Raw genomic sequence first — 51729 nt, 5'->3', positions numbered from 1 at the left:
GGCCCGCCGACGGCGTGAAGTTGACGTAGGCGCAGCCGGCGCGCAGGGCCGCCGCCGCGTACAGGGAGCTGGGCGGCAGGGCGTCGCCGGTGGGGACGGGTTCGGTGGAGGCGACGTTGATCACGACCGCGCCGGCGAGGTGCTGGTCCCGGACGAAGGCAACGATGTCGGCGGCGAACGCGTCGATCAGTTCGTCCTGCGAGCGGGTGTCGTCGTGGCCGGTCAGCGGTCCGCCGGGCTTGATCTCCCGGTCTGCCGCGGCGAGTTCGGCGTGGACGGCGGCGGGCAGCCCGTGCGGCAGGACGCCGCCTTCGGCGAGGTGCTCGGCGCGTTTGGGAAGGGGGCAGTCGACGGTGTCGTGGCCGCCGAAGACGAGGGAGGACAGCGGCGGCAGGCCGCAGGAGAGGAAGGGGGTGGTCTCGGTGACCATGCCGGTCGGCGGGTGGAGTCCGGCGGCGACGGCGGCGCAGCCCGCGATCGCGGTCGTGGCGACCGACCCGCGTGCTCCGATCAGCCAGACACCGAGGCGGGAGGAGGAGAGGGGCGTGGTGGTGGAAAGGGGGGTGGGGAGCGGGGTGGGGAGGAACGGTTCGGCGGACATGGGCAGCCTCCTTGTCGTATGCGAACCGGGGGTGGCGCGAGAGCCGGGGGTCGTGCACCGGGCGGGGGCCGGCGAAGCCGGAGCGTGCCGGGTCGCGCGCCCGGCGGGAGGCCGGGCGGGGCGGCGGGCGGAGGTCCGGCGTCCTCCGCCCGCCGCCGTTCGGGGTGCCCTAGTCGGGCAGTTCCTTGAGCTGGATGTCGCGGAAGGAGACCTGGTCGTCGGCGCCGTGGTTCTGGATGCCGATGTAGCCGTCGGTCAGGCTCCGCTCGGGGTCCTTGTTGGTGAAGTCGTTGATCTTGACTCCGTTGAGGAACACCTGGAGGCGTTCGCCCCGGACCTTGATCTCGTAGGAGTTCCACTGGCCGGGCGGGCGCAGCACCGCGTCACGGGCCTTGGTGTTCGCGGCCTTGAAGGTGTAGACCGAGCCGGTGGTGCGGTCGGGTGCGTCGGTGGCGTCGATCTGGATCTCGTAGCCCTTGTTCACCGCGGACCAGGGGTCGTCGGAGGCGGGGAAGCCGACGAAGACGCCGGAGTTGTCGTCGCCGCGCATCTTCCAGTCGAGCTTGAGCGAGTACGACGTGAGCTCCTTGGCCTGGTACCAGAGCAGGCCCATGCCGCCCTCGGACTCCAGGGTGCCGTCCTTGACGTCGAACCTGCCGGGGCCGGCCTGCTTCCAGCCGTCCAGGGACTGGCCGTTGAAGAGCGGCCGGTAGTCCTTGTCGGGCTTGCAGTCCGCCTTCGCCTGGCCGGTGGCGTACTTCAGGCCGCCGAGCAGATGGGTGCGGAAGGCGCCGTCGGCGTAGGACTCCTTGGTGTGGCCGAGGCCGGTGTAGAAGGAGCGGCCGCCGCCGTAGCTCTGGCACCAGGCGATCGGGTGGTCGCCCTTCATGGTGCCGCCCGAGTAGGTGGTCTCGTCGAGGGTGGCCAGGACGTGGACCTTGTCGCGCGGGTTGGTGCGGTAGTTGTACAGCTCGTCGGTGCGCTCCCAGGCGCCGTCGAGGTGGGCCGTGGCCGGGTTGGTCCTGTCCTCGACGCGCACGGTGGCCTTCTGGATGGCCGGGTGCGAGTCGAAGTAGGCGCCGACGAGGCCGCCGTAGTAGGACCAGTCGTACTCGGTGTCGGCGGCGGCGTGGACGCCCATGTAGCCGCCGCCCTTGGCGATGTACTCCTCGAAGGCCTTCTGCTGGGCGTCGTCGAGGACGTCACCGGTGGTGGACAGGAAGACGACCGCGTCGTAGCGGGCGAGGTTGTTGGTGGTGAACTGGGCGGCGGACTCGGTGGCGTCGACGGTGATGTCGCTGGTCGCGCCGAGTTCCTTCAGCGCGGTGATGCCCTCGCCGATCGCGTCGTGGCGGAAGCCGGCCGTTTTGGAGAAGACGAGGACCCGCTTGGCTCCCTTGACGGGGGCGTCGGCGGTGATCTCGAAGTCGTCGACGTCGTAGAGCGCGCCGTCGCCGCCCTTGAAGACGAGGTACAGGTCGGTGGTCTTCTTCGGGACGTTCTTCAGCGGGACGTCGACGTTCTGGAAGGTGTCCCAGCTGCCGGTGACGGGGACCGTCGTGGAGCCCAGCAGGGTGCCGGTCGGCGAGCCGGTGCGCACCTCGAGGAAGCCGCCCGAGCCGGCGGAGGAGACCCGCGCGGTGAGCTTCTTGGCCCCGGTGAGGTTGTAGGGGGTGAAGGAGATCCAGTCGCCGTCGTTGATGTCGCCGACCGTCTTGCCGCCGTTGGCGGAGGTCTTGCTCTGCTGTGTGGTGCCCTGCTGCTTGGTGTAGTGCTCGGCCTGGCGGTGGCGCGGCTGGAGCTGGACCTGGTCGTGGCTGGTCAGCGCGGTCTGGCCGCCGCCTCCTCCGTCGGTGTACTCGGCGTCGAGCACGCCGTAGATGTTGGCGTTGGGGTCGTGCTCGGAGTCGGCGGGCACGGAGATGGTGCCCTCGCAGCCCTTGACCGAGGTCAGCTCGTGGGCGTGGTTGTCGTGGCCGAGGAGGTAGCGCACGGTGACCTTGGAGCAGTCGATCGTGCCGTCCTCCGCGTCGCTGACGGCGACCTTGAACGGGATCTTGTCGCCGAACTTGAACAGCGAGCCGTTCGCCGGGGACTGGAACGCGACGGAGGGGGCGGTGTTGCCGACGACCACCCGGACGTTGGCCGAGCCGGTGCGGCCGGTGCCGTCGTCGCCCGTGACCGTCACCGTGTAGGTGCCGTCCTTGCGGTACGTGTGGCTCGGGTTGGCGCCGGTTCCCTTGGTGCCGTCGCCGAAGTCCCAGCTGTAGGTGATGGGGTCGTCGTCGGCGTCGGTGCCGGTCGCGGTGAACGTGGTGCGCAGCGGCGACTGTCCGGACGTCCTGCTGGCCTTGGCCTCGACGATCGGCGAGTGTCCGCCGGTGGCGTTCTCGATGCGGTACAGCGCCGAGTGCTCGTCGCCGCCGAACCAGGAGAGGCCGTAGTCGAGGACGTAGAGCGCGCCGTCGGGGCCGAAGGCGCTGTCCATGACCTGGGTGCCGGTCCACGGGAAGTCGTTGATCTTCGAGACCTTGCCGTCGCCGTCCTGCTCGATCCGCTTGATCCACTGGCGGCCGAACTCGGTGGCGAAGAAGTCCCCGTCGTACTCCTCGGGGAACTTCACCGGGGAGTCCAGGTCCGCGTCGTAGCGGTAGACGGGTCCGGCCATCGGCGACTCGGAGCCGGAGCCGAACTCGGGGACGCTGCCGCCGTCGTACGGGATCCAGGCGGGCTGGGCCGCGGGCAGGTCGGTGATGCCGGTGTTGTTCGGCGAGGTGTTCTTCGGTGCGGCGCAGTCGAAGGCGGCGCCGGAGGCCTTGGTGGCGAAGTCGTAGTCGACGTAGGCGTCGTTGGCGCCGGTGCAGTACGGCCAGCCGAAGTTGCCCGCCTTGGTGACCTTGGCGAACTCGACCTGGCCGGCCGGTCCGCGCTTGGGGTCCGCCGCGCCCGCGTCGGGGCCGTAGTCGCCGACGTAGACGGTGCCGGTGGGCTTGTCGACGCTGATGCGGAACGGGTTGCGGAAGCCCATCGCGTAGATCTCGGGGCGGGTCTTGTCGGTGCCCGGCGCGAAGAGGTTGCCCTCGGGGATGTCGTAGGTGCCGTCCGCCTTCACCTTGATGCGGAGGACCTTGCCGCGCAGGTCGTTGGTGTTGCCGGCGCTGCGCTGCGCGTCGAAGGCGGGGTTGCGGTCGGCGCGCTCGTCGATCGGGGTGTAGCCGTCGGAGGCGAAGGGGTTGGTGTCGTCGCCGGTCGACAGGTACAGGTTGCCGTCGGCGTCGAAGTCGATGTCGCCGCCCACGTGACAGCAGGTGCCGCGCGAGGTCTTGACCTCCAGGATGTTCTTCTCGCTGGCCTGGTCGAGGGTGCCGTCGTCCTTGAGGACGAAGCGGGCCAGCCGGTTGACGCCGTCGAACTTGGCGAAGTCGGCGGCCGTGCCGTTCTCGGGGGCGTCCCCGGTGGGGGTGTCGAGCGGCGGCGCGTAGTAGAGGTAGATGAACCGGTTGTCCTCGAAGCCCGGGTCGACGCCGACGCCCTGAAGGCCCTCCTCGTCGTGGCTGTACACGTCGAGCTTGCCGGCGACGGAGGTGCTGCCGCCCTCGTCGGTCAGGCGCAGGGTGCCGTCGCGGGAGGTGTGCAGGACGCTGCGGTCCGGGAGCACGGCGAGCGACATGGGCTCGCCGGTCTCGTCGGCGCCCTTGGCGAGGGTGACCTGCTGGAAGTCCGAGGCCGCGGCGGGCTCGTCGGGGTGGTCCGGGTGGGCGCTGGCCGTGCCCGGCACGGACAGGGCGAGCGACGAGCCGATCAGTACCGACCCGGTGAGCAGGGCGAGGCTGGTGCGGAGCCTGGAGCGCCGGGTGGGCCCGTTGCGGGTTCTGTTGCGGGTGCGGGTTCTGTTGCTGTGCACGAAGGTCCCTCCGGGAACGGGGTGGGCCGTGTGGGATGGGTGCGTAGACGTGCGGTGCTGGCGCCGGGGTGCGCCGTCACCCCGGAAGGTTCATCTAGGCCATGTACACGGCAGGAAGTTAGCCGCGTTTGTCTTGCGCCGATAGACCTTGCGCGCGAGTTCGTTGAGCTTTCTCCTGCGTCTGGACAAAGCAGGTTTCGGGCAGGGTTCGGCGACTGCGCGCCCCTGGTGGCCGGGCGCGCAGTCCCCCGTGGCCCCGGTGGGCCGCTAGTTGCCGAACGCCGCGTCGAAGGACGCGGTCGGCGGCTCGAAGTCGAGCCGCTTCAGGAAGGCGAGCGCCTCCGGGGCGCCCTGGAGGCGGTCCATGCCCGCGTCCTCCCACTCCACGGAGACCGGGCCCGCGTAGTCGATCGAGCGGAGCATCCGGAAGACGTCCTCCCAGGGCACGTCGCCGTGTCCGGCCGAGACGAAGTCCCAGCCGCGGCGCGGGTCACCCCACGGCAGGTGGGAGCCGAGGCGGCCGTTGCGGCCGTCGAGCCGCCGGCGGGCCTCCTTGCAGTCGACGTGATAGATCCGGTCCCGGAAGTCCCACAGGAAGCCGACCGGGTCGAGGTCCTGCCACACGAAGTGCGACGGGTCGAAGTTGAGGCCGAACGCCGAGCGGTGGTCGACGGCCTCCAGCGCCTTGTGCGTGGTCCAGTAGTCGTAGGCGATCTCGCTGGGGTGGACCTCGTGGGCGAAGCGGACCCCTTCGGTGTCGAAGACGTCCAGGATCGGGTTCCAGCGGGTCGCGAAGTCCTCGTAGCCGCGTTCGATCATCGCCTCGGGCGCGGGCGGGAACATGGCGACCAGGTGCCAGATCGACGAGCCGGTGAAGCCGATGACGGTGTCGACGCCGAAGGCCGCCGCCGCGCGGGCGGTGTCCTGGATCTCGGCGGCGGCGCGCTGCCGGACACCCTCGGCGTCGCCGTCGCCCCAGATGCGGGCGGGCAGGATCGCCTGATGGCGTTCGTCGATGATGGCGTCGCAGACGGCCTGCCCGACGAGGTGGTTGGAGATCGCCCAGCAGCTGAGGCCGTACTTGTCGAGCAGCGCGCGGCGGCTGTCCAGGTATCCGGGGTCCGCGAGCGCCTTGTCGACCTCGAAGTGATCGCCCCAGCAGGCGAGTTCGAGGCCGTCGTAGCCGTAGTCGCGGGCCAGGCGGCAGACCTCCTCCAGGGGCAGGTCCGCCCACTGGCCGGTGAAGAGTGTGAACTGGCGTGGCACGGAGGGGCCTCCTCAGACGGGTACGGGGGTGTAGACCGAGTTCTTCGCCGCGCTCTCCTCGACGGCGGCCAGCACGCGCTGCACCTGCAACCCCTCGGCGAACGACGGGGCGGGCCGGGTCCCGTCGGCGATGGCCCGCACCAGGTCGTGGGCCTGGTGCACGAAGGTGTGTTCGTAGCCGAGGCCGTGGCCCGGCGGCCACCACGCCTCCAGGTAGGGGTGCTCGGGCTCGGTGACGAGGATGCGGCGGAAGCCCGCGCTGACGCCGGGCTCGGTCTGGTCGTGGAAGAAGAGCTCGTTGAGGCGCTCCAGGTCGAAGGCGAGCGAGCCGCGCTCACCGTTGAGTTCGACCGTGAGGGCGTTCTTGCGGCCGGTGGCGAAGCGGGTGGCCTCGAAGGAGGCGAGGGCGCCGGAGGCGAAGCGGCCGGTGAAGAGCGCCGCGTCGTCGACGGTGACCTGGCCGAGGCCCGGCTCCCCGCCCCCGGGGCCGCCGGCCGCCGAGAGGCCGGAGGTGGCCCCCGTCGGCAGGGGGCGTTCGCGGACGAACGTCTCGGTGAGCGCCGACACCCCGGCGACCGGCTCGCCGGCGAGGAACTGGGCGAGGTCGACGGCGTGCGCGCCCAGGTCGCCGAGGGCGCCGGAGCCCGCGTACGGCTTCTGGAGCCGCCACGTCAGCGGGAACGAGGGATCGACGAGCCAGTCCTGGAGATAGCTGACGCGCACGTGCCGCAGGGTGCCGACGCGTCCCTCCGCGACCATGCGGCGGGCCAGGGCGATGGCCGGGACGCGCCGGTAGTTGAACCCGACCATCGCCACCTGCCCGCGGCGGGCCGCCTTCTCGGCGGCCTCCGTCATCGCCTGCGCCTCCTCGACGGAGTTGGCGAGCGGCTTCTCGCACAGCACGTGCTTGCCCGCTTCGAGGGCGGCGATGGCGATCTCGGCATGGCTGTCGCCGGGTGTGCACACGTCGACGAGGTCGACGTCGTCGCGCTCGATCAGCGCCCGCCAGTCCGTCTCCGCCGCGGCCCAGCCGAGCCGGTCGGCCGCGGTGCGCACGGCCTGTCCGTCCCGGCCGCAGACCGCGGCGAGGCGCGGGGTGAGCGGCAGGTCGAAGACGCGGCCCGCGGTCCGCCACCCCTGGGAATGGGCGGCGCCCATGAACGCGTAGCCGACCATGCCGACGCCGAGGACGGGCTTCGGGTCACCGGGCACCGCCCGCTTCACCTCCGCGTCGTTGTCACCGCCCGGCTCACGGGCCGTCGTACCGGTGCTGCTTCCTGCCATGCCGAAGTCCTCCTCGTCCACGCCGGGTTCGCCTGATGCGCCGTGCCCGCGGTCCGCATCACTTGAAGCCGGTGGACATGTACTTGTCGATGTTCGACGCGTCGACGACGGCCGAGAACAGGGTCACGTGGGCCGGGATCTCGAACTCGGCCATGCCGCCGATGCCCTTGCCCTGGCCGAGGGCGCGGGCGAGGTCGATGGCGGACGCGGCCATGGTGGGCGGGTAGAGGACGGTCGCCTTCAGCACGCCGCGGCCGCTCTTGATCGCCTCGAACGCGGAGAGGGCACCGGCGCCGCCGACCATCAGGAAGTCGTCGCGGCCGGCCTGCTCGATGGCGCGCAGCGCGCCGACGCCCTGGTCGTCGTCGTGGTTCCACAGCGCGTCGAAGTTCTTCTGCGCCTGGAGGAGCTGGGACATCTTGGCCTGTCCCGACTCGACGGTGAAGTCGGCGGCCTGGCGGGCCACCTTCTTGATGTTCGGGAAGTTCTTCAGGGCGTCGTCGAAGCCCTGGCTGCGCTGCTTGGTCAGTTCGAGGTTGTCGAGCCCGGCGAGCTCGACGACCTTGGCGTTCTTCTTGTCCTTGAGCTTCTCGCCGATGTAGTTGCCGGCGGACAGGCCCATGCCGTAGTTGTCGCCGCCGATCCAGCAGCGGTACGCCTGCGGGGTGTCGAAGATCCGGTCGAGGTTGACGACCGGGATGCCGGCGCGCATCGCCTTCAGGCCGACCTGGGTCAGCGCCTTGCCGTCGGCGGGCAGGACGACGAGGACGTCGACCTTCTTGTTGATGAGGGTCTCGACCTGGCCGATCTGGGCGGCCGTGTCGTTGGAGCCCTCGGTCGCCTCCAGCGTGACGTCGGAGTACTTCTTCGCCCGCTCCTTGGCGTTGTCGTTGATCGCGTTGAGCCAGCCGTGGTCGGCCTGCGGGCCCGCGAAGCCGATGGTGACCTGCTTGCCCGGCTTGCTGTCCGCGACCGGCTGGTCCGCGGGCCTGCTGTCGCCGTCGCTCTTGTCGCTCGGCTCGTTGCTGGTGCAGGCCGTGAGCAGCCCGCCCGCGGTGACCGCGGCGGCCGCGCCGAACAGGAGGCTTCTGCGGCTCGACACGCTTGTCGGCTCTGGCATGGCGTCGTCCCTTCCCGGACTCATGAAGTGGTGTTGGCCGTACGTCGCTGGAGCAGGACCGCGGCGACGATGATCGCGCCCTTGGCGATCTGCTGCGTGGCCGTCTCCAGGTTGTTCAGCGCGAAGATGTTCTGGATCGTGATGAAGATCAGGACGCCGAGGACGGAGCCGACGATGCTGCCGCGGCCTCCGGTGAGCAGGGTGCCGCCGATGATGGCGGCGGCGATGGCGTCGAGTTCGTACAGGTTTCCGTTGGTGTTCTGGCCCGATCCGGCGAGGACGAGGAGCAGGAACGCGGCGATGCCGCAGCACAGGCCGGACAGCAGGTACAGGTAGAGACGCTGGCGGCGGACGTCGATGCCGGCGAGCCGGGCGGCTTCCGGGTTGCCGCCGACGGCGACGGAGCGGCGGCCGAACGTGGTGCGGTTCAGCACGAGCCAGCCGACGACGGTGACGGCGGCGAAGACGAGGACCAGCGGCGGGATGCCGAGGATGTAGGAGTCGCGCTCGCCGAGTTTCAGCACGCCGTCGACGGTGATCATCTGGGTCTTGCCGTCGGTGATCTGGAGGGCGAGGCCGCGGCCCGACGCCAGCATCGCCAGGGTGGCGATGAAGGGGACGATGTTGCCGTAGGCGATGAGGACGCCGTTCACCAGGCCGCAGCCGACGCCGACGAGGAGCGCCGTGAGGAGGATGCCGACGAAGCCGTACTCCTGGGTGGCGACGGTGGACGCCCACACGCTGGCGAGCGCGACGATCGCGCCGACGGAGAGGTCGATGCCGCCGGAGATGATCACGAAGGTCATGCCGACGGTGACGACGCCGATGACGGAGGCCTGGGTCAGGATCAGCTGGACGTTGTCACCGTCGAGGAAACTGTCGGGCTGGGTGATGCCGCCGATGACGATGAGGGCGACGAGGACGCCGAGCAGGGACAGGGTGCGGACGTCGAGCCGGAGCGCGGCCAGGGGCGTCCGGGGGCGTTCCTTGGGCTTCGCGGCGCGTTCGGGCTCCGCCGGTCGGGTGGGTGAGGCGGGCTGCGTCATGGCGCCGGGTCCCTTCGTGTCGGGTGCGCGTGGTGCCTGTCGGAGTGCGGTCGGTACGGGTACGTGGTCGGTGGCGCGGTCCCCCGCGTCGCCGTCGGGGCGGTCCGCTCGGCGGGTCACGGGGTCGGGGTCCCTTCCATCACCAGGTCCAGGACGCGGTGCTCGGTCAGGTCGCGGGCCGGCGCCTCGTGGACCACCGTGCCTTCGCGCAGCACCAGGACGCGGTCGGCCAGGCCCAGGACCTCGGGGACCTCGCTGGAGACGAGGAGGACGGCGAGGCCCTCGTCGGCGAGACGGCGGATCACGGCGTAGAGCTCGGCGCGGGCGCCGACGTCGACGCCGCGGGTGGGCTCGTCGAGGAGGAGGACCTTGCAGCCGCGCAGCAGCCAGCGGGCGAGGACGGCCTTCTGCTGGTTGCCGCCGGAGAGGGTGCGGACGGGGACCGAGGGGTTGTCCGGGCGCAGGTGGAGCTCCCGGGTGGCCTTCAGGGCGGCCGCCCGCTCGCCGCGCCGGTCGAGCCAGCCGACGCGGGCGAAGCGGGACATGGAGGAGACGGAGACGTTGCGGGTCACCGACTCCAGCATCAGCAGGGCCTGCGCCTTGCGTTCCTCGGGGGCGAGTCCGAGGCCCGCGCGCACCGCCGCACGCACACTGCCGATCCGCAACTCCCGCTTCTCCACGGTGACCTGACCGGTCGTCGGTTTGCGGGCGCCGTAGATGGTCTCCAGGATCTCGGAGCGGCCGGAGCCGACCAGACCGGCCAGGCCGACGATCTCGCCGGGGCGCAGGTCGAGGTCGAGCGGGGCGAACTCGCCGTCGCGGGAGAGGTTCCGGGCGCTCAGCACCGGCTCGGCGGTGGCGGGTGCGGCCGGGCGCTCCGGGAAGACGTACTCCACGGTGCGGCCGGTCATCAGGGCGACCACGTCGCGGGTCGGGGTGTCCTTCGCGGGGAGTCCGTCGGCGACCGCGCGGCCGTCCTTGAGGACGGTGACCCGGTCGCCGATGCGGCGGATCTCCTCCAGGCGGTGCGAGATGTAGACGACGGCGACGCCGTCCGCGGTGAGGTTGGCGACGATGCGGAAGAGGTTGTCGACCTCGTCGGGGTCGAGCGCGGCCGACGGCTCGTCCATGACGATCAGGCGGACGTCGTGGGAGAGCGCGCGGGCCATGGAGACGATCTGCTGCCCGGCGGCCGGCAGGTCACCGACGAGCGTGTTCGGGTCGATCTCGCCGTGCCCGAGCCGCTTCAGCAGCGCGGCGGTCGAGGACGTCGCGTCGCGGCGGCGGACGACGAATCCGGCGGCCGTCGGCTCGTGGCCGAGGTGGACGTTCTCCGCCACCGACAGGTGCTGCACCAGGTCCAGCTCCTGGTAGATGGTGGCGATGCCGAGCCGCATCGCGGCGATCGGGGAGCGCAGCGTGACCGGTTCCCCGCGCCAGGTGATGGCTCCCTCGTCGGGCTGGTGGGCGCCGGCGAGGATCTTGATGAGGGTGGACTTGCCCGCGCCGTTCTGGCCGAGCAGGCAGTGGACCTCGCCCGCCCGGACCTCCAGGTCCACGCCGTCGAGGGCGCGGACTCCGGGGAACGACTTGGTGATGCCGGACATGGTGAGCAGCGGCGGTTCTGATGCCGGTGGTTCCTGTGGTGCCTGAGGTGCCGATGGTGCCGTGGGTGCCATGGCGGTTCCCTTATGAACGGGTGCGGGCCGGGTTCAGGGCAGAGCAGAGCGGAACAGGGTGCGGCGGAGCGGCGTGCGACGAGCGGAGTGCGCGGGCCGGAGTGCGGCGCGCGAGGTGCGGCGAGCGACGTGCGGCGAGCCGAGGAGCTGCGTGCGACGAGCGAGGTGCGGCAGGGCAGGGCGGAGCTGAGCGCTGTACTGGGGTGCCGGTCCCGCGGGGGGTTGCTACGCGGGCGAGAACAGGTGGTCGCTGATCAGACGGGCGCCGCCGATCACTCCGGCGGTGGGGCCCAACTCCCCCAGGACGATGGGGAGGTTGCCGGTGGCCAGCGGGAGTGACTGGCGGTAGACCTGGGTGCGCAGGGCGGCGAGGAGCGTGTGGCCGAGGCCGGTGACACCGCCGCCGATGACGACCAGGCCGGGGTTGAAGAAGCTGACGAGTGAGGCGATGACCTGGCCGGTGCGGTTGCCGCCCTCGCGGATCAGGTCGAGGGAGGTGCCGTCACCGGTGGCCGCCGCCACCGCGACGTCGGCCGCGCTGAGCCGGCCCGACGCGTCGAGCCGGGTGGCCAGTTCGGGCGAGCGGCCGTCCCGGGCGGCCTCCTCGGCGTCGCGGGCGAGTGCCGCGCCGCTGAAGTAGGCCTCCAGGCAGCCCCTGTTGCCGCAGGCGCACTGGCGGCCGTCGGGCTCGACCTGGATGTGCCCGATGTCGCCCGCGGAGCCGGTCGTGCCGCGGTAGACCTCGCCGCCGACGACGATGCCGCAGCCGATACCGGTGCCGATCTTGACGCAGAGGAAGTCGCGGGCGGTGCGGGCGACGCCCGCGTGCTGCTCGCCCATCGCCATCAGGTTCACGTCGTTGTCGACCATCACCGGGCAGCCCAGGTCCTGGCTGAGCGCCTCGCGGACCGGGAAGCCGTCCCAGCCGGGCATGATCGGCGGGGCGACCGGGACGCCCTCGGGGAAGCGGACCGGACCGGGCACGCCGATGCCCGCTCCGTCGAACCCCTCGGCCAGTCCGGAGGCCCGCAACTTGGCTGCCATGGCCAGGACTTGCTCGAAGACCGCGACCGGGCCCTCTCGTACGTCCATGGGCTGGTTGATGTGTCCGAGCACCTCCAGCTCGGCGTTGGTGACCGCGACGTCGACCGAAGTCGCGCCGATGTCGACGCCGAGGAAGCGGAGTTCGGGGGCGAGCCGGATGTTGTGGGAGCGGCGGCCGCCGCGGGACGCGGCCAGTCCGTCGGCGACCACGAGTCCGGTCTCCAGGAGCCGGTCCACCTCGACGGCCAGCTTCGACCGCGAGAGGTCGACCTGATCGCCGAGCTGGGCACGGGAGTTGGGCCCACCGTCGCGCAGCAGCCGCAGCAGCCGCGCCTGGTGCGCGTTCGCGGGCCGAGCCGTCATGCGTCTCACATGCCCCTCCCCGACTCTTCGGGCTCCGTCGGACCGTCGCTCGTGTCCGCCGGTGGTGCCCGGCAGCTCCGTCCGGCTTTCGATGGGGAACGTAGCAGTGGCTGCCGGGGGTGGGAAGAAGTTGCACAGGAATTACCCCCGACTTCTTCCCGTCACAGGACAAAGCCCGGTCCCGGGCGTCGCCCGCCGTGCGGCCCGTAGGCTGTTCGCCGCCACGCCACGGCACGTCGGAGGGGGTCCGGGGATGACACCGGAGGCGGCATCGCCGCAGCACACGGACATATCGGCCGCGCGGGGACCCGGGGTCCTCCAGCCGGTCACGACACTGGAGTTGTTCTTCGATCTGGTCTTCGTCTACACGCTGACCCAGCTCACCGTCGTCATCGCCCACGATCTCTCCTGGGCGACCGCGGGCCGGGTCACCGTGCTCTTCGCCGTGCTGTACTGGATGTACTCGGCGTACGCGTATCTCACCAACCAGGTGCCGCCGGACCGTCCGTCGCGGCGGCTGCTGATGCTGTTCGGGATGGGCGCGTTCCTGGTCTGCGCGCTGTCCATCCCGCATGTCTTCGACCCGGACTCGAACGCGGGCGTCGTCTTCGGGCTCGGGTTCCTGCTGGTCGTCGGGGTGCACAGCGTGCTGTACACGCGCAGTCACGGCGGCGACGTCGTCTGGTACGCGGTGCCCAACTCGCTGGCCGCGCTGGCCGTCACCGGGGCGGGGCTGTGCTCGGGGCCGGTCGCCGACGGGCTGTGGGTGCTGGCGGTCGTGGTGCAGTTCCTGACGCCGCGGTTCGCCGAGTACGGGCCGGCGCGGCGCAGTGGGCGGTCCCCGTCCGAACTCCGCGTCCAGCTGGGCGGGTTGCATCCCGGGCACTTCGTGGAGCGGCACGGGCTGCTGCTGATCGTGTCGTTCGGGGAGTCCGTCATCGCGATCGGGGTGGGCGTGGGGGATCTGCCGTTCACTCCGGGGGTGTTCAGCGGGGTGTTTCTCGCGCTGACGATCGCCGGGGCGCTGTGGTGGACGTACTTCGTGCGGGACGAGGGCGGGGCCGAGCACGCGTTCGCGGCGACGGCGCCGGAGCGGCGGTGGCGGCTCGCCATGACCGCGTACTACTACGCGTTTCTGCCGATGCTGCTCGGGGTCGCGTTCCTCGCCGCCGGGATCAAGAAGGCGCTCGGGCACATCGGGGAGCATCTGCACACCGGGCCCGCGGTGGCCCTCGCCGGTGGGGTCGCGCTGTTCCTCGCCGGTGATGTGGCGTTCCGGTCCGCCATGCGGTTGTTTCCCGTGGGGTTCCGGGCGGGGGCGGTGCCGGTGGTGCTGTTGACGGTGCTGCTCGGGGTTCGGGTGTCGGCGGCCGCTCAGTTGGTCGGGGTGGTGGTGACGCTGGTGGTGATGCTGGCTGCCGAGGCGCGGTGGGCTGTCTGTCCGGAGCGGGGCGGGGCGGTCGTTTGATCGGGGGGGGGCACCGGGTGCGGGGCGGTGCCGTGTCGCCGGGTGCCGGTTTTGCCGGTGTCGTGGGGTGCCGGTGTCGTGGGGTGCCGGTGTCGTGGGGTGCCGGTGTCGTCGGGTGCCGGCTCGCTGTGGCTGGTCGCGCAGTTCCCCGCGCCCCTGGCGGGGACGGGGCCGCCGCTCCCTCGCGGCTCGGGGAGCAGATCCTCGCGCGTGGTCAAGTGGCCGGTTTCGTCGGGGCTGGTCGCGCAGTTCCCCGCGCCCCTGGCGGGGATGGGGCCGCCGCTCCATCGCGGCTCGGGGAGCAGATCCCCGCGCGTGGTCAAGTGGCCGGTTTCGTCGGGGCTGGTCGCGCAGTTCCCCGCGCCCCTGGCGGGGACGGGGTTGCCGTTCCCTCGCGGCTCGGGGAGCAGATCCCCTCGCTCCTGGCGGGGATGGGGCCGCCGCTCCATCGCGGCTCGGGGAGCAGTGGACGCGCCGGGGGCGTCGTGGGTCGAGATGGCGTCGGCTGCCGGCAGTCGGGCCGCCTCGGGCCTCCACCGGCTGCCCGGAGGCGGCCGGGCGTCCGGCCAGGTCGCTGACGGGTCCCGCGCGCACGTCACGGGCAGCGCACGACCTGGCCCGCGTAGGAGAGGTTTCCGCCGAAGCCGAAGAGCAGCGCGGGCGCCCCGCTCTCCAGCTCACCGCGCTCGACCAGCTTGGACAGGGCCATCGGGATGCTGGCGGCGGAGGTGTTGCCGGAGTCGACGACGTCCCGCGCGATCACCGCGTTCACGGCGCCGATCTTCTCCGCGAGGGGTTCGATGATGCGCAGGTTCGCCTGGTGCAGGACGACGGCGGCGAGGTCCTCGGGGGCGGTACCGGCCCGTGCGCAGGCCTCGCGGGCCAGCGGCGGCAGGAAGCGGGTGGCCCAGCGGTAGACGGACTGGCCCTCCTGGGCGAAGCGCGCGGGTTCGCCCTCGATCCGTACGGCGTGGCCCATCTCGGGGACCGAGCCCCACAGGACCGGGCCGATCCCGGGCTCCGTCCCGTCCGCGCACGGCTCGATCACGACGGCGCCCGCGCCGTCGCCGGTCAGCACGCACGTGGTGCGGTCGGTCCAGTCGGTGACGGCGGACATCTTGTCGGCGCCGATCACCAGGGCGCGGCGGGCGGCCCCGGCGCGCAGCGTGTGGTCGGCGGTGGCCAGGGCGTGGGTGAAGCCGGCGCACACGACGTTCAGGTCGAGGGCGGCCGGGGACGGGACGCCGAGGCGGTGGGCGACGCGGGCCGCGGTGTTGGGCGAGCGGTCGACGGCGGTGGACGTCGCGACGACGACGAGGTCCACGGCGTCGGCGGTCAGCCCCGCCGCGGCCAGCGCCTTGGCGGCGGCGTGCGCGGCGAGTTCGTCGACCGGCTCGTCGGGGCCCGCGATGTGCCGGGTGCGGATGCCGACGCGCGAGCGGATCCACTCGTCGTCGGTGTCGACCATGCCCGCCAGATCCTCGTTGGTCAGGATCCTGGCGGGCTGATAGTGGCCGATGCCGACGATGCGCGAACCGTTCATGGAGGGTCCCCTCGTGTGCCTTGCGGGCGGGTGGTGCGGCCCCGTCCGAGCTGCGGACATTCCAGTCTGGTCAGCGACCGGCGAGTAACCGGTGACGTATGCGACAGGAATGCGGCGCAAGGCTTGGAGAGTTCCGACCGATCAGCCCGTGAAGAGCTGGGTGGCCTTTTGCACCAGTTCGTACAGTCCGTAGGCGAGGGGAGCGCCCACCCACAGCCAGGCGACGACGACGAGGGTCCGCCGCCTAGGCGGATCGCTGCTGGTCTCGGGCGGTGGCGGCTGCGTCATCGGCGGACTCCCTGGGGGCGGGTACGTGGTGGTGGCGGGCGTGGACGGGCCGGACGAGTTCGTTGGCGACGAAGCCGACGACGAGCAGCCCGATCATGATGGCGAGCGACAGGCCGTAGAGGGACGCGCCGTGCTTGCCCGCGCTCTCCTGGCTGTCGGCGATCCGGTTGACGATGAGCGGGCCGAGGACGCCCGCCGTGGACCAGGCCGTGAGGAGGCGGCCGTGGATGGCGCCCACCTGGTGGGTGCCGAAGAGGTCCTTCAGGTAGGCCGGAATGGTCGCGAAGCCGCCGCCGTAGAAGGAGAGGATCACGAGGGCGCAGAGGACGAAGAGGGTCTTCGACGAGTCGCCCCACAGGGCGATGAGGAGATACATGAGGGCGCCCGCGCCGAGGTAGAGGCGGTACACGTTCTTGCGGCCGACGAGGTCCGAGGTGGAGGACCAGCCGATGCGCCCCGCCATGTTCGCGGCGGAGAGCAGGGCGACGAAGCCCGCGGCGGCGGAGGCCGTCACCGGGGTGCCGGAGTCCTGGAAGAAGTCCGTGATCATCGGGGCGGCCTTCTCCAGGATGCCGATGCCCGCGGTGACGTTCATGCACAGGACGACCCACAGGCACCAGAACTGCGGGGTGCGGATCGCCCGGTCCGCGGTCACCTGCGGCCCGGCGGGGGCGGTGGGTGCGGCGGGGACGGCGGGCTCGGCGCCCCGCGCCGCCGCGGGCGCGGCCGAGGCCGGCGCGCTCCTCGGCACCCTGATCAACAGCACGCCCAGCGACATGAAGACCGCGTAGACCACTCCGTGCACCAGGAAGGCGAGCTCCAGGCCGCCGTTGCCGCTGCCGAACGACTCCAGCATCCGCGCGCTCCACGGGGACGCGATCAGCGCGCCGCCGCCGAAGCCCATGATCGCGATGCCGGTGGCCATGCCGGGCCGGTCGGGGAACCACTTGATCAGCGTGGAGACCGGTGAGATGTACCCGATGCCGAGGCCGATGCCGCCGACGAAGCCGTAGCCGAGGACGATCAGCCAGAACTGCTCGAGTCCGGCGCCCAGCGCGGAGATCAGGAAGCCGGACGAGAAGCAGACCAGGGAGACGCCCATCGCCCAGCGCGGTCCGTTGCGCTCGACGAGCGTGCCGCCGAACGCCGCGGACAGGCCGAGCATCACGATGGCCAGCTGGAACGGCAGCGCGCTCTGCGTGCCGCTCACGTGCAGGGCGTCCTCGACGGCGGGCTTGAAGACGCTCCAGGCGTAGGCCTGGCCGATGGACAGATGGACCGCGAGAGCGGCTGGGGGAACGAGCCAGCGGCTCCAGCCGGGGGGTGCGACGGGGGGCCTCATGATCCACAACCGTAGGCAGGGCCACGGGAGTTGGGAAGGGGGCGGGAGCGCCGCCGCGCGCGTCCTCGCCCTTCACGCTCCGCGTTACATACTGTATGCAGTATCTGTTCGCATTTCATCCGGATCCCGGCGGAATTCCCTCGGCCCGGTCCACCCGATCGGCCCGTTCCCGCCGGACAATGAGATCGTGAAGGTCGCCTCGCCGCACGACACCCCGGCGACCCGCGGCGGCCTCTACAGAAACCGGGACTGATCAGGACATGGGACGAGTCACGGAACGGCGCAAGGTCATCCGGATCAGGGGCGGGCAGGTCTCGTCCCGGCCGGACACCCTCGTCGCCGAGGAACCCCTGGAGATCCGGCTGAACGGCAAGCCGCTCGCCATCACCATGCGCACCCCGGGCGACGACTTCGCGCTCGCCGCGGGCTTCCTGGTCAGCGAGGGCGTGCTGGCCGGGGCGGACGACCTCCAGAACATCGTGTACTGCGCGGGCGCGACGCAGGACGGCTCGAACACGTACAACGTGGTGGACGTGCGGACGGCCCCCGGGATCGTCCTGCCGGACATCACGCTCGAACGGAACGTGTACACCACCTCGTCCTGCGGGCTGTGCGGCAAGGCCAGCCTGGACGCGGTGCGCACCACGGCCCGCTTCCCGATCGCCGACACTCCCCCGGTCCGGCTCACGCCCGAGCTGCTGGCCTCGCTCCCCGACCGGCTGCGCGAGGCGCAGCGGGTGTTCGACCGGACCGGCGGACTGCACGCGGCGGCGCTCTTCGACGAGGCGGGCACGCTCGTCGACATAAGGGAGGACGTCGGGCGGCACAACGCCGTCGACAAGCTGGTCGGGCGCGCCCTCCAGAGCGGCGACCTGCCGCTGTCCCGTTCGGTCCTGCTCGTCTCCGGCCGCGCCTCCTTCGAGCTGGCGCAGAAGGCGGTCATGGCGGGCATCCCGGTCCTCGCGGCGGTCTCCGCCCCATCGTCGCTCGCGGTGGACCTGGCGGCCGAGACCGGGCTCACGCTGGTCGGCTTCCTGCGGGGCGCCACCATGAACGTGTACGCGGGCGAGCACCGGCTCGACCTCCAGGTCCCGGCCGCGTCGAGCTGACAACGGGCGCGTGTCCGGGCGCGGGGAGCGTTACGGTCGCCAACCCGGCGGGCCGCACCCACTCGTTCGGAGCGGCGGCCGGGCCCGGCTCGCCGAGCTCCTCGTCCCCCGCGCCGGAGAGGTCGGAGCCGGTGACGGCCGACGTCACCGGCTACCTCATCGACGCGGCCCTGAGGCCGAGGAGCCGACCCCGGCGCCGGCCCCGCCCGCCACCTCCCGGGGCGCCTCCGCCTCGGCCCCCTCGGGCCCCTCGGCCACCTCGGGGTCCCTGGCGCGGCGCTTGGCGAGGACCGCGCACACCATCAGCTGCATCTGGTGGAAGAGCATCAGCGGCAGCACGGCGAGCGACGCGTGGGTGCCGAACAGGACGCTGGCCATGGGCAGTCCGGAGGCGAGGGACTTCTTCGACCCGGCGAACTGGATCGCGATGCGGTCGCCCCGGCCGAAGCCGAGCGCCTTGGCGCCGTACCAGGTCACCACCAGCATCACGGCGAGCAGCACCGCCTCGACGGCGAGCAGTCCGGCCAGCCGGACGGCGCTCACCTGGTGCCAGATGCCCTGGACCATGCCCTCGCTGAACGCCGTGTAGACGACGAGCAGGATCGAGCCCCGGTCGACGTATCCGAGGATCTTCTTGTGCCGGGTGAGGAAGCCGCCGACCCACCGGCGCAGCAACTGGCCCGCGACGAACGGCACCAGCAGTTGCAGCACGATCTTCAGAAGCGAGTCGGCCGAGAAGCCGCCGCCGCTGTTGCCGAGCAGGACCGCCGCGAGCAGCGGGGTGAACACGATGCCGGCGAGCGAGGAGAAGGAGCCCGCGCAGATCGCCGCCGGGACGTTGCCCCGCGCGATCGAGGTGAACGCGATCGAGGACTGGATCGTCGACGGGACGAGGGTGAGGAACAGCAGACCCTCGTAGAGGTTCCGCGGCAGCAGCACCGGGACCAGGCCGCGGGCCGCGAGGCCCAGCAGCGGGAACAGCACGAAGGTGCAGCCGAGGACCGTGAGGTGCAGGCGCCAGTGGCGCAGGCCGTCCATCGCCTCGCGGGTCGACAGGCGGGCCCCGTAGAGGAAGAAGAGGAAGGCGACGGCGGCGGTGGAGGCGCCGGACGCCGCGTCGGCCGCGGCGCCGCGGGCGGGCAGCAGCGCGGCCACTGCCACGGTCCCGATCAGCGCCAGGATGTAGGCGTCGATCGGCATCCAGGACGGCCGGCTCAGGCGTTTCATCGGTTCCCAGCTCTCGGTTCAGGTCGTGCCCGCTCCATCCTCCCCCGCTCCCCCCTCATCGGGAATCCGGTACACCGCTCTGACTGTGATCGCGTCGCGTGATAGGCGGGAGTAGGGTCGGCGCATGTACGACCCCGGGCAGCTGAGGACGTTTCTGGCCGTCGCGCAGACGCTGAGCTTCACGCAGGCCGCGCGGCGGCTCGGCCTGCGGCAGTCGACGGTCAGCCAGCACGTGCGGCGGCTGGAGGACGCCACGGCGCGGACGCTGTTCACGCGGGACACCCACTCCGTGGAGCTCACCGCGGACGGGGAGGCGATGCTCGGGTTCGCGCGCCGGATCCTGGAGGTGCACGAGCAGGCCGCCGCGTTCTTCACCGGGACGCGGCTGCGCGGGCGGCTGCGGTTCGGGGCGTCGGAGGACTTCGTGCTGACCCGGCTGCCGGAGATCCTGGAGGCGTTCCGGGTCGAACACCCCGAGGTGGACCTGGAGTTGACCGTCGAGCTGTCCGGGACCCTGCACGAGCTGCTGGACGCGGGCAAGCTCGATCTGGTGCTGGCCAAGCGGCGGCCGGAGGACCCGGGAGGGCAGTCCGTGTGGCACGACCGGCTGGTGTGGATCGGTTCGGAGCGGCTGCGGATCGATCCCGAGCGGCCGGTGCCGCTGATCGTGTACCCGCCGCCGGGGATCTCCCGGGCGCTCGCCCTGGAGGCGCTGGAGCGGCAGGGGCGGGCGTGGCGCATCGCCTGCACGAGCGGTTCGCTGAACGGGCTGATCGCGGCGGCCCGGGCCGGGCTCGGGGTGATGGCGCACTCCCGGGGGCTGATCCCGCCCGGTCTCGTACGGGTGCCGGAGCGGGTGGGGCTGCCGGAGCTGGGGGAGGTCGATTTCGTACTGCGGGGGGCCGCCGGGCGGGGACCCGCAGCGGTGCTGGCGCAGGCCATCCTGGGGGGCGGGGAGCGGCTGCACCGGGGGGCGGGGTGACGGGCGGCGGGGGAGGTGCCGGGTGCCGTCGCCCGTTGTCGGATGCCGAGTGCCGGGTGCCGGGTGCCGTCGCCCGTTGTCGGATGCCGAGTGCCGGGTGCCGGGTGCCGGGTGCCGTCGCCCGTTGCCGGATGCCGGGTGCCGTCGCCCGTTGTCGGATGCCGGGTGCCGTCGTGGCTGGTCGCGCGGTTTCCCGCGGTCCTGAGGCGTGCGCCGCGCGCCGCCCCCTGACCGCCCCACCCCTCCCCCCTCGCGTCACCTCGGTGGCGGGCGGTAGGTCAGCTGTTTGACGCGGCGGACGTAGGGGGCCGTCTCCACGTGCTGCACGCCCGTCAGGCGGCCCAGCTTGCCGCTGACGTAGCGGTAGAGGTCGGCCGTGTCGCGGGCCAGCACCGTCGCCACCAGGTTGGAGGGGCCTGCGGTGGCCGCCGCGTGGGCGATCTCGGGGTGTTCGGCCAGGGCGCGGCCCACGTCGTCGAGGTGGCGGGGCGCCGCCGTGATCCAGAGCAGCGCGGTGATCCCGTACCCGAGGCGCAGGGTGTCGTACTCGACGTCGATGAAGAGCGCCCCGGACGCCAGGAGCTGGCCGAGCCGGCGCCTGACGGCCGACTCGGAGCGGCCCGTGGCGCGTTGGAGTTCGGGGTAGGTGGCGCGGCCGTCGTGGCGCAGGGCGGCCAGCAGCGGACCGTCCTCCGGGGTGATCGACACCGGCTCCGGCGCGGCGGGCGGCGCCGGCCGCAGCGCCGCGATCCGGTCCGGGGCGAGCGGGCCGTACTTGCGCAGCCAGCCCTCGGGCCCGCCGAAGAAGCGGTGCAGCACCTGGTGGGCCCGGATCTCCACGATGTGCGGGGTGCGCGGCAGCTTGCCGAGGAGCAGGTCGTCGTGGTCGCCGGGGGTGCGCCGTACCGTCCCGCAGACGATCTCGGTGCCGCCCGAGGTCAGCCCGATCCAGGAGGTGTCGGGGCGCCGGGCCAGCGCGCCGGCGATGGCGCCGGCCCCTTCGGGGGCGCAGCGCAGCCGCAGCATCCAGCTGTCGTGGCCGAGGACCTGGCCGTCCTGGAGGCCGACGACGTGCAGGCCGCCGTCGGCGACGAGCCTGCGGTAGCGGCGGGCGACGGTCTGGTCGGAGACGCCGAGCACCTCGGCGATCCGGCTGAACGGCGCCCGCCCGTCCGCCTCCAGGGCCTGGAGGATGCCGAGGTCCAGCTCGTCGAACGGGGTGGATTCCACGGCCTGATCCTGCCTCGCTGTCGGATTCCGTCGCTTCCGGGCGGACGATCACGGCGATCGGCCGCCCGCCGCTCATCGTACGGAGCACCGCGCGTCCGCTGCGGACCGCGTCGAGAACCCTGACGAAAGGTCACCACCACCATGCGTACTTGGGGGCCCCTGACAGCCGTCTGTCTGGGAACGTTCATGCTGCTGCTGGACGTGACGATCGCCGTCGTCGCGCTGCCGGACATGGCGGCCGCGCTGCACGCCTCGCTCGGCGATCTCCAGTGGGTGATGGACGGCTACGCGCTGGCGCTGGCCGCCCTGCTGCTCGGCGCCGGGGCCGCCGCCGACATCCTGGGGCGGCGGCGCGTGCACGTGGCGGGCGTCGTCGTCTTCGCGGCCGCCTCGCTGGTGTGCGGGCTCGCGGGCGGGCCCGCGACGCTCGTCGCGGCGCGGGTCGTGCAGGGCCTGGGCGCGGCCGCGATGTTCGCGACGACGCTGCCGATCATCGGGGCCGTCTACGAGGGGCGGCAGCGGTCCGTGGCGCTCGGCGCGTTCGGCGCGGTCAGCGGCGGGGCGGCGGCGATCGGGCCGGTCCTGGGCGGGCTGCTCACCGAGGGGCCGGGCTGGCGGTGGATCTTCTGGGTCAATCTGCCGGTGAGCGTCGCGGCGGTGTGGCTGACGCTGCGCCACGTGCCCGAGTCGCGCGGACCGCGGGGGCGCCGGATCGACTGGGCGGGGACGGCGGCCTTCGCCGTGTTCGCGGGCACGGCGACGTATGGGGTGATCCGGGCGGGCGAGCGGGGCTGGGGCGACCGGGGCGCGGTCGTCGCGCTCCTGGTGGCCGCCGTGGCGCTGGTCTGCTTCGTGGCCGTCGAACGGTTCTGCGCCCATCCCATGCTGGACCTCGCGCTGCTGCGCCGGCCCGCGTTCGTGGGCGTGATGGCGGGCGCCTTCGCGTTCAACGCGGCCGCGTTCGGGGTGCTGCCGTACACCTCGCTGTGGCTCCAGACGCTGCTGGGGATGAGCCCGGTCCGCGCCGGACTCGTCTTCGTGTTCCTGTCGGGGGCCTCGATGCTGGTGGCGATGGCCGGCGGCCGGCTGCTGCACGGCGTACCGGCGCGGATCACGGTCGGCGGCGGGCTGCTCCTCATCGGCGTCGGAGCCTGCTGCCAGGCGGTGCTCGACGCCGGGTCGACCTGGACGGCGCTGGTCCCCGGGCTGCTGCTCGCCGGGGTGGGCGTGGGCCTGGTCTCGCCCGGGATCGCGGGCGCCGCGCTCGCCTCCGTGGAACCCCGGCGGGCCGGGACGGCGGGCGGTTCCCTGAACACCTTCCGGCAGCTGGGGTACGCGCTCGGCATCGCCGTCTTCGGCACCGTCGTCCTCTCCCGGATGCAGGAGACGCTGTCGCGCGGGGCGGCGCACGCGCTGGCGGGCGGCGGGGCGGACGGGCTGCGCGGGCGGGTGCCGCGGCGGGCGCTGGCCACGGCGTTCGCGCACGGGCTCAACTCGGCCTCCGTCCTGGCCGGTTGCGTGGCGATCGGCGCGGGGTTCCTGGTGCTCGTGCTGGTACGGTCCCCCCGGCCGCCCGTAACGGAACCGACCACTCCGCCCAAAAAGGCGGCACCCGCTCCGCGGTGACCCCGGTGACCGCCGCGTACAGATTCGGTGGAGACCGCTGAGGATCGGTGAAGAGGGCCGGGAGATTACGCCACCGAAACTTACTGAAAGGTAAGTAATCTGTCCCGGCCCTTCCCTTGTGGCCGCATTTAGACGGCTGACCTGTGCATATTCCGCGTACCGACGGTGAGACGGACCCTCTCCCGCCCGGGCGCGCGGTCCGGTACCGTCGCCGACGCTGTGCGGAGCGCCACAAGGAGCAACTTTGCGTGAGTTCACCACCCCCGCTCTGGCGTCGGCACCGCCGGTGGGCGGCCTGGCCGACGCCGTGTTCGACCATGCGCAGGACCACCCCGACCACATCGCCTTCGGGCGCAAGGACGCCGGGGGCCGGTGGCGCGACGTGACCTCGGCCGCGTTCCGCGACCAGGTCCTGGCACTGGCCAAGGGCCTGCTCGCACAGGGCATCCGGTTCGGCGACCGGGTCGCCATCATGTCCCGTACGCGCTACGAGTGGACGCTGTTCGACTTCGCGCTGTGGACCGTCGGCGCCCAGGTCGTCCCCATCTACGCGACGTCCTCGGCGGAGCAGGTCTTCTGGACGCTGTACGACGCCCAGGTCGCGGCGGCGGTCGTGGAGCACGAGGACCACGCCATGACCATCGCCACGGTCATCGACAAGCTGCCCCATCTGCACCGGCTGTGGCAGCTGGACGGCGGCGCGGTGGACGAGGTCAGCGCGTCCGGCACGCACATCGACGACGAGACGGTGCACCGGCACCGCAAGGCGGTCACCCCCGACTCCGTCGCCACGATCATCTACACGTCCGGCACGACGGGCCGCCCCAAGGGCTGTGTCATCTCGCACGCGAACTTCATGTTCGAGGCGGACACCATGGTGGCGCGCTGGGAGCCGGTGTTCGCCTCGAAGCGGGAGCGGGAGGCCTCGACCCTGCTGTTCCTGCCGCTCGCGCACGTCTTCGGGCGGATGGTGCAGGTCGCGGCGGTGCGCGGCGGGGTGAAGATGGGCCACCAGCCGCAGCTGAACGCGGCGGCGCTGCTCCCGGACCTCCAGGCGTTCCGGCCGACGTTCATCCTCGCGGTGCCGTACATCTTCGAGAAGGTCTTCAACGCGGCGCGCAGGAAGGCCGAGAAGGAAGGCAGATCGGGCCCGTTCGACAAGGCCGTGGAGTGCGCCGTGAAGTACGCGGACGCGCAGGAGGCGAAGGCGTTCGGCACGGGCTCGGGGCCCTCCGCTTCGCTGCGGATGCAGCACTCCTTCTTCGACAAGGTCGTCTTCGCCAAGGTGCGCGAGGCGATGGGCGGCCGGATCCGGCACGCCATGTCGGGCGGCAGCGGCATGGACCGCAGGCTCGGCCTGTTCTTCGCGGGTGCGGGCGTCGCGATCTACGAGGGCTACGGCCTGACCGAGTCGACGGCCGCCGCCACCGCCAATCCGCCCGAGCAGACCCGCTACGGCACGGTCGGCCAGGCGATCCCCGGCACCACCGTGCACATCGCGGACGACGGCGAGGTGTGGCTGCACGGCGAGAACGTCTTCCAGGGCTACCTCAACGACCCCAAGGCCACGGACGGCACCCTGCACGACGGCTGGCTCGCCACCGGCGACCTGGGCGCGCTGGACGAGGACGGCTACCTGACCATCACCGGCCGCAAGAAGGAGATCCTCGTGACCTCCGGCGGCAAGAGCGTCTCGCCGCAGCAGCTGGAGGAGCGGGTGCGCGACCATCCGCTGGTCGCCCAGTGCATCGTCGTCGGCAACGACCGCCCGTACGTCGCCGCGCTGGTCACGCTCGACGCGGAGTCCGTCGAGCACTGGCTCGGCATGCGCGGCAAGCAGATGATGCACCCGGCCGAGCTGGTGCGCGACCCGGACCTGGAGATGGAGGTCCGGCGCGCGGTGGTGGCCGCGAACACACTGGTCTCGCAGGCCGAGTCGATCCGCACCTTCCGGATCCTCGCCCATCAGTTCAGCGAGGAGCACGGCCTGCTCACCCCGTCCCTGAAGCTCAAGCGCAAGGCGATCGAGACGGCGTACGCGACCGAGGTCGAGGCGCTCTACCGCGGCTGACCTCCGGCGGGCACGGATCCAGACCTTCCCTTACGTTCGAGAGGGAGGCACCCGGACCCTGCGGAAGGCCGAACCATGAGCAGCGCACCCCCCGCGGCCCCGAACGGCGGGTACGGCCCGTCGGGCGGCGAGCCCTCGCACACCCCCTACCGGCACCCCACGGCGGGCTGGGGTGCGGCGAAGTCCGTGGGCCGGGTGCTGGCGAAGGCGAAGGAGCCCGTCGACAGCGCGCGGATCATGACGCGGATGAACCACCCGGACCGCGGCTTCGACTGCCCGGGGTGCGCCTGGCCCGACGATCAGCACGGGCTGGCGCTCGACCTGTGCGAGAACGGCATCAAGCACGCCACCTGGGAGATGACGCCGAAGCGCGCGGGCGCCGCCTTCTTCGCCCGGCACACGGTGACCGAGCTGGCCGGGTGGCCGGACCACGACCTGGAGGACCAGGGGCGGCTGGTCGGTCCGCTGGCGTACGACGCGCGCACCGACCACTACGTGCCCGTGTCCTGGGAGAGCGCGTTCGCGCTCGTCGGCGAGACGCTGCGCGGCCTCGACTCCCCCGGCCGCGCCCTGTTCTACACCTCGGGCCGGCTGAGCAACGAGGCGACGTTCCTCTACCAGCTCTTCGCCCGCGAGTTCGGCACCAACAACCTCCCCGACTGCTCGAACATGTGCCACGAGGCGAGCGGCCGGGCGCTGACCGCCGCGCTCGGCACCGGCAAGGGCACCGTCGACCTGAACGACCTCGACCAGGCGGACGCGCTGTTCGTGATGGGCGTGAACGCGGCGTCCAACGTCCCCCGCATGATCACGACGCTGGCCCACGCCTACGACCGCGGCGCCCAGGTGGTGCACATCAACCCGCTGGTGGAGGCGGCGGCCGGCCGCACGATCGTGCCGCACGACTTCGCCGCGATGGCCGCCTTCCGGGCGACCAGGACCGGCACCCTGAACCTCCAGCCGCGCATCGGCGGCGACCTGGCGCTGCTGCGCGGCATCGCCAAGGTCGTCCTGGAGCGCGCCGAGCGGGACCCCAAGGCCGTCGACCGGGAGTTCCTGGAGCGCTTCACCGTGGGCTTCGAGGCCTACCGCGACCTGTGCGCGGCGACCGCGTGGGCGGACCTGGAGGCGGCGAGCGGCGTGGACCGCGACGCCATGACCCGGGCCGCCGAGGTCTATCTCGGCTCCTGCCGCACGGTGATCACCTGGTGTCTCGGCATCACGCAGCAGGAGCACGGCGTCGACACGGTCCGCGAGATCGTGAACCTGCTGCTGCTGCGCGGCAACATCGGGCGCGAGGGCGCGGGCCCCTGCCCCATCCGCGGGCACAGCAACGTGCAGGGCAACCGCACCTGCGGCATCGACCACCGCCCGGACGAGCGGTTCCTGGACCGGCTCGCCGACGCGTGCGGCATCGATCCGCCGCGCGCGCCGGGCCTGGACACGGTGCGCGGCATCGAGGCGATGCACGCCGGTGAGGCGACGGTGTTCGTCGGCATGGGCGGCAACTTCGTCCGCGCCGCACCCGACCCCGGTTACACCGAAGAGGCCCTGCGCGCGTGCGAGTTGACCGTCCAGGTGTCCACCAAGCTGAACCGCTCGCACCTGGTGCACGGGCGGCGGGCGCTGATCCTGCCCTGCCTGGGCCGCACCGAGAGGGACCTCCAGGAGGCCGGGCCGCAGGCGGTCTCGGTGGAGGACTCGATGAGCATGGTGCACCTGTCGCGGGGGATGAAGCGGCCCGCGTCCGCGCACCTGCTCTCCGAGCCCGCGATCATCGCCCGCATGGCGCGGGCGACGCTGCCCGGGTCGGCGACGCCCTGGGAGGAGTACACCGGGGACTACGACCGGATCCGCGACACGATGCAACGCGCGCTCGACGGTTTCGAGGACTTCAACCGGCGGGTGCGCGGGCCGCACGGGTTCCGGCTGCGGCAGCCGGCCCGGGAGCGGATCTTCCTGACGCCGTCCGGGCGGGCCGAGTTCTCGCTCGCCGCGCTGCCGGACCCCGACCCCGGCGAGGGTCTGCTGACGTTGGCGACGGTCCGTTCGCACGACCAGTGGAACACCACGATCTACTCCTCCGACGACCGCTACCGGGGCGTGCGCAACCTGCGCACCCTGGTGTTCCTTAACACGGACGACATGCGTGAGCGCGGGCTGGCCGACATGGACCTCGTCGACATCACCTCGGTGGCGCGGGACGGGTCGCGGCGGTCGGTGCACGGGTACCGCGCGCTCGCGTACGATCTGCCGCGCGGCTGCGCGGTGGGCTACATGCCGGAGCTGAACGTCCTGTGCGCGATCGGCGACTTCAGCCCGCAGAGCGACCAGCCGCTGATGAAGCATCTCGCGGTGGAGGTGCGGCGGCAGCCGGCGGCGGGTGCGCCTGGACCGGACGATTCCGCCACAGGAATGCGCGTACGTCCCTGATCGTTGAGCATGGGAGTACGACAGTTGTCTCACAACCCGAAGGAACGACACCTCGTGAGCAAGGTTCCCCCGATCATCCTGAACAACGGCGTCGAGATGCCCCAGCTCGGCTTCGGCGTGTGGCAGGTGCCGGACGACGAGGCGGAGAGGGCCGTCGCGACGGCGCTTCAGGCCGGGTACCGGAGCATCGACACCGCCGCGATCTACGGCAACGAAGAGGGCACCGGCAAGGCGATCGCCGCGTCGGGCGTGCCCCGCGAGGAGCTCTTCGTCACCACCAAGCTGTGGAACGCGGACCAGGGCCACGACGCGACGCTCCGCGCCTTCGACCGGTCCCTCGACAAGCTCGGTCTCGACCACGTGGACCTGTACCTGATCCACTGGCCGCTGCCGTCCAAGGACCTGTACGTGGACACGTACCGGGCGTTCGAGAAGATCTACGCCGACGGGCGCGCCCGAGCCATCGGCGTCTCCAACTTCCTGCCGGAGCACCTGGACCGGCTGACCGCCGAGACCTCCGTCATCCCCGCGGTCAACCAGATCGAGCTGCACCCCCACCTCCAGCAGCACGCCTCGCGCGAGCGCCACGCGGAGCTGGGCATCGCGACCGAGGCGTGGTCGCCGCTCGGCCAGGGCAAGGGCCTGCTGGAGGTTCCGGCGATCGTCGCCATCGCCCGCAAGCACGGCCGCACGCCGGCCCAGGTCGTCCTGCGCTGGCACGTCCAGCTGGGCAACGTGGTGATCCCGAAGTCGGTGACCCCCTCGCGCATCGCGGAGAACATCGACGTGTTCGGCTTCGAGCTCGACACCGAGGACCTCGGCGCGATCTCCGCACTGAACGAGGACCGCCGGCTGGGCCCGGACCCGGCGGAGTTCGACGTCGCCTGATCCCCTCCCCCGGCCCGCCGGCCGGAGCGGCCGACCGGGGCCGTCGCCCGTGGGCACCCACCGTGCCCGGGCGGCGGCCCCGGCGTCTGTCCTGCCTGCGATCGGGTCCGGCGGACGGGCTTGACTTCGCGTGCACTTCAACACGTTGACTCCCCTCCCGTGGCCCGGACGCGTCCGGCGGCCGGACCGCACGAGAAGGGGGACCTCCCATGAGATACCGCACGATCGGCACCGACCCGGCGCGCCGCCGCGAGGTGAGCGTGCTCAGCCTCGGCGCCATGCTGATGGGCACGCTCACCGACGAGAAGACGTCGTTCGCGATCCTCGACCGGTACGTGGAGGCGGGCGGCACGTTCATCGACACGTCCGACAACTACGCGTTCTGGGTCCACGGCACGGTCGGCGGCGAGAGCGAGACGCTGCTCGGGAACTGGCGGCGCAGCCGGGGCATCGGCGACGAGGTCGTCATCGCCACGAAGCTGGGGGCGGCGCCGCTCGCACCGGGCACCGGCTTCGTCGACAACCCGGAGGGCCTGTCGGCGGCGGCGGTCCGCGCGGCCGTCGAAGGCAGCAGGGCGCGGCTCGGCGTCGAGCGCCTGGACCTGCTCTACGCGCACATCCCGGACCCGAAGGTCGAACTCGCCGAGACGGTGCGGGCGTTCGGGGCGCTCGTCGAGGAGGGGAGCGTCGGGCTGCTCGGGGTGTCCAACCACTGGGCCTGGCAGGTGGAGCGGGCGCGGGCGATCGCCCGCGCCGAGGGGCTGGCCGGCTACGAGGTGCTCCAGTACCAGCACAGCTACCTGCGCCACCGCACCGACCTCGCCACCGAGTTGTCGCCCGACGGGGTGTCCGCCACCGCCGACGGCAATCTGCTCAGCATGGTGCGCGCCGAGCGGGACCTCACGCTCGTCGCCTATTCGCCGCTGCTCGCCGGCGCGTACGTGCGGGAGGACAAGCCGCTGGGGCCCGGGCACGACCACGGCAGCCGGGAGGCGCGGCGCACCGCGCTGCGCGAGGTCGCCGCGTCGTCCGGCGCGACGGTCAACCAGGTCGTCCTCGCCTGGCTGCTCGGCGCCGGGGTGCCCGCGGTGCCGCTGGTCGGCGCGTCGTCGGTCGCGCAGCTCGACGAGAGCCTGGCGGCGGTGGACCTGGAGCTGACCACCGACGAGCGGGCCCGCCTGGACGCCGCCTGAGGCCGCGCCCGACCGGCACCCTTGCCCCCCGCCGAACCCCGGTGTCACCATTGGTCCGAAATTATCGGGACGGCACCGTGGAGGACGTATGGGGACGGGCACGAGGCGGACGGGCGGCGCGCTGGCGATCGGGGCGGCGGTCGCGGGCCTGGGCGCGGGGGCGAGCTGGCTGTGGCGGAACCAGGCCGCCGTCGCGTTCTCCCGGCCGGTCAACGAGTGGGCGTTCACCCACATGTCCGCGCTGCTGCCCACCGAGTCCGTGCCGCGCGCGCCCCTGCCGCGCCCGCTGCCCCTGGGGCGGGCGCTGCGCGGCTTCTCGTACGTGTACGGAGGCGAGCGGCGCACTCTTGCGGAGCTGCACGCGCGCACCCACACGACCGGGTTCGCCGTGTTGCACCGCGGCACGCTGGTGCACGAGGCGTACCCGGGGCGGTTCGCGTCGCCGCGCGCCAGGTTCCAGCTGTTCTCCCTGACCAAGTCGGTGACCTCGCTGCTCATCGGGGTGGCGCTGGAGGAGGGGGCGGTCGGGGCGCTGGACGACAAGGTGGTCTCGTACCTGCCGGAGCTCGCGGGCAGCGCGTACGACGGGCCGACGGTCGAGGACCTGCTGCACATGAGCAGCGGGGTGGAGTTCGTCGAGGACTACGCCGATCCCGAGTCGTCGTTCGCCCGGTTCGAGCGGGCGGTGTCCGGGGGCGGCTCGCTGCTCGGGGTGGTGCGATCGCTCGGCCGCGCGGCCGAGCCCGGCGGCACCTTCAACTATTCGACGGTGGACTCCCAGGTCCTCGGCTGGGTCCTGGAGGCGGCGACCGGCGAGACGCTCGCCCAGTACGCGTACGGCCGGCTGTGGAGCCGGATCGGCGCCGAGCGCGACGCGTACTACTTCCTGACCCGGGGCCGTCCGCGCACCGCGCTCGGCGGCGGCTCGCTGAACGCGGCGGTGCGGGACATGGCCCGGGTGGGCCTGCTCATGGCGCGCGGCGGCGAGCTGGACGGGCACCGGATCGTGCCCGCCGCCTGGACCGCGCGCAGCCGCGGCACCGGGCTCGCCCACCTGGCGCCCGGGGCGCTGGGCCCGGACCTGCCGCGGCACTACGGGTACGCGAACCAGTGGTGGACGCTGGACGGCGCCCGCCGGTCGTTCACCGGCATCGGCATCCACGGGCAGTACCTGTGGGTCGACCCGGACGCCGACGTCGTGGTCGTGAAGACCAGCGCGTGGCACACGGCGGAGGACGAGGAGAAGGACGCGGAGACGGTGGCCGCGCTGACCGCGCTGGTCGCGCACCTGGAGGCGGGCGCCTGATCCCCGGGGGCGGCCGGGGCCGGTCGATAGGATGGCGGGCATGAGCGCATCCCGGGCGAAAGCCGCACCGCAGGCCACGGCCCGGCGCGGTCGCCCGCCGTCCACCTCGCTCAATCAGGGCGTGATCCTGGACGCCGCGCTCGCCCTCGTCGACCGGGAGGGGCCCGACGCCCTCACGCTGCGCCGGCTCGGCGCGGACCTCGGGGCCAATCACACGGCGGTGCTGCGGCACTTCGCGGGCAAGGACGAGATCCTGCTCGGCCTCGCCGAGCGGCTGGTCGCGGAGGCGCTGGACGGATTCGCCCCGGCGGACGGCTGGCGGCGCACGCTGGAGTCGCTGGCCCGCCGGATGCGGGCGGCCTGCCTGGCCCATCCGCGGGTGGCCGTGCTCGTCGCCACCCGGGTCGCCCGGCGCGACGCCGAGTTCCGGGGCGCGGACGTCGTCATCGGCGCCCTGCGCGCGGCCGGGTTCGGGGACCGGGACGCGGCGCGCTACTACCGCTCCCTGGTCGACACCTCGCTGGCCCTCGCCGCGTACGAGGCGTCCGTCGGCGCGCTCGGCGGCGCCGCCCGGGACGGCGACCGGTCGGCGTGGCGGCGTGCGTACCTGGCCGTCTCCCCGGACCGCTATCCGGCGCTGGCCGCGGTCGCCCCGCATCTGGCCGCCGCCGACGAGGACGACCAGTTCGAGACGACCCTCGCGCTGCTCCTGGACGCGGTGGAGCTGCGGGCGGCCGGGCGCTGAGCCGCGGCCGGACGTTCCCCGGGCCGCCCCGCGACGGGCCGCCCCACGACGGGCCGCCCGCTCAGGTCGCCCGGTGACCGGCCGCCAACTCCTCGACCCGGCGGGCGAGTTCGAAGTCCTTCGCGGTGACGGCGCCGTCCGCGTCGTGGGTGTGCACGGCGAGCGCCACCGTGTGATGGCCGAGGGTGAGGTCGGAGTGGTGGTCGAGCTCCTCCTGGGTCTGCGCGATGTGCACGACCAGGGCCGTCGCGGCGAAGTGGCTGTCCAGGCGGTAGGTACGGGTGATCCGGTCGCCGTCGAGGGACCAGCCGGGCAGCTCGGCCAGGCGGTCCTCGACGTCCTTCTGGGAAAGCGGCTCTGTAGGCATGCCCCCAGCCTGCCACCACTTCCGGTTACGGTCTCCCCATGACGACCCCGGCGCGGACGACCCGGACGGCGGCGGCCCGCCGCGGCAGCACCTCCGAGGTGGGCCGGCTGCTGCGCGGCTGGCGGGAGCGGCGCCGCGTCAGCCAACTGGACCTGGCCCTGCGCGCCGACTCCTCCGCCCGGCACATCAGCTTCGTGGAGACGGGCCGCTCGCGCCCCAGCGAGGAGTTCCTGCTGCGGCTCGCCGAGCACCTGGACGTACCGGTGCGCGAGCGGAACGCCCTGCTGCTCGCGGCCGGTTACGCACCCCGCTTCTCCGAGACGTCCCTCGACGACCCCTCGCTGGGCGCCCTGCGCGCGGGCCTCGACCAGCTGCTGCGCGGCTACGAGCCCTATCCGGCGCTGATCGTCGACGCGACGTACGACGTGGTCGCATCGAACCGCGGCGTCGCGCTGCTGATGGAGCCGCTGCCCGAACACCTGCTGTCGGCGCGGCCGTTGAACGCGATGCGGCTGACCCTCCACCCGGAGGGCCTGGCCCCCCGGATCCGGAACCTGCGCGCGTGGCGCGGCCATCTGCTGGCCCAGATGGAACGCCAGATCGCGCTGGCCCGCTCGCCGGCGCTGCGCGCGCTCCACGCCGAGGTGTCCGGCTATCCGGTGCCGGACCGGGACGAGGATCCCGAACCGGCGGGCGGCGTGCCGTACTTCGCGCTGCCGATGATCCTGGAGCACGACGGGCAGGTGCTGTCCTTCGTGTCGTCGATCTCGACCTTCAACACCCCGATGGACGTGACCGTCGCCGAGCTGGCCGTCGAGACGCTGCTCCCGGCCGATCCGGCGACGGTGAAGTACCTCCGGCGCACCGCCGACTGAGAACGCCTCGCCGGACGGGCCCCGGTCGGCCGCCAGGCCCGGCGGACCGGGGGCGAGCGGGACGACGGAGCCGGTTCCGGCCCCGCGTGCACGGCCCCCGCGTGCCCGGCCCCCGCGTCCACGACCGTGCCCGGCGCCGACCGCCGACGCGCTCGCGCGGGCGGGGCCACGACCGAGGCCGTGCGGCTGCCTCCCCCGACGGCCGGTTTCCGACGCCGCTCACATGTCACCGCGGGTGACACGCCGGTTCCGCAACCCATCCGGCCCCGGTCGGCAGGTGCTCCCCCCGCGCGGCCCCTAGCGTGCGAAGGACGGATACCGAGGGAGCAGACGGTGACTGACACGACGGGCGCCCCGGCCGAGCCGGACGTGGCGCTGTTGAAGGCGGGCCGGTTCTTCCGGCGCGGCAAGGCGGCCGAGGACCTGCACAGCGTGCGGATCAAGGGCGGCAGGGACGGCGACGTCTTCTACCGGGACCGGTGGAGCCACGACAAGGTCGTGAACTCGACGCACGGCGTGAACTGCACGGGCTCCTGCCGGTGGAAGGTGTACGTCAAGGACGGCATCATCACGTGGGAGACCCAGCAGACGGACTACCCGAGCGTGGGCCCCGACCGCCCCGAGTACGAGCCGCGCGGCTGCCCGCGCGGGGCGGCGTTCTCCTGGTACACGTACTCGCCGACGCGCGTGCGCTACCCGTACATCAGGGGGGTGCTCCTAGAGCTGTACCGGGAGGCGAAGGCGCGGCTGAAGGATCCGGTGCTCGCCTGGGCGGACATCCAGGGCGACCCCGAGCGGCGCAGGAAGTACCAGCTGGCGCGCGGCAAGGGCGGTCTGGTGCGGGCCACCTGGGACGAGGCCGTCGAGATCGTCGCCGCCGCCCACGTGCACACCATCAAGACGTACGGGCCCGACCGCGTCGCCGGCTTCTCCCCCATCCCCGCGATGTCGATGGTGTCGCACGCGGCGGGCGCGCGGTTCATGTCGCTGATCGGCGCGCCGATGCTGTCGTTCTACGACTGGTACGCGGATCTGCCCGTCGCCTCGCCGCAGGTCTTCGGCGACCAGACGGACGTCCCCGAGTCGGGCGACTGGTGGGACGCGGCGTATCTGATGATGTGGGGCTCGAACGTGCCCGTCACCCGCACCCCGGACGCGCACTGGATGGCCGAGGCGCGCTACCGCGGCCAGAAGGTCGTCGTCGTGGCGCCGGACTACGCGGACAACGCCAAGTTCGCCGACGAGTGGCTGCACCCGCACCCGGGGACCGACGGGGCGCTCGCGCTCGCCATGGGGCACGTGATCCTCAAGGAGTTCTTCGTCGACCGGCAGACGCCGTTCTTCACGGACTACGTCAAGAAGTTCACCGACCTGCCGTTCCTGGTGACCCTGGACGAGCGCGACGGCGCCTTCGTCCCGTCGAAGTTCCTGCGCGCCGCCGACCTGGGCCAGGGCGGCGAGGGCGCCGACTGGAAGACGGCGGTGCTCGACGAGGCCACCGGGCGGCCCGCCGTGCCCAACGGCTCGCTCGGCTTCCGCTGGACCGACTCGGGCGCGGGCAAGTGGAATCTGGAACTGGGCAACATCAAGCCGCAGCTGAGCCTGCACGGCAGTGAGGTGGCGAGCGGCGTCGAGGTGCTGCTGCCGCGCTTCGACACCGACGGCGGCACGCACGGGCAGGGGCGCGGCGACACCGTGCGGCGCGGGGTGCCCGCGACCCGGCTCGGCGGCCCCGGCGGGCCGCTGGTCACCACCGTCTTCGACCTGCTCCTCGCCCAGTACGGCGTGGGGCGCGACGGTCTGCCCGGCGAGTGGCCCGCGTCGTACGACGACGACTCCTCCCCGGGCACGCCCGGCTGGCAGGAGGCGCACACCTCGGTGCCCGCCGCGAAGTGCGTCAAGATCGCCCGCGAGTTCGCGCGGACCGCGGAGAAGTCGCGCGGACGCTGCATGATCCTCATGGGCGCCGGCACCAACCACTGGTTCCACTCGGAGACGATCTACCGGGGTTTCCTGGCGCTGCTCCAGCTCACCGGCTGCCAGGGCCGCAACGGCGGCGGCTGGGCGCACTACGTCGGGCAGGAGAAGTGCCGGCCGGTGACCGGCTGGGCCTCGCTGGCCTCCGCGAACGACTGGTCGCGGCCGCCCCGGCAGATGATCGGCGCCGCGTACTGGTTCCTCAACACCGACCAGTGGCGCTACGACAAGTTCGGCGCCGACGTGCTCGCCTCGCCGCTCGGCAAGGGCGCCTTCGCGGGCATGACGGGCGCCGACTGCCTGGCCCTGTCGGCCCGTTCGGGCTGGATGCCGTCCTATCCGACGTTCGACCGCAACTCCCTGGACCTGGGCGAGCAGAGCGTCGAGGAGACCGTCGCCGAACTCAAGTCGGGCAGCCTCAAGTTCGCCTGCGAGGACCCCGACGCGCCCGAGAACTGGCCGCGCGTGCTCACCCTGTGGCGGGCCAACCTGCTCGGCTCCTCGGCGAAGGGCGCCGAGTACTTCACCAAGCACCTCCTCGGCACCCACTCCTCGCTGCGCGCCGAGGAGGCCGCCCCCGAGGAGCGGCCGACGACGGTGACCTGGCGCGACCAGGCTCCCGAGGGCAAGCTCGACCTGCTGCTCTCCCTCGACTTCCGCCAGACGTCGTCGACGCTGCTGTCCGACGTGGTGCTGCCCGCCGCGACCTGGTACGAGAAGCACGACCTGTCGTCGACGGACATGCACCCCTACGTGCACTCCTTCACTCCGGCGGTGGACCCGCCGTGGCAGGCCCGCACCGATTTCGACACGTTCAAGGCGCTCGCGGAGAAGCTGAGCACGCTCGCGGCGGGCCACCTGGACACGCGCAAGGACCTGGTCGCGGCGCCGTTGCAGCACGACACCCCGGGCGAGATCGCGCAGCCCGGCGGGGTCGTCCTGGACTGGCGCAAGGGCGAGTGCGAGCCGGTGCCCGGCAGGACGCTGCCGAACCTGGTCGTCGTCGAGCGGGACTACACGGCGATCGGCGCCAAGTTCGGCTCGCTGGGCCCGCTCGTCGAGCGGCTCGGCCTGCCCGCCAAGGGCATCACGCTCAAGCCCGACCAGGAGGTCGAGGAGCTGCGCGAGCGCAACGGCGTGGCGCGCGGCGGGGTCGCCGACGGCCGTCCGCTGCTCGACACGGCGGTCAAGGCGGCGAACACGATCCTGGCGCTGTCCGGGACCACCAACGGGCGCCTGGCCACCCAGGGCTTCCACACCCTGGAGGCCCGGACCGGGCAGGAGATGGCGCACCTGGCCGCCGAGCACGAGGGCAAGCGCGTCACGTACGCGGACACCCAGGCGGCCCCGGTGCCGGTGATCACGTCGCCGGAGTGGTCGGGCAGCGAGTCGGGCGGGCGCCGCTACACCGCGTTCACCCTCAACACCGAGCATCTGAAGCCCTGGCACACCCTCACCGGACGCCAGCACTTCTTCATCGACCACGACTGGATGCACGAGCTGGGCGAGGCCCTGCCCGTGTACCGGCCGCCGCTCGACATGAACCGGCTCTTCGGCGAGCCGAACCTCGGGCCGGACGGCGAGAAGGAGGTGACGGTCCGCTACCTCACCCCGCACAACAAGTGGTCGATCCACTCCGAGTACCAGGACAACCTGTTCATGCTGGCCCTGTCCCGCGGCGGCCAGTCGATCTGGATGGCCCCGCAGGACGCCGAGTCGATCGGCGTCGAGGACAACGACTGGATCGAGGCGGTCAACCGCAACGGCGTGGTGGTGGCCCGTGCGATCGTCTCGCACCGGATGCCGGCCGGCACGGTCTACATGCACCACGCGCAGGAGCGCACGGTCAACGTGCCGAAGGCGGAGACGAACGGCAGGCGCGGCGGCATCCACAACTCGCTCACCCGGCTGATCCTCAAGCCGTCCCATCTCATCGGCGGATACGCCCAGCTGAGCTGGGCGTTCAACTATCTCGGCCCGACGGGCAACCAGCGGGACGAGGTCACCGTCATCCGGCGCCGCTCGCAGAAGGTGGAGTACTGAACCCATGCGCATCATGGCTCAGATCGCGATGGTCATGAACCTCGACAAGTGCATCGGCTGCCACACCTGCTCGGTCACCTGCAAGCAGGCGTGGACCAATCGCAACGGCATGGAGTACGTCTGGTTCAACAACGTCGAGACCCGCCCCGGGCAGGGCTACCCGCGCCGCTACGAGGACCAGGAGAAGTGGCGCGGCGGCTGGGAGCTGAACAAGAAGGGCGCCCTCCAGCTGAAGGGCGGCGGCCGCTTCAAGAAGCTGCTGGGCATCTTCTCCAACCCCAAGCTGCCGGAGATCAAGGACTACTACGAGCCCTGGACGTACGACTACAAGAACCTGACCGACGCGCCGCTCGGCGACGACTATCCGGTGGCGGAGCCGCGCTCGCAGATCACCGGCAAGCCGATGAAGATCGAGTGGTCGTCGAACTGGGACGACAACCTGGGCGGCGCGACGCGGTACGGCGACCTCGACCCGATGGTGGAGAAGACCCGTCAGCAGGCCGCGGACAAGGTGAAGTTCGCGTTCGAGCAGACCTTCATGTTCTATCTGCCGCGGATCTGCGAGCACTGCCTGAACCCGTCGTGCGTGGCGTCCTGCCCGTCGGGCGCGATGTACAAGCGCGAGGAGGACGGCATCGTCCTCGTCGACCAGGACAGCTGCCGCGGCTGGCGGATGTGCGTGACCGGCTGCCCTTACAAGAAGGTCTACTTCAACCACCGCAGCGGCAAGGCCGAGAAGTGCACGATGTGCTACCCGCGGCTCGAGGTCGGGCTGCCCACGGTCTGCTCGGAGACGTGCGTGGGCCGGCTGCGCTATCTCGGTGTCATCCTCTACGACGCCGACAAGGTGACCGAGGCGGCCCGGACGAAGGACGATCACGCCCTGTACGAGGCCCAGTTGGGCGTCTTCCTCGATCCCGAGGACCCGGAGGTGCGGCGCGCCGCCGAGCGGGCGGACATCCCCTTCGACTGGATCGAGGCGGCCCGCCGCTCCCCGGTGCACGCGCTGATCAGCAAGTACAAGGTGGCGCTTCCGCTGCACCCGGAGTACCGGACGATGCCCATGGTCTGGTACATCCCGCCGCTGTCCCCCGTCGTCGACGCGCTCACCGAGACCGGGCACGACGGCGAGGACGTGGCGAACCTGTTCGGCGCCATCGACACCCTGCGCATCCCCCTCGAATACCTGGCGGAGATCTTCACCGCCGGTGACGTGGGGCCCGTGCGCTCCTCCCTGGAGAAGCTCGCGGCGATGCGCTCCCACATGCGGGCCATCAACCTCGGCGACCGGCCCGACCCGGCCATCTCCGAACAGGTCGACATGTCGGCGGTGGAGATCGAGGAGATGTACCGCCTCCTCGCCATCGCCAAGTACGAGGACCGCTACGTCATCCCGACCGCGGCCATCGGCGACGCGCAGCGCCTGGAGGAGTCCGCGCTGCCCGACTCCTGCTCGCTCGACTACGAGGACGGGCCGGGCATGGGCGGCGAGGGCCCCTTCGGCGCCGACTCGGGGTCCACGACCGGCGGCCGCAAGCTGCTGCCCGTCGTCTCCGTGGAGAGCTTCCACCTCACCAAGCGCCGCCAGACCGCCGACGACCCGGAGGAGACCTGATGACGGACCGGACGTCCCTGCTGTTCCAGGCCGCCGCGCTCTGCCTCACCTATCCGGACGAGGAGCTGTACGAGCGGCTGCCCCTGGTGCGGGCCGCGGCCCCCCGGCTCGCGCCGTTCGTCGACCACGCCGAGGCGACCTCCGTGCAGGACCTGGCCGCGCACTACGTCCAGGTCTTCGACTTCAAGAACCGGCACAGCCTCTACCTGACGTGGTGGCGCGACGGCGACACCCGCAGGCGCGGGATGTCGCTGGTGGAGATGAAGGAGATCTACCGCGAGCACGGTCTGGAGTTCACCGGCGAGGAGCTGCCGGACTACCTGCCGGCGGTCCTCGAATTCTCCGCCCAGGCCGGCCCGTTCCTCCTGGAGGAGCACCGCAGCGGCATCGAACTGCTGCGCCTGGCCCTCACCGAGCACGGCACCCCGTACGCGACCGTGCTCTCCGCGGTGTGCGGGGCGCTGCCCGGCGCCTCCCCCAAGGACCGGGCGGCGGCGCTCGCGCTCGCCCGCTCGGGCCCGCCCCGCGAGGAGGTGGGTCTCGAACCCTTCGCAACCCTGCCGCTGATGGTGAAGGAGCACGCCCCGTGACCACCCTCCTGTGGGGCGTCCTGCCCTATGTCGCCGTCGTCCTGCTGATCGCGGGCACGATCTGGCGCTACCGCTACGACAAGTTCGGCTGGACCACGCGCTCGTCGCAGGTCTACGAGTCGAAGCTGCTCAACGTCGCCTCGCCGGTCTTCCACTACGGCATCCTGTTCGTCCTCGCCGGCCATCTCGTCGGCCTGTTCGTCCCGATGTCGTGGACGGACAAGGTGGGCGTCAGCGAGCACACGTACCACATGTTCTCGCTGATCGGCGGCACCTTCGCCGGCGTCCTGACGGTCTGCGGGATCTTCCTGCTGCTGTTCCGCCGCCGCTTCAAGGCGCCGGTGTTCAAGGCCACCACGCGCAACGACAAGCTCATGTACCTCGTGCTGCTCGCCGCGATCGTGCTCGGCATGACCGCCAAGCTGACCCACGCCTCGGGCGACGGCTACAACTACCGCGAGTCGATCGGCCCGTGGTCCCGCAGCCTGTTCACGCTCAGCCCCGACATCGACCTGATGCACGGTGTGCCGGTGCTCTACCAGATCCATGCGGTGGTGGGCATGTCACTGATCGCGCTGGTACCGTTCACCCGGCTCGTGCACATGTTCAGTGCCCCGGTGCATTACCTGTTCCGTCCGTACGTGGTCTACCGCAGCCGCGACCCGCGGCGCCTGAGCGCGAGGCCGGAGCGGCGTGGGTGGGAGCGCACCGGTTCCTGATCCGTGAATTCGTGGGGGGCGTGGAGAGGTGAGTGAACGTCGGCCCGCCCCCACCGTGGGCCAGGTCGTGCTCGGCAGGCGCCTGCGCGACCTGCGGGAGGCGGCGGGGCTCAAGCGGGACGAGGCGGCCCGCGCGCTGCGGGTGGCCGCGGCGACGATCCGCCGGATGGAGACCGCAGAGGTCGCCCTGAAGATCCCGTACGCACAGATGCTGCTGGAGCTGTACGAGGTCCCCGAGCCGGAGATCGAGGCGTTCGTCGCGCTCGCCGAGGAGGCGAACCTGCCCGGCTGGTGGCAGCGCTACCACGACGTGCTGCCGGACTGGTTCAGCCTGTACGTCAGCCTTGAGGGCGCGGCCGAGATGATCCGCTCCTACGAGCCGCACTTCGTGCCGGGGCTGCTCCAGACCGAGGAGTACGCGCGGGCGGTCTTCGACGCGGGCACGGTGGGGCGCTCGACCCCGGCCGACATCGACCGGCACGTGGCGCTGCGGATGGCCCGCCAGTCGCTGCTGGCCCGCGAGGACGCACCGCACCTGTGGATCGTGATGGACGAGACGGCGCTGCGCCGTCCGCCCGGTGACGCGGCGCTGCTCCGCGGCCAGCTGGACCGGCTGATCGAGCGGGCGCGGCTGCCCCATGTGACGCTCCAGCTCGCCGAGTTCGCGTCGGGCCCGCACCCGGCGACGTTCGGCCCGTTCAGCCTGTTCCGCTTCCCGGTGCGCGAGCTGCCCGACATGGTCTTCAGCGAGTACGTGACCGGCGCCCTGTACCTGGACTCCCGCGAGGAGGTCGGCGTGCACCTGGAGGTGCTGGACCATCTGGCGGCCCAGGCGGCGAGCGCGGAGCGGACCCTGGAGATCCTGAAGAAGATGCGGGCCGAGCTGTAGCCGTCAGGCGGCTCCTCGCGGGCCGTCCTCCTCGTCGTCCACGATCTCGGCGTCGACCACGTCGTCGGCGGGCGGCCCGTCCTGCGGCGCGGCGGCGCCGGCCTGCGCGTACAGGGCCTGGCCCATCCGCCGGCTGACCGCAGCCAGCCTCCGTGCGCCGTCCTGGAGGGCGGTGATGTCCGGCGCGTCGCCGGCCAGGGTGTCCTTCAGCTCCCGCACGGCGGTCTCGACGTCGGCCCGGATCCCGGCCGGCACGCGGTCGGCGGTGTCGTGCTCGCGCAGGAACTGTTCGGTGCGGTGGACGAGTTGCTCGGCCTCGTTGCGGGTCTCCGCCGCCGCCCGCCGGGCGCGGTCCTCGTCGGCGTGCGCCTCGGCCTCCCGCATCATGCGCTCGATCTCGTCCTCGGGCAGGGCCGAGCCGCCGGTCACGGTCGTCCTCTGCTCGCGCCCGGTCGCGAGGTCCTTCGCCGACACGTGCATGATCCCGTCGGCGTCGATGTCGAAGGTCACCTCGATCCGCGGCACGCCGCGCGGCGCGGGCGGCAGCCCGGTCAGGTCGACGACGCCGAGCTTCTTGTTGGAGGCGGCGATCTCGCGCTCGCCCTGGAAGACCTGGATGCCGACGGAGGGCTGGTTGTCGGCGGCGGTGGTGAAGGTCTCGGAGCGCCGGGTGGGGATGGTGGTGTTGCGTTCGATCAGCCGGGTCATGAGGCCGCCCCTGGTCTCGATGCCGAGCGACAGCGGTGTGACGTCGAGGAGCAGCACGTCCTTGACGTCGCCGCGGATGACTCCGGCCTGGAGGGCGGCGCCGACGGCGACCACCTCGTCGGGGTTCACGCCCTGGTGCGGGTCCTTGCCGGTCAGTTCCCGCACGAGTGCGGTGACGGCGGGCATCCGGGTGGAGCCGCCGACGAGGATCACGTGGTCGATGGCGGACAGGTCGACGCCCGCGTCCCGCACCGCCCGGTGGAACGGCGCCCTGCACCGGTCGAGCAGGTCGGCGGTGAGTTCCTGGAACCGGGTGCGGGTCAGTTTCTCGTCCAGGTGCAGCGGGCCGTCCGCGGTCGCGGTGATGTAGGGCAGGTTCACGCTCGTCGCGCCGGCCGAGGACAGCTCGGTCTTCGCCTTCTCGGCGCCTTCGCGCAGCCGCTGCACGGCCATCTCGTCCCGGCCGAGGTCGATGCCGTGCGCGTTCTCGAACCGCCGGACGAGGTGGTCGACGAGGCGCTGGTCCCAGTCGTCGCCGCCGAGCCGCGTGTCGCCGTCGGTGGCCCTGACCTCGATGACGCCGTCGGCCATCTCCAGCAGCGAGACGTCGAAGGTGCCGCCGCCGAGGTCGAGGACGAGGACCGTGCGTTCGTCGCCCTTGTCGAGTCCGTAGGCCAGGGCGGCGGCGGTCGGCTCGTTGATGATGCGCAGCACGTTCAGGCCGGCGATGCCGCCGGCCTCCTTGGTGGCCTGCCGCTGGGTGTCGTCGAAGTGGGCGGGCACGGTGATGACGGCGTCGGTGACGTCCTCGCCGAGGTGGGCCTCGGCGTCGCGCTTGAGCTTCTGGAGGACGCGGGCGGACAGTTCCTGGGCGCGGTAGCGGTGTCCGTCGAGGGCTCCGCCCGGCGGGAAGTGCCAGTCCGCCTCGCCCATGTGGCGTTTGACGGAGCGGGCGGTGCGCTCGACGTTGGTGACGGCCTGCCGCTTGGCGACCTCCCCGACGAGCACGTCCCCGTTCTTGGCGAAGGCGACCACGGAGGGCGTGGTCCGGGCGCCCTCCGCGTTGGCGACGACGGTCGGGTCGCCGCCCTCCAGCACGGCCACCACCGAGTTCGTCGTGCCGAGATCGATACCGACCGCACGCCCCATGACGTGACTCCTGTCCCCTGGGTGACCCGCTCACGTCGTCCTGCGTCTCAGCACAGGACGTGGGCGGGTCCGTGTCAAGGGGCCGGGCGGTCAGCCGCGGGGGACCTGCCCGTTCGCGAAGTAGGCGCGCAGTCGCGGGTCGAGCGGCGGCACGTCGTACGGGGTGCCGCCGGTGCGCAGCGAGCGGGTGGCCAGGGCACCCGCGGCGACGCTCATGCGGGCCGCCACCGGGTCGGTGTCGGTGGCGCCGCCGTCCCGGGCGAAGCGGCAGAACTCGGCGACGATGCTCCCGTCGGCGCCGCCGTGCGAGCCGGTGGCGTCGGGGACGCGGTGGACGGCGTCGGCGTCGGCGCGGTAGCCGCTCGGGCCGGTGTTCCAGACCCGGACCTCGTCGCCGGGCCGGTCGCCGAAGTTCTCCAGGCGGCCCTCGGTGCCGATGACGGTGTAGTTGCGGAAGTAGTCGGGGCTGAAGTGGCACTGCTGGTAGGCGGCGATGACGCCGTTGTCCAGGCGCATGTTCATCACCGACACGTCCTCGACGTCCACGACGTGGTGCAGGTCCCGGCGCGCGGTGGGCGGCCAGTCGAACTCCCGCAGCCAGCCGTCGGGGCGCGGGGTGTCGGGCGCCCGGCGCGGCAGGTCGCCGTAGACCATCAGGTCGCCGAGGGCGTTGACGCGGGTGGTGTAGCCGCCGGCCAGCCAGTGCACGACGTCGATGTCGTGGGCGGCCTTCTGGAGCAGCAGGCCCGTGGTGCGGCGCCGGTCGGCGTGCCAGTCCTTGAAGTAGTAGTCGCCGCCGTAGCTGACGAAGTGGCGCACCCAGACGGTCTTCGGTTCGCCGATGTCGCCGCGCGCGATGAGGTCGCGCATGGTGCGCACGACACCCATGTGACGCATGTTGTGGCCCACGTAGAGGCGGGTGCCCGTCTCGTACGCGGTGCGCAGGAGGGCGTCGCAGCTCTCGACGGAGATGCCGAGCGGCTTCTCCACGTAGACGGGCTTGCCGGCGCGCAGGGCGTCGCCGGCGATGGCCTCGTGGGTGTCGTCGGGGGTGGCGACGACGACGGCGTCGATGTCGGGCCGGTCGAGGAGGGCCCGGTGGTCCTCCAGGGCGACGGCTCCTGCGTACCAGTCGGGGACCTGGGCGCGGACCGCCGGGTCGAGGTCGGCGGCGGCCGCCACCACCGAGCCCCGGCCGGGGCGGTGGGCGGCGGTCGCGAGGTTGCGGCGCAGGCCGAGGCCGATGACGCCGATGCGGAGGTCGTCGCTCACTTGGTGCCCTTCGAGATGGCCTGCTCGTACTCGTGCCGCATGGCGTCGCCCGCGGTGCGCCGCCACCTGGGCAGCACCTCCTTGCGGAAGGAGGAGAGGGGTTTGCGGCCCGCGACGATGTCCTTGACGGCGCTGTTGACCTCGTCCTTCGCGGACGCGCCCTTCTGCGCGAAGGTGTCCGAGAAGTAGCCGATGGTCGGGTCGACCCGGGCCATCTTCATCAGTTCCGTCTGCGACTGGTGGATCGAGCGCGTGACGTCGGGCTTGTCCGGCAGGTAGAGGCTCTCCGGGGCGTTGCCGAAGAAGGTGATGGCCTGCCTGGTCGTGAGGACCTCGGCGTTGCCCTTCTTGGTGAGCGCCACGTCTCCGCTGCGGGACCGGGTGTGGTGGGTGCCCTCGACGCCGTTGTCCAGGAAGAGCCGTTCCTCGGTGCCCATGGGGGCGCTGAGGTAGTCGAGGACCTTGAGGAGCGTGGGGATACGGGACGTGGGAACGCTGTTGCTGATCGCGGTGAAGCCGACGGATCCGTAGCCGTAGGACCAGGTGGGGGTCAGGCCCTTCTGCGCGGCGAAGGGGACGACGATCTTCTCCGGCCAGTCGTACATGGCGCTGTCGTTGAGGAAGCCGGGGAAGGACTGCACGTGCAGGCCGAGGAAGCCGCCCTCCATCTTCTCCAGGGTGGTGGTGAGGTTGGGGTCGGGCCAGAAGAGCTGTGCACGGCGGCAGGTGAGGGCGAACTCGATGCCGGCCAGGAACTCGTCCGTCTCGAAGTAGTAGGTCAGGTCGCCGCCGTCGAGCCGCCACGTGTTCGGCGCGCCGTGCCAGAGCGCGAACTGCTGGACGTGGTTCACGTACGCCGGTTCCAGCACGTACTTGCGGCGCCTGGTGTCCAGGAGGTCCTTCGCCTTGTCGAGGAAGTCGCGCGCGCTGTCGAACCGCGGGCCGCCGACCGGTTTCCAGAAGTCCTCGTTGGCCACGTACACCTGGCCGCTGCGGCCGTAGGGCACGGCGTAGCCCCGGATCCGGCCGTCGATGACGGCGGTCTTCCAGGCGTACGCGGGGATGTTGGCGAGGTTGGGGTACTTCTTGACGGCGTCGCCGGAGAGGTGGGGCGTGAGGTCGTGGAACTTCGCGCGCAGCAGGTCGGGGACGTTCTTCAGGCCCTGGTTCGGCGGGAACCACATCAGGTCCGGCAGGTCGCCACCCGCGATGGTGGCGTTGAACTTCTCGCGGTAGACGCTGTCCGCGCCGAGGCCGTTGACGATGGTCAGGTGCAGTTCGGAGCCGAGGCGCCGGTTCAGCTCCTGCCAGTAGGCGTTGCGGTTCATGGCCGGTGCCGGGGTGGTGAAGGTCTCCGTGAGGCAGGTGATCGCCTCGCCGTCGCCCGGGGGCCCGCTGACGCTCCGGACGAGGTCCGCGGGGTAGCGCAGGTAGGCCGGGTCGAGGCCCTGGGCGTTGCCCGGGAGGTCGGGTGCGGGCACCTTCGCCGGTATGTACGCGGGCAGTTCGAGCCGGGCGGAGGCCTCGGCCCCGCCGGTCCGGGTGCCGCCGTCGCCGCACGCGGTGAGCAGGCCGCCGCCGGCCACGGTCAGTCCGGCGGCGCCGGTGGCGCCGAGGAATCCTCTGCGATCGAGATTGCGGGAAGGCATGGCTCTCCTGGGGATGCGGTGAACGTCGGTGGTGGCGCGGGGTGCTGACGTGCGGTCAGGCCTTGACCGCGCCGGTGAGCACGCCCTTGACGAAGTACTTCTGGAGGAAGGGGTAGACCGCGACGATCGGCAGCACGGCGAGGATGAGCACCGCCATGGACAGCGCCGTGGTGGCGGGCAGGACGCTCACGCCGAGCGCCTTGGCGTTGAAGGTGTCGCCCTGGATGACGTACGACCGGAGGATGACCTGCAACGGCAGCTTGTCGGAGTCGTTGATGTACAGCATCGCGTTGAAGAAGCTGTTCCAGTACGTGACGGCGTAGAACATGCCGACCACGGCGATGACCGCCTTGGACAGCGGGAGCACGATCCGGCACATGATGGTGAGCTCGCCCGCGCCGTCGAGCCGGGCCGCCTCGTGGAGTTCGTCGGGGATGCCCTGGAAGAAGGCCCGGACGACGATCACGTTGAAGGCGTTGAGCATGATCGGCAGGACCATGGCGCCGTAGGAGTCGATGAGGCCGAGCTCCTGCACCACCAGGTAGCTGGGGATGACGCCGGGGGTGAAGAGGAACGTGCCGACGACCACGAGCAGCAGTGGCTTGCCGCCGAAGGTGCCCGGCCGAGAGAGGCCGTAGGCGAGGCAGATCGTGCACAGCAGGCTGAGGGCGGTGCCGATGACGGTGACGCCGACGCTGACCGCGGCGGCGCGGGTGACGACGCCGCCGGCCAGGACGACCCGGTAGGCCTCCAGGGTGGGGTGCTGCGGGAGGAGGACGTAGCCGCCGTTCGCGGCGAGTTCGGCCTTGGTGGCGAGGCTGGTGCCGATCGCCAGCAGGAACGGATAGCCGACGGCCGCGATCATGGCCAGGATGACGATCAGCTTCAGGGCCTGTCCGGCGGGCGTCGGCCGTTCCATCCAGACCGGCCGGTCCGGGCGGCGGCCGCGGCGCCGCGGGTGCGCGGCGATGGTGGTGGTCACTGGTAGACCCCTTGTTCCCCGAGTCGGTGGGCGACCTTGTTGGCGAGCACGATCAGGACGAATCCGATGACGCCCTTCATCAGGCCGGCGGCGGTGGACATGCCCCAGTCGCCGTCCACGACGCCGTGGAAGTAGACGTAGGTGTCCAGGACCTCGGAGGCGTCCGCGCCGACCATGTCCCGCTGGAGCAGGACCTGTTCGAAGCCGACGGAGAGGATGTCGCCGAGGCGCAGGATGAGCAGCATGACCATGACGGGGCGGATGCCCGGCAGGGTCACGTGCCACATGCGGCGCAGCCATCCGGCGCCGTCCATGGCCGCCGACTCGTAGAGCCCGGTGTCGATGGAGGCCATCGCGGCCAGGAAGATGATCGCTCCCCAGCCGGCGTCCTTCCAGACGGACTCCGAGGTCAGGAGCAGCATGAAGGTGTCGGGGTTGTTCATGATGTTGCCGACGTGCACCCCGTGGTCGTTCAGCACGCCGCTGATGGTGCCGACCCCGCCGAACATCTGCTGGAAGAAGCTGACCACGACGACCCAGGAGAGGAAGTGCGGCAGGTAGACGACGGTCTGCATCAGTCGCCGGGTCCTGGTGCCGACCAGCGAGTTCAGGAAGAGCGCGAGCAGGATCGGGGCGGGGAAGTAGAGCAGCAGCTGTACGGCGCTGATCTGGAGGGTGTTCCCCACCGCCGTCCAGAACTCGGGTTCCTGGACCAGGGCCTGGAAGTTGTCCGGGCCGACCCAGAGGCTGTGCATGAAGCCCAGGTACGGCTGGTAGTCCTGGAAGGCCGTGATGTTGCCGGCCAGCGGCAGGTAGCAGAAGACGGCGAAGAAGAGGATGCCCGGCAGGCACAGGAGCAGCAGGGTCCGGTCGCGCCGCAGTCGCTGACGCGGGGTGGGCCCGCGGGTGCCGGAGCCGGCCGCGGGGTCGTCGTGCGCGTCGGGTGGCTCTGGCGGGGCGGCCGGCCCGTAAGGGGTCCGGCCGGGCGATGCGGTCGCGGACGACGTCACATACACCTCCGGCATCGAGGGTGGCGGGGTGGGGCCGCGGGGCTCCGACACCGGCCCGCGAGGCTGGCTGAATCTTGCACCACTCAAGCCGACTGTGACAATAGGTGCTTGGAACTGGCTCCAATCTTGCATCTTCAATCACAGGAGCGCTTCGGACACAGCTGCGCCCCGGACCCGAGGGCGGGTCCGGGGCGCGGTCGAGCCGGGGTGACGGGGTGTCAGGCCAGCTTCGCGGTCAGGGTGATCGTGGTGCCGGTGAGGGCCTGGCTCACCGGGCAGTTCTTCTTGGCGTCCTCGGCCGCGGCCTGGAAGCCCTGGTCGTCCAGGCCCGGGACGGTGCCCTCCACGATGAGGTGGATGCCGGTGATGCCCTCGCCCGGCTGGAACGTCACGTCGGCCGAGGTGACCAGCCTGGTGGGCGGGGTGCCGGCGCCGGACAGGCCGTGCGAGAGCGCCATCGAGAAGCAGGACGAGTGGGCGGCGGCGATCAGCTCTTCCGGGCTGGTCCTGCCGTTCGCCTGCTCGGCGCGGGACGGCCAGGACACCGGCTGGTCGCCGATGCCGGACGAGTCGAAGGTGACGGTGCCGCTGCCCTGGAGCAGGTCGCCTTCCCACACGGTGTGCGCGGAGCGGGTGGTAGCCACGTTGCGGTTCCTTTCGGTTTCCGTTCTGGTGCCCCCATCCGACCACATCCGGGCGGAGGTTCCACGGGCTCAGAGGTTCGCGTCGAGCCATTGCGTCAACTGACCCCGGGAAAAGGCCCCGACGCGGGTCGCCGCGACCCGGCCGGCCTTGAACAGCAGGAGCGTGGGCACGCTCCGCACGCCGTAGCGAGGGCCCGTCGCCGGGTACCGGTCGATGTCGTGCCGGGCGACGGTGAGCCCGGCCGCGTACTCCTCGGCCACGTCCACGAGCAGCGGGGCCATCATCGCGCACGGCCCGGCCCACTCCGCCCAGAAGTGGACCAGCACCGGTCCGCGGGAGGCGAGGACGTCCCCGTCGAACGACGCGTCCGTCGATTCCCTGGTCCTGTCGGCCATCTGCACTCCCGTTCCTGGTCCGCACGCGGCGCGTCGGGGACCGCGACTCCGGGGCGTCGAGGCGCCGTTCGCCGCGCTCCCCCGGCGGCGGTCGCGCGGCCGGGGACGTCGGGGAGGCCGCCGTGGAGGTGCTCGGCGCCGGTGCGGAACGCACGGCCTGTCGGGGCGGGCACGGGGCCGCTCCGGCTGGATGCGGGTCGGGACGCGGACGCGGGCCCCGCCTCCCCAGTACAGCCAGGATCGCCCGCGCCGCTCAAGGGCGGACGGCGACAAAGGAGGGACGGCCCGCCTCTTTGGCCCGATCACGCCCGGGCCCGCCGCCCGCGCGCCGCCCGCCACGCGTGGACCGGCACCCGGGCGCGACGGCCGCGTCCCCGGCGCCGCCCACCAGCCACATCGAGAAGCCGCGAGCCGCACGGGCGACGTGCGGGCCCCGCGCGAAGTGCGGCATCCGGACCCGGTCGCGGCGCCCCGGCCCCGGGCCGCGGACCCGCGCCGCGGTGGCCGGAAGAGACGGCACCGGCGCGGTGGACGTCGTCACGAGCACCCGGGTGCAGGCGACCGTCGCGGAACCGGCCGCGCAGCCGTGCCCGGTGACCCGCCCGGCAAACGGCGCGGCGGAGCCGGTGAGCCGGCAGCCGGCGCCGCGTCAGCCCGTCCTGTCCTGCGGCTCGCGGGGCACGGCCGTGAACGACGCGGGGTCCGGGCCGGGCTGGAGCGCACCGTCCGCGACGACCTGCGGCACGGACAGGGGGATCTGCGGGCCGTCGCTCTCCCGCAGCCAGCGGCGCAGCACCTGGTGGACCTGCTCGGCGCCGACGAGTTCGGCACCGTCCGCGACCGGCGCGGACAGGGTGCGCGGCGACAGCAGGAAGGGACGGCTCTGCGCGCCGCCGAGGCCGCCGTGCGAGCCGATCTGCTCCTCGAAGGCGAGGACCTCGCCCTCAAGGGGGTCGAACATCGAGTTGACCATGATGTCGGCGGTGTGCGGGAAGGAGTGGGTGCGGCGCACGGCGTCGGCGGCGCCGGGCCCGAAGTCGGCGAGCGGCCCGACCCCGTCGGCCAGGTCGGCGACCGGCACCTCGGCGCCCTGCGCGGCGAGCACCACCCCGCCGTGCCGCTCGCTGCGCACGAGGAGGAAGCCGATGCCCGGGTGGTGGGCGAGGGTCGCGAGCAGCGCCGGGTGGCGGGCGTCGATCTCCTCCTTGCTCATCCGGTGCCGGACGTCGGGGAAGGAGACGAGGCCCAGGTTCCCGGAGGCGAGCACGACGGGCTCGCTGTGCTTGCCGCCGTGGCCGCCCCGCGCGCCCTCCTCGACCGGCCGGTGCAGCGCGGCCCGTACGGCGGAGCGGGCCTCGGCGCCGGAGCGGGTGCGCCGGGCGCGGCGCGGCACGGGCAGCCCGCAGCCGGCCCGGACCAGGTCCTGGAGGGTCAGTCCGTAGCGGGAGCGGAAGGTCTCGCCGGGGCTCTGCCCGTGGTCGGAGAGCAGCACGATGCGGTACGGGCGCGGGGCGTGCTCGGCGACCTTCGCGAGCAGCGCGAGGGAGCGGTCGAGGCGCATCAGCACCTGGCGCGCGTCGCTGCTGAACGGCCCGGAGTGGTGGGCCACCTCGTCGTAGGCGACGAGGTCGGCGTAGACCGCGCTGCGCCCGGAGAGCATGTCGCCGATGACGGCCGCGACGACGACGTCCCGCTCGACGACGGTCGCGAAGGCGCGGATGAACGGGTAGAGCCCGCCGCGGGAGACGCGCGGGCGGCGCTTGCGCATCCGGGCGCGGGTGGACTGCCCGATCTCGCGGATCACCTCGGCGGCGAAGGACAGGGCGGTGCGCACGGCGTTCGCGGGGTCGCAGAAGTAAGCGAAGTACCCGGCGCGGGAACGGTTCTCCTTGCCGCGCCGGGCGGCCACGGACAGCACCAGGGCGACCTGTTCGGCGCCGCCGCTGAAGAGGTTGCCGCGGCTGGCGCCGTCGACGGTGAGCAGCCCGCCGTCGCCGGTGCGCTCGACGGCGCGGCGCTGGAGTTCGGCGGCGCTGGTCGGCCGGTTGGAGACCTGGATCTCGCCGGTCTCCTTCTCGTACCAGCGGAAGGCGGGGACGTCCTCGTTCGAGCCGTGCAGGATGCCGAGCTGGCTGGCGCCGGTCTGGCTGGACCAGTCGGTGCGCCAGGGGGTGAGGCGGTGTCCGCCGTCGCGGAGCCAGCCGCCGACGGTGGGCATCACGTCGTCGCGGGCCATGCGGCGCAGCACCTCGTGGCCGACGCCGTCGAGCTGGAGGAAGAGGGTGCCGGGGGTGGGCGCGAAGGCTCCGGTGCCGTCGTGTCTGCGCCGTCTTCGCGCGGCGAGCCGGGACAGGCGGCGCCGGTAGGCGTCGTCGTCGCGCACGGCGAGGGCACCACCGGTGGCGGAGGCGACGGCCGACATGACGGCGGCCACGACCACGGCGGTCTCCGGGCCGGCCTCTCCCCTGTTCTCGGGGACGAGCTTGAGGGCGAACAGCAGCAGCGCGCCGTTGAGGAAGAACACGACGAGGCCGACGACGAGGGCGGGGACGAGCAGCAGGGCCCGCACCAGGAGCGGCCAGACCAGCGCCGAGAGCAGCGCGAACGCGCCCGCGCCCCAGGCCGCGGTGAGCGCGACGCGGGTGAGGCTGTCGCCGTCGTCCGCCTGGAGCTGGAAGTCCGGCAGGAGTCCCGCGAGGACCATCATCGTCAGGGTGCTCGCCGCCCAGACGGTCAGGGACCGCCAGCCCTGGCTCGCCGCCCGCCGCCACCGGCCATCGGCCACTTTCCGGCTCCCCTCGCCCAACGTGTCTCGTGTCCGCCTCGGGCAAGGGTTTCACACCTTTTGAGCAGGCCGATCGAGCCGTGGCCGCGTCCGGCTAGCAGCCGTCGTATCCGGCGGTGGGCATCGACAGCCTGCGGTGCACGCGCGCCTTCATGTCCGCGTCGTAGCGGGGCTCCGCCAGGTCGGCCCGCTCCAGCCGCACCCCGCGCCGCGCGCACTCCGCCGCGAACGCGTCCACCGAGCGCAGCGCCACCCGCAGCACCCGGTCGCTGGGCGCGACGAACACGTCGACCAGGCCCGC

The 51729-nt window shown here is 72.2% G+C and carries 39 protein-coding genes (1 of these 39 cut by a window edge); 16 read left to right on the top strand and 23 right to left on the bottom strand.

Features of this window, described 5'->3' with window-relative positions; genetic code table 11:
• The 8 genes from ACIP5K_RS31605 to ACIP5K_RS31570 form a co-directional block, all read right to left on the bottom strand.
• Positions 1-601, bottom strand: a 601-nt coding sequence (locus ACIP5K_RS31605) for an inositol-3-phosphate synthase (protein ID WP_401415056.1), incomplete at its 3' end; no start/stop codon positions are given.
• 169 nt (positions 602-770) lie between these two features.
• On the bottom strand, positions 771-4505 hold the full coding sequence (locus ACIP5K_RS31600; protein WP_401415055.1) for a ThuA domain-containing protein: 3735 nt from the start codon (positions 4503-4505) through the stop codon (positions 771-773).
• A 267-nt stretch (positions 4506-4772) separates the two neighbouring features.
• Positions 4773-5771 carry a sugar phosphate isomerase/epimerase family protein gene (locus ACIP5K_RS31595; RefSeq protein WP_401415054.1) on the bottom strand — a complete coding sequence of 333 codons (999 nt, stop codon included), beginning with the start codon at positions 5769-5771 and terminating at the stop codon, positions 4773-4775.
• Between the two features lie 12 nt (positions 5772-5783).
• Positions 5784-7055: a Gfo/Idh/MocA family protein gene (locus tag ACIP5K_RS31590; RefSeq protein ID WP_401415053.1), complete on the bottom strand. Its 1272-nt coding sequence runs from the start codon at positions 7053-7055 to the stop codon at positions 5784-5786.
• 58 nt (positions 7056-7113) lie between these two features.
• The gene (locus ACIP5K_RS31585) at positions 7114-8175 is read right to left on the bottom strand and encodes a substrate-binding domain-containing protein (RefSeq protein WP_401415051.1); all 1062 of its coding nucleotides are present in this window, start codon (positions 8173-8175) and stop codon (positions 7114-7116) included.
• A 20-nt stretch (positions 8176-8195) separates the two neighbouring features.
• A complete protein-coding gene (locus ACIP5K_RS31580; RefSeq protein ID WP_401415050.1) occupies positions 8196-9221 on the bottom strand; it encodes an ABC transporter permease in 1026 nt (341 codons plus the stop codon).
• A gap of 116 nt (positions 9222-9337) precedes the next feature.
• Entirely contained in the window at positions 9338-10828 is a 1491-nt protein-coding gene (locus tag ACIP5K_RS31575) for a sugar ABC transporter ATP-binding protein (RefSeq protein WP_401415048.1), read from the bottom strand.
• A 297-nt stretch (positions 10829-11125) separates the two neighbouring features.
• Positions 11126-12307, bottom strand: a complete 1182-nt coding sequence (locus ACIP5K_RS31570) for an ROK family protein (RefSeq protein WP_401415047.1) — start codon at positions 12305-12307, stop codon at positions 11126-11128.
• A 253-nt stretch (positions 12308-12560) separates the two neighbouring features.
• Between ACIP5K_RS31570 and ACIP5K_RS31565 the strand changes: the two genes are divergently transcribed.
• Positions 12561-13775 carry a low temperature requirement protein A gene (locus tag ACIP5K_RS31565; protein ID WP_401415045.1) on the top strand — a complete coding sequence of 405 codons (1215 nt, stop codon included), beginning with the start codon at positions 12561-12563 and terminating at the stop codon, positions 13773-13775.
• Between the two features lie 595 nt (positions 13776-14370).
• Here ACIP5K_RS31565 and ACIP5K_RS31560 read toward each other — a convergent pair.
• The 3 genes from ACIP5K_RS31560 to ACIP5K_RS31550 all read right to left on the bottom strand — a co-directional run bounded on the left by ACIP5K_RS31560 (position 14371) and on the right by ACIP5K_RS31550 (position 16948).
• Positions 14371-15318 (bottom strand): beta-ketoacyl-ACP synthase III, encoded by a 948-nt coding sequence (locus tag ACIP5K_RS31560; protein ID WP_401415043.1) that lies wholly within the window; start codon positions 15316-15318, stop codon positions 14371-14373.
• A 141-nt stretch (positions 15319-15459) separates the two neighbouring features.
• Positions 15460-15606, bottom strand: coding sequence for a hypothetical protein (locus ACIP5K_RS31555; protein ID WP_401415041.1), 147 nt, complete (start codon positions 15604-15606; stop codon positions 15460-15462).
• Complete coding sequence (locus ACIP5K_RS31550) at positions 15563-16948, bottom strand: OFA family MFS transporter (protein WP_401415039.1); 1386 nt, start codon at positions 16946-16948, stop codon at positions 15563-15565. The genes ACIP5K_RS31555 and ACIP5K_RS31550 overlap by 44 nt, the downstream gene beginning before the upstream one ends.
• Before the next feature lie 260 nt (positions 16949-17208).
• Between ACIP5K_RS31550 and fdhD the strand changes: the two genes are divergently transcribed.
• Positions 17209-18057, top strand: a complete 849-nt coding sequence (gene fdhD, locus ACIP5K_RS31545) for a formate dehydrogenase accessory sulfurtransferase FdhD (protein WP_401415037.1) — start codon at positions 17209-17211, stop codon at positions 18055-18057.
• A 156-nt stretch (positions 18058-18213) separates the two neighbouring features.
• Here the strand turns inward: fdhD and ACIP5K_RS31540 are convergent, their stop codons facing one another.
• Positions 18214-19284 (bottom strand): bile acid:sodium symporter family protein, encoded by a 1071-nt coding sequence (locus ACIP5K_RS31540; protein WP_401415035.1) that lies wholly within the window; start codon positions 19282-19284, stop codon positions 18214-18216.
• 124 nt (positions 19285-19408) lie between these two features.
• On the opposite strand from ACIP5K_RS31540, the gene ACIP5K_RS31535 reads away from it, so the two are divergent.
• On the top strand, positions 19409-20266 hold the full coding sequence (locus ACIP5K_RS31535) for a LysR substrate-binding domain-containing protein (protein WP_401415033.1): 858 nt from the start codon (positions 19409-19411) through the stop codon (positions 20264-20266).
• Positions 20267-20521: 255 nt separating this feature from the next.
• Here the strand turns inward: ACIP5K_RS31535 and ACIP5K_RS31530 are convergent, their stop codons facing one another.
• Positions 20522-21496 (bottom strand): Lrp/AsnC family transcriptional regulator, encoded by a 975-nt coding sequence (locus ACIP5K_RS31530; RefSeq protein WP_401415031.1) that lies wholly within the window; start codon positions 21494-21496, stop codon positions 20522-20524.
• 141 nt (positions 21497-21637) lie between these two features.
• Between ACIP5K_RS31530 and ACIP5K_RS31525 the strand changes: the two genes are divergently transcribed.
• The 7 genes from ACIP5K_RS31525 to ACIP5K_RS31495 all read left to right on the top strand — a co-directional run bounded on the left by ACIP5K_RS31525 (position 21638) and on the right by ACIP5K_RS31495 (position 31758).
• The gene (locus tag ACIP5K_RS31525) at positions 21638-23122 is read left to right on the top strand and encodes an MFS transporter (RefSeq protein WP_401415029.1); all 1485 of its coding nucleotides are present in this window, start codon (positions 21638-21640) and stop codon (positions 23120-23122) included.
• A 244-nt stretch (positions 23123-23366) separates the two neighbouring features.
• Complete coding sequence (locus tag ACIP5K_RS31520) at positions 23367-25193, top strand: AMP-dependent synthetase/ligase (protein WP_401415028.1); 1827 nt, start codon at positions 23367-23369, stop codon at positions 25191-25193.
• A 75-nt stretch (positions 25194-25268) separates the two neighbouring features.
• Positions 25269-27626 carry an FdhF/YdeP family oxidoreductase gene (locus ACIP5K_RS31515; protein ID WP_401415027.1) on the top strand — a complete coding sequence of 786 codons (2358 nt, stop codon included), beginning with the start codon at positions 25269-25271 and terminating at the stop codon, positions 27624-27626.
• Positions 27627-27722: 96 nt separating this feature from the next.
• On the top strand, positions 27723-28514 hold the full coding sequence (locus tag ACIP5K_RS31510; RefSeq protein WP_401415065.1) for an aldo/keto reductase: 792 nt from the start codon (positions 27723-27725) through the stop codon (positions 28512-28514).
• A 209-nt stretch (positions 28515-28723) separates the two neighbouring features.
• Positions 28724-29707, top strand: coding sequence for an aldo/keto reductase (locus tag ACIP5K_RS31505; protein WP_401415025.1), 984 nt, complete (start codon positions 28724-28726; stop codon positions 29705-29707).
• An 88-nt stretch (positions 29708-29795) separates the two neighbouring features.
• Entirely contained in the window at positions 29796-31013 is a 1218-nt protein-coding gene (locus ACIP5K_RS31500; RefSeq protein ID WP_401415023.1) for a serine hydrolase domain-containing protein, read from the top strand.
• A 40-nt stretch (positions 31014-31053) separates the two neighbouring features.
• The gene (locus ACIP5K_RS31495) at positions 31054-31758 is read left to right on the top strand and encodes a TetR/AcrR family transcriptional regulator (protein ID WP_401415021.1); all 705 of its coding nucleotides are present in this window, start codon (positions 31054-31056) and stop codon (positions 31756-31758) included.
• Positions 31759-31819: 61 nt separating this feature from the next.
• Here ACIP5K_RS31495 and ACIP5K_RS31490 read toward each other — a convergent pair whose 3' ends face one another.
• The gene (locus tag ACIP5K_RS31490; protein ID WP_401415019.1) at positions 31820-32125 is read right to left on the bottom strand and encodes a 4a-hydroxytetrahydrobiopterin dehydratase; all 306 of its coding nucleotides are present in this window, start codon (positions 32123-32125) and stop codon (positions 31820-31822) included.
• A gap of 38 nt (positions 32126-32163) precedes the next feature.
• On the opposite strand from ACIP5K_RS31490, the gene ACIP5K_RS31485 reads away from it, so the two are divergent.
• From ACIP5K_RS31485 to ACIP5K_RS31460, 6 genes are all read left to right on the top strand, one after another.
• Complete coding sequence (locus tag ACIP5K_RS31485; protein ID WP_401415017.1) at positions 32164-33000, top strand: helix-turn-helix domain-containing protein; 837 nt, start codon at positions 32164-32166, stop codon at positions 32998-33000.
• Between the two features lie 333 nt (positions 33001-33333).
• On the top strand, positions 33334-37020 hold the full coding sequence (locus ACIP5K_RS31480; protein ID WP_401415015.1) for a nitrate reductase subunit alpha: 3687 nt from the start codon (positions 33334-33336) through the stop codon (positions 37018-37020).
• Positions 37021-37024: 4 nt separating this feature from the next.
• On the top strand, positions 37025-38635 hold the full coding sequence (gene narH / locus ACIP5K_RS31475) for a nitrate reductase subunit beta (RefSeq protein WP_401415013.1): 1611 nt from the start codon (positions 37025-37027) through the stop codon (positions 38633-38635).
• Positions 38635-39225: a nitrate reductase molybdenum cofactor assembly chaperone gene (gene narJ / locus ACIP5K_RS31470; protein WP_401415012.1), complete on the top strand. Its 591-nt coding sequence runs from the start codon at positions 38635-38637 to the stop codon at positions 39223-39225. Before narH ends, narJ begins: the two co-directional genes overlap by 1 nt.
• Positions 39222-39944, top strand: a complete 723-nt coding sequence (gene narI, locus ACIP5K_RS31465; RefSeq protein WP_401415010.1) for a respiratory nitrate reductase subunit gamma — start codon at positions 39222-39224, stop codon at positions 39942-39944. Before narJ ends, narI begins: the two co-directional genes overlap by 4 nt.
• A 28-nt stretch (positions 39945-39972) precedes the next feature.
• Positions 39973-40833 (top strand): helix-turn-helix domain-containing protein, encoded by an 861-nt coding sequence (locus tag ACIP5K_RS31460; RefSeq protein ID WP_401415008.1) that lies wholly within the window; start codon positions 39973-39975, stop codon positions 40831-40833.
• A gap of 3 nt (positions 40834-40836) precedes the next feature.
• Here the strand turns inward: ACIP5K_RS31460 and dnaK are convergent, their stop codons facing one another.
• The 9 genes from dnaK to ACIP5K_RS31415 form a co-directional block, all read right to left on the bottom strand.
• Entirely contained in the window at positions 40837-42690 is a 1854-nt protein-coding gene (gene dnaK / locus ACIP5K_RS31455; RefSeq protein WP_401415006.1) for a molecular chaperone DnaK, read from the bottom strand.
• A 90-nt stretch (positions 42691-42780) separates the two neighbouring features.
• Complete coding sequence (locus tag ACIP5K_RS31450; RefSeq protein ID WP_401415005.1) at positions 42781-43962, bottom strand: Gfo/Idh/MocA family protein; 1182 nt, start codon at positions 43960-43962, stop codon at positions 42781-42783.
• A complete protein-coding gene (locus ACIP5K_RS31445; protein WP_401415003.1) occupies positions 43959-45611 on the bottom strand; it encodes a hypothetical protein in 1653 nt (550 codons plus the stop codon). The genes ACIP5K_RS31450 and ACIP5K_RS31445 overlap by 4 nt, the downstream gene beginning before the upstream one ends.
• Positions 45612-45666: 55 nt before the next feature.
• Positions 45667-46593 carry a carbohydrate ABC transporter permease gene (locus tag ACIP5K_RS31440; RefSeq protein ID WP_401415002.1) on the bottom strand — a complete coding sequence of 309 codons (927 nt, stop codon included), beginning with the start codon at positions 46591-46593 and terminating at the stop codon, positions 45667-45669.
• Positions 46590-47603, bottom strand: a complete 1014-nt coding sequence (locus ACIP5K_RS31435) for an ABC transporter permease (protein ID WP_401415001.1) — start codon at positions 47601-47603, stop codon at positions 46590-46592. The genes ACIP5K_RS31440 and ACIP5K_RS31435 overlap by 4 nt, the downstream gene beginning before the upstream one ends.
• Positions 47604-47821: 218 nt before the next feature.
• Positions 47822-48247, bottom strand: coding sequence for an OsmC family protein (locus ACIP5K_RS31430; RefSeq protein WP_401414999.1), 426 nt, complete (start codon positions 48245-48247; stop codon positions 47822-47824).
• Positions 48248-48316: 69 nt separating this feature from the next.
• A complete protein-coding gene (trxA, locus tag ACIP5K_RS31425; RefSeq protein WP_401414998.1) occupies positions 48317-48643 on the bottom strand; it encodes a thioredoxin TrxA in 327 nt (108 codons plus the stop codon).
• Between the two features lie 649 nt (positions 48644-49292).
• A complete protein-coding gene (locus ACIP5K_RS31420) occupies positions 49293-51428 on the bottom strand; it encodes a phage holin family protein (protein WP_401414996.1) in 2136 nt (711 codons plus the stop codon).
• 94 nt (positions 51429-51522) lie between these two features.
• On the bottom strand, positions 51523-51729 hold the 3' end of the coding sequence (locus tag ACIP5K_RS31415; protein ID WP_401414994.1) for a hypothetical protein. The gene runs 213 nt beyond the window's last position; 207 of the gene's 420 nt are visible here — the last part of the coding sequence; its start codon lies off the right edge, out of view — the gene reads right to left on this strand; the stop codon is at positions 51523-51525.

This window comes from Streptomyces sp. NPDC088785, from assembly GCF_044750685.1.
In the GTDB taxonomy this organism is placed as follows: Bacteria; Actinomycetota; Actinomycetes; order Streptomycetales; family Streptomycetaceae; genus Streptomyces.
Note: the sequence above shows the minus strand (reverse complement) of the source record. Positions and strands in the feature narration are given on the sequence as shown.

Coding starts and splice junctions, on each gene's coding strand:
- ACIP5K_RS31590 (WP_401415053.1), bottom strand. CDS start 7,055: ATGGCAGGAAGCAGCACCGGTACGACGGCCCGTGAGCCGGGCGGTGAC.
- ACIP5K_RS31585 (WP_401415051.1), bottom strand. CDS start 8,175: ATGCCAGAGCCGACAAGCGTGTCGAGCCGCAGAAGCCTCCTGTTCGGC.
- ACIP5K_RS31580 (WP_401415050.1), bottom strand. CDS start 9,221: ATGACGCAGCCCGCCTCACCCACCCGACCGGCGGAGCCCGAACGCGCC.
- ACIP5K_RS31575 (WP_401415048.1), bottom strand. CDS start 10,828: ATGTCCGGCATCACCAAGTCGTTCCCCGGAGTCCGCGCCCTCGACGGC.
- ACIP5K_RS31570 (WP_401415047.1), bottom strand. CDS start 12,307: ATGACGGCTCGGCCCGCGAACGCGCACCAGGCGCGGCTGCTGCGGCTG.
- ACIP5K_RS31565 (WP_401415045.1), top strand. CDS start 12,561: ATGACACCGGAGGCGGCATCGCCGCAGCACACGGACATATCGGCCGCG.
- ACIP5K_RS31560 (WP_401415043.1), bottom strand. CDS start 15,318: ATGAACGGTTCGCGCATCGTCGGCATCGGCCACTATCAGCCCGCCAGG.
- ACIP5K_RS31555 (WP_401415041.1), bottom strand. CDS start 15,606: ATGACGCAGCCGCCACCGCCCGAGACCAGCAGCGATCCGCCTAGGCGG.
- ACIP5K_RS31550 (WP_401415039.1), bottom strand. CDS start 16,948: ATGAGGCCCCCCGTCGCACCCCCCGGCTGGAGCCGCTGGCTCGTTCCC.
- fdhD (WP_401415037.1), top strand. CDS start 17,209: ATGGGACGAGTCACGGAACGGCGCAAGGTCATCCGGATCAGGGGCGGG.
- ACIP5K_RS31540 (WP_401415035.1), bottom strand. CDS start 19,284: ATGAAACGCCTGAGCCGGCCGTCCTGGATGCCGATCGACGCCTACATC.
- ACIP5K_RS31535 (WP_401415033.1), top strand. CDS start 19,409: ATGTACGACCCCGGGCAGCTGAGGACGTTTCTGGCCGTCGCGCAGACG.
- ACIP5K_RS31525 (WP_401415029.1), top strand. CDS start 21,638: ATGCGTACTTGGGGGCCCCTGACAGCCGTCTGTCTGGGAACGTTCATG.
- ACIP5K_RS31515 (WP_401415027.1), top strand. CDS start 25,269: ATGAGCAGCGCACCCCCCGCGGCCCCGAACGGCGGGTACGGCCCGTCG.
- ACIP5K_RS31510 (WP_401415065.1), top strand. CDS start 27,723: ATGCCCCAGCTCGGCTTCGGCGTGTGGCAGGTGCCGGACGACGAGGCG.
- ACIP5K_RS31505 (WP_401415025.1), top strand. CDS start 28,724: ATGAGATACCGCACGATCGGCACCGACCCGGCGCGCCGCCGCGAGGTG.
- ACIP5K_RS31500 (WP_401415023.1), top strand. CDS start 29,796: ATGGGGACGGGCACGAGGCGGACGGGCGGCGCGCTGGCGATCGGGGCG.
- ACIP5K_RS31495 (WP_401415021.1), top strand. CDS start 31,054: ATGAGCGCATCCCGGGCGAAAGCCGCACCGCAGGCCACGGCCCGGCGC.
- ACIP5K_RS31490 (WP_401415019.1), bottom strand. CDS start 32,125: ATGCCTACAGAGCCGCTTTCCCAGAAGGACGTCGAGGACCGCCTGGCC.
- ACIP5K_RS31485 (WP_401415017.1), top strand. CDS start 32,164: ATGACGACCCCGGCGCGGACGACCCGGACGGCGGCGGCCCGCCGCGGC.
- narH (WP_401415013.1), top strand. CDS start 37,025: ATGCGCATCATGGCTCAGATCGCGATGGTCATGAACCTCGACAAGTGC.
- narJ (WP_401415012.1), top strand. CDS start 38,635: ATGACGGACCGGACGTCCCTGCTGTTCCAGGCCGCCGCGCTCTGCCTC.
- dnaK (WP_401415006.1), bottom strand. CDS start 42,690: ATGGGGCGTGCGGTCGGTATCGATCTCGGCACGACGAACTCGGTGGTG.
- ACIP5K_RS31445 (WP_401415003.1), bottom strand. CDS start 45,611: ATGCCTTCCCGCAATCTCGATCGCAGAGGATTCCTCGGCGCCACCGGC.
- trxA (WP_401414998.1), bottom strand. CDS start 48,643: ATGGCCGACAGGACCAGGGAATCGACGGACGCGTCGTTCGACGGGGAC.